The 57,671-nt window shown below is 68.9% G+C and carries 44 protein-coding genes (2 of these 44 cut by a window edge); 30 read left to right on the top strand and 14 right to left on the bottom strand.

From position 1 onward, the window contains the following. Positions 1-1,911, bottom strand: partial view of a glycoside hydrolase family 127 protein gene (locus tag OO69_RS26595; RefSeq protein WP_033283304.1) — the 5' portion only. Its footprint begins 51 nt before the window's first position; the window shows 1,911 of its 1,962 coding nt (coding positions 1-1,911); it begins with the start codon at positions 1,909-1,911; its stop codon lies off the left edge, out of view. 254 nt (positions 1,912-2,165) lie between these two features. Between OO69_RS26595 and OO69_RS26590 the strand changes: the two genes are divergently transcribed. Next, positions 2,166-3,185, top strand: coding sequence for a LacI family DNA-binding transcriptional regulator (locus tag OO69_RS26590; RefSeq protein ID WP_051801210.1), 1,020 nt, complete (start codon positions 2,166-2,168; stop codon positions 3,183-3,185). A gap of 303 nt (positions 3,186-3,488) precedes the next feature. Here the strand turns inward: OO69_RS26590 and OO69_RS26585 are convergent, their stop codons facing one another. Next, positions 3,489-4,919, bottom strand: a complete 1,431-nt coding sequence (locus OO69_RS26585; RefSeq protein WP_033283303.1) for an alkaline phosphatase family protein — start codon at positions 4,917-4,919, stop codon at positions 3,489-3,491. Between the two features lie 594 nt (positions 4,920-5,513). Here OO69_RS26585 and OO69_RS49525 point away from each other — a divergent pair. The 7 genes from OO69_RS49525 to OO69_RS26550 all read left to right on the top strand — a co-directional run bounded on the left by OO69_RS49525 (position 5,514) and on the right by OO69_RS26550 (position 12,494). Then, the gene (locus OO69_RS49525) at positions 5,514-6,221 is read left to right on the top strand and encodes an NTP transferase domain-containing protein (protein WP_051801209.1); all 708 of its coding nucleotides are present in this window, start codon (positions 5,514-5,516) and stop codon (positions 6,219-6,221) included. A gap of 79 nt (positions 6,222-6,300) precedes the next feature. After that, positions 6,301-8,238: an asparagine synthase (glutamine-hydrolyzing) gene (gene asnB / locus OO69_RS26575; RefSeq protein WP_033283361.1), complete on the top strand. Its 1,938-nt coding sequence runs from the start codon at positions 6,301-6,303 to the stop codon at positions 8,236-8,238. Then, a complete protein-coding gene (locus OO69_RS49520) occupies positions 8,235-8,948 on the top strand; it encodes a CDP-alcohol phosphatidyltransferase family protein (protein ID WP_051801208.1) in 714 nt (237 codons plus the stop codon). The genes asnB and OO69_RS49520 overlap by 4 nt, the downstream gene beginning before the upstream one ends. Further along, the gene (locus OO69_RS26565) at positions 8,945-9,460 is read left to right on the top strand and encodes a thiamine pyrophosphate-binding protein (protein WP_063744464.1); all 516 of its coding nucleotides are present in this window, start codon (positions 8,945-8,947) and stop codon (positions 9,458-9,460) included. Before OO69_RS49520 ends, OO69_RS26565 begins: the two co-directional genes overlap by 4 nt. After that, positions 9,460-10,002 (top strand): thiamine pyrophosphate-dependent enzyme, encoded by a 543-nt coding sequence (locus OO69_RS26560; RefSeq protein WP_033283302.1) that lies wholly within the window; start codon positions 9,460-9,462, stop codon positions 10,000-10,002. Before OO69_RS26565 ends, OO69_RS26560 begins: the two co-directional genes overlap by 1 nt. A gap of 97 nt (positions 10,003-10,099) precedes the next feature. Then, complete coding sequence (locus OO69_RS26555) at positions 10,100-11,041, top strand: isocitrate lyase/phosphoenolpyruvate mutase family protein (RefSeq protein ID WP_051801207.1); 942 nt, start codon at positions 10,100-10,102, stop codon at positions 11,039-11,041. Next, on the top strand, positions 11,025-12,494 hold the full coding sequence (locus OO69_RS26550) for an aldehyde dehydrogenase family protein (protein ID WP_063744463.1): 1,470 nt from the start codon (positions 11,025-11,027) through the stop codon (positions 12,492-12,494). Before OO69_RS26555 ends, OO69_RS26550 begins: the two co-directional genes overlap by 17 nt. A 22-nt stretch (positions 12,495-12,516) precedes the next feature. Here the strand turns inward: OO69_RS26550 and OO69_RS26545 are convergent, their stop codons facing one another. Continuing rightward, a complete protein-coding gene (locus OO69_RS26545) occupies positions 12,517-13,239 on the bottom strand; it encodes a class I SAM-dependent methyltransferase (RefSeq protein WP_051801205.1) in 723 nt (240 codons plus the stop codon). A 190-nt stretch (positions 13,240-13,429) separates the two neighbouring features. Between OO69_RS26545 and OO69_RS26540 the strand changes: the two genes are divergently transcribed. Continuing rightward, positions 13,430-14,362, top strand: coding sequence for a diiron oxygenase (locus OO69_RS26540; protein WP_199811032.1), 933 nt, complete (start codon positions 13,430-13,432; stop codon positions 14,360-14,362). A gap of 11 nt (positions 14,363-14,373) precedes the next feature. On the opposite strand, the gene OO69_RS26535 is transcribed toward OO69_RS26540, so the two are convergent. The 5 genes from OO69_RS26535 to OO69_RS26515 form a co-directional block, all read right to left on the bottom strand. After that, positions 14,374-15,624, bottom strand: coding sequence for an amidase family protein (locus OO69_RS26535; RefSeq protein WP_033283300.1), 1,251 nt, complete (start codon positions 15,622-15,624; stop codon positions 14,374-14,376). Further along, positions 15,602-16,879, bottom strand: a complete 1,278-nt coding sequence (locus tag OO69_RS26530; RefSeq protein WP_033283299.1) for an MFS transporter — start codon at positions 16,877-16,879, stop codon at positions 15,602-15,604. Before OO69_RS26530 ends, OO69_RS26535 begins: the two co-directional genes overlap by 23 nt. Further along, positions 16,876-18,126 (bottom strand): ATP-grasp domain-containing protein, encoded by a 1,251-nt coding sequence (locus OO69_RS26525; protein ID WP_033283298.1) that lies wholly within the window; start codon positions 18,124-18,126, stop codon positions 16,876-16,878. Before OO69_RS26525 ends, OO69_RS26530 begins: the two co-directional genes overlap by 4 nt. Positions 18,127-18,178: 52 nt before the next feature. Further along, positions 18,179-19,351 (bottom strand): ATP-grasp domain-containing protein, encoded by a 1,173-nt coding sequence (locus tag OO69_RS26520; protein ID WP_051801204.1) that lies wholly within the window; start codon positions 19,349-19,351, stop codon positions 18,179-18,181. Positions 19,352-19,657: 306 nt separating this feature from the next. Then, the gene (locus OO69_RS26515) at positions 19,658-21,115 is read right to left on the bottom strand and encodes an aldehyde dehydrogenase (protein WP_033283297.1); all 1,458 of its coding nucleotides are present in this window, start codon (positions 21,113-21,115) and stop codon (positions 19,658-19,660) included. A 205-nt stretch (positions 21,116-21,320) separates the two neighbouring features. Here OO69_RS26515 and OO69_RS26510 point away from each other — a divergent pair, with 205 nt between their 5' ends. The 6 genes from OO69_RS26510 (at position 21,321) to OO69_RS26485 (ending at position 26,588) form a co-directional block, all read left to right on the top strand. Beyond that, positions 21,321-21,809 (top strand): TetR/AcrR family transcriptional regulator, encoded by a 489-nt coding sequence (locus OO69_RS26510; protein WP_033283354.1) that lies wholly within the window; start codon positions 21,321-21,323, stop codon positions 21,807-21,809. 131 nt (positions 21,810-21,940) lie between these two features. Continuing rightward, positions 21,941-23,026: an S-(hydroxymethyl)mycothiol dehydrogenase gene (locus tag OO69_RS26505; protein WP_033283296.1), complete on the top strand. Its 1,086-nt coding sequence runs from the start codon at positions 21,941-21,943 to the stop codon at positions 23,024-23,026. Continuing rightward, positions 23,026-23,655 (top strand): MBL fold metallo-hydrolase, encoded by a 630-nt coding sequence (locus tag OO69_RS26500; RefSeq protein WP_033283295.1) that lies wholly within the window; start codon positions 23,026-23,028, stop codon positions 23,653-23,655. Before OO69_RS26505 ends, OO69_RS26500 begins: the two co-directional genes overlap by 1 nt. A 181-nt stretch (positions 23,656-23,836) precedes the next feature. After that, positions 23,837-24,199, top strand: a complete 363-nt coding sequence (locus tag OO69_RS26495) for a bifunctional 3-phenylpropionate/cinnamic acid dioxygenase ferredoxin subunit (protein ID WP_033283294.1) — start codon at positions 23,837-23,839, stop codon at positions 24,197-24,199. Then, positions 24,196-25,365, top strand: a complete 1,170-nt coding sequence (locus OO69_RS26490) for an NAD(P)/FAD-dependent oxidoreductase (RefSeq protein WP_033283293.1) — start codon at positions 24,196-24,198, stop codon at positions 25,363-25,365. The genes OO69_RS26495 and OO69_RS26490 overlap by 4 nt, the downstream gene beginning before the upstream one ends. 92 nt (positions 25,366-25,457) lie before the next feature. Next, positions 25,458-26,588, top strand: a complete 1,131-nt coding sequence (locus tag OO69_RS26485; protein ID WP_033283292.1) for an aromatic ring-hydroxylating oxygenase subunit alpha — start codon at positions 25,458-25,460, stop codon at positions 26,586-26,588. Between the two features lie 47 nt (positions 26,589-26,635). Here OO69_RS26485 and OO69_RS26480 read toward each other — a convergent pair whose 3' ends face one another. The 3 genes from OO69_RS26480 to OO69_RS26470 all read right to left on the bottom strand — a co-directional run bounded on the left by OO69_RS26480 (position 26,636) and on the right by OO69_RS26470 (position 29,624). After that, positions 26,636-27,382 (bottom strand): IclR family transcriptional regulator, encoded by a 747-nt coding sequence (locus OO69_RS26480; RefSeq protein WP_033283291.1) that lies wholly within the window; start codon positions 27,380-27,382, stop codon positions 26,636-26,638. A 234-nt stretch (positions 27,383-27,616) separates the two neighbouring features. Then, positions 27,617-28,837: a metallophosphoesterase gene (locus OO69_RS26475; protein ID WP_033283290.1), complete on the bottom strand. Its 1,221-nt coding sequence runs from the start codon at positions 28,835-28,837 to the stop codon at positions 27,617-27,619. A 118-nt stretch (positions 28,838-28,955) separates the two neighbouring features. Then, positions 28,956-29,624 (bottom strand): lysophospholipid acyltransferase family protein, encoded by a 669-nt coding sequence (locus OO69_RS26470; protein WP_033283353.1) that lies wholly within the window; start codon positions 29,622-29,624, stop codon positions 28,956-28,958. 301 nt (positions 29,625-29,925) lie between these two features. Here OO69_RS26470 and OO69_RS26465 point away from each other — a divergent pair, with 301 nt between their 5' ends. Further along, on the top strand, positions 29,926-31,020 hold the full coding sequence (locus OO69_RS26465; protein WP_033283289.1) for a LacI family DNA-binding transcriptional regulator: 1,095 nt from the start codon (positions 29,926-29,928) through the stop codon (positions 31,018-31,020). A gap of 80 nt (positions 31,021-31,100) precedes the next feature. Here the strand turns inward: OO69_RS26465 and OO69_RS26460 are convergent, their stop codons facing one another. Then, the gene (locus OO69_RS26460; RefSeq protein ID WP_234444530.1) at positions 31,101-33,143 is read right to left on the bottom strand and encodes a PQQ-binding-like beta-propeller repeat protein; all 2,043 of its coding nucleotides are present in this window, start codon (positions 33,141-33,143) and stop codon (positions 31,101-31,103) included. Between the two features lie 87 nt (positions 33,144-33,230). Continuing rightward, positions 33,231-34,850 carry a hypothetical protein gene (locus OO69_RS26455; protein WP_033283288.1) on the bottom strand — a complete coding sequence of 540 codons (1,620 nt, stop codon included), beginning with the start codon at positions 34,848-34,850 and terminating at the stop codon, positions 33,231-33,233. A 423-nt stretch (positions 34,851-35,273) separates the two neighbouring features. Between OO69_RS26455 and OO69_RS26450 the strand changes: the two genes are divergently transcribed. The 6 genes from OO69_RS26450 (at position 35,274) to betA (ending at position 43,029) form a co-directional block, all read left to right on the top strand. Beyond that, positions 35,274-36,518 (top strand): sugar ABC transporter substrate-binding protein, encoded by a 1,245-nt coding sequence (locus tag OO69_RS26450; protein WP_033283287.1) that lies wholly within the window; start codon positions 35,274-35,276, stop codon positions 36,516-36,518. A gap of 5 nt (positions 36,519-36,523) precedes the next feature. Next, positions 36,524-37,507: a carbohydrate ABC transporter permease gene (locus tag OO69_RS26445; protein ID WP_051801203.1), complete on the top strand. Its 984-nt coding sequence runs from the start codon at positions 36,524-36,526 to the stop codon at positions 37,505-37,507. After that, entirely contained in the window at positions 37,504-38,367 is an 864-nt protein-coding gene (locus tag OO69_RS26440; RefSeq protein WP_033283286.1) for a carbohydrate ABC transporter permease, read from the top strand. The genes OO69_RS26445 and OO69_RS26440 overlap by 4 nt, the downstream gene beginning before the upstream one ends. Positions 38,368-38,441: 74 nt before the next feature. Further along, complete coding sequence (locus OO69_RS26435) at positions 38,442-39,653, top strand: glycoside hydrolase family 1 protein (RefSeq protein WP_033283285.1); 1,212 nt, start codon at positions 38,442-38,444, stop codon at positions 39,651-39,653. A 140-nt stretch (positions 39,654-39,793) separates the two neighbouring features. Continuing rightward, the gene (locus OO69_RS26430; RefSeq protein WP_033283284.1) at positions 39,794-41,215 is read left to right on the top strand and encodes a glucoamylase family protein; all 1,422 of its coding nucleotides are present in this window, start codon (positions 39,794-39,796) and stop codon (positions 41,213-41,215) included. A gap of 146 nt (positions 41,216-41,361) precedes the next feature. Then, entirely contained in the window at positions 41,362-43,029 is a 1,668-nt protein-coding gene (gene betA / locus OO69_RS26425) for a choline dehydrogenase (protein WP_033283283.1), read from the top strand. 657 nt (positions 43,030-43,686) lie between these two features. Here betA and purU read toward each other — a convergent pair. Beyond that, complete coding sequence (gene purU, locus OO69_RS26420; protein ID WP_033283282.1) at positions 43,687-44,559, bottom strand: formyltetrahydrofolate deformylase; 873 nt, start codon at positions 44,557-44,559, stop codon at positions 43,687-43,689. 233 nt (positions 44,560-44,792) lie between these two features. Between purU and OO69_RS26415 the strand changes: the two genes are divergently transcribed. The 8 genes from OO69_RS26415 to OO69_RS26380 all read left to right on the top strand — a co-directional run. Next, positions 44,793-46,262 carry an aldehyde dehydrogenase family protein gene (locus OO69_RS26415; protein ID WP_033283281.1) on the top strand — a complete coding sequence of 490 codons (1,470 nt, stop codon included), beginning with the start codon at positions 44,793-44,795 and terminating at the stop codon, positions 46,260-46,262. 20 nt (positions 46,263-46,282) lie between these two features. Continuing rightward, positions 46,283-47,371: a quaternary amine ABC transporter ATP-binding protein gene (locus OO69_RS26410; protein WP_033283280.1), complete on the top strand. Its 1,089-nt coding sequence runs from the start codon at positions 46,283-46,285 to the stop codon at positions 47,369-47,371. Next, on the top strand, positions 47,371-49,377 hold the full coding sequence (locus OO69_RS26405) for an ABC transporter permease (RefSeq protein WP_033283279.1): 2,007 nt from the start codon (positions 47,371-47,373) through the stop codon (positions 49,375-49,377). The genes OO69_RS26410 and OO69_RS26405 overlap by 1 nt, the downstream gene beginning before the upstream one ends. Positions 49,378-49,391: 14 nt before the next feature. Beyond that, entirely contained in the window at positions 49,392-50,354 is a 963-nt protein-coding gene (locus OO69_RS26400; RefSeq protein WP_033283278.1) for an ABC transporter substrate-binding protein, read from the top strand. Positions 50,355-50,570: 216 nt separating this feature from the next. Next, on the top strand, positions 50,571-53,009 hold the full coding sequence (locus OO69_RS26395; RefSeq protein WP_033283277.1) for a GcvT family protein: 2,439 nt from the start codon (positions 50,571-50,573) through the stop codon (positions 53,007-53,009). Between the two features lie 21 nt (positions 53,010-53,030). Next, a complete protein-coding gene (gene glyA, locus OO69_RS26390) occupies positions 53,031-54,314 on the top strand; it encodes a serine hydroxymethyltransferase (protein ID WP_033283276.1) in 1,284 nt (427 codons plus the stop codon). Then, the gene (locus OO69_RS26385; RefSeq protein ID WP_033283275.1) at positions 54,311-55,546 is read left to right on the top strand and encodes a sarcosine oxidase subunit beta family protein; all 1,236 of its coding nucleotides are present in this window, start codon (positions 54,311-54,313) and stop codon (positions 55,544-55,546) included. Before glyA ends, OO69_RS26385 begins: the two co-directional genes overlap by 4 nt. Before the next feature lie 11 nt (positions 55,547-55,557). Continuing rightward, on the top strand, positions 55,558-57,671 hold the 5' portion of the coding sequence (locus OO69_RS26380; protein ID WP_033283274.1) for a sarcosine oxidase subunit delta family protein. The gene runs 1,219 nt beyond the window's last position; the window shows 2,114 of its 3,333 coding nt (coding positions 1-2,114); it begins with the start codon at positions 55,558-55,560; its stop codon lies beyond the right edge, outside the window.

The raw sequence follows: 57,671 nt of genomic DNA, 5'->3' as shown, positions 1-57,671 counted from the left end.
GGCGTAGTAGGGGATCGCGGTCAGCTCGACCAGGTCGCCGGTCGGTGCGGCGCCGGGTGCGGGGGACCGGTACGGCCACCAACTCCCGTCGTCCGCAAGGCGCCTGCGGTACCCGGCCGCGACGACGGTGGTGACCCCGCCGAGCAGATCCGGGCGGTGCTTCACGGCCAGCGGGCGGGTGGCGTCGAGGACGATGTCGTCCAGACCGCCGCCGGGGACGTCCACCTGCTCCAGGCAGTACACGAGCGGCCCGCGCTCGATCGCCGCACAGCCGCGCACGGCGTCCACCCGCGGGTCGGCGGCGGTCAGCCGGGGTTCGAGCACCAGCTCCAGGACGACCGAGTCGCCCCGCGCCCAGGTCCGTTCGAGGCGCAGCCACCCGTCCTCGACTGGTGCGTCCGTCTGGGCGTACGACAACTCCCCGACGCGCACCCGGAATTCGCGGCACCACTGCGGGACGCGCAGGGACAGGGTCCACGGCCGGTCGGGGGTGTCCTCGACGGTGAGGGCGACCGTGCCGTGCCAGGGATAGTCGGTCTCGGTGCGGACGGACATCCCGCCGTAGGAGTAGCGGCCGGTGGTGAACTGGTGGATCTGCAGGCCCTGTTCGTCGCCGGACGCGAGGTAGTGCTCCAGCGAGGCCAGCAGCCGCATCACGTTCGGCGGGCAGCAGGCGCAGCGGAACCAGCGGGTGCGGCGGGCCGACTGGTCGCCGCCCGGGTCGGTGTGGCCGTCGCGGACCTGGAGCGGGTTGACGTACAGCCAGCTCTCGCCGTCGAGCGACACCCCGGCCAGGAAACCGTTGTACAGGGTGCGTTCGATCAGGTCGGAGTAGCGGGCCTCGCCGGTGAGCAGGGCCATCCGCCAGCTCCACTGGACGGACGCGATGGCGGCGCAAGTCTCGCAGTAGGCGCGCTCGTTGGGGAGTTCGTACGGGTCGCCGAAGTCCTCCTCGTCGTGGTGCGCGCCGAGGCCGCCGGTGAGGTGGGTCTTGGTGGTGGTCATCGCCCGCCACAACCGCTCGCCCGCCGCCCGGAGTTCGGCGTCCCCGGTCTCGGTCGCCAGATCGGCGGCGGCCGCGAGCAGGTACAACTGCCGTACGGCGTGGCCTTCCACGGTGTCCGCCTCGCGCAGCGGCACCCGGTCCTGGCAGTACGCCTCGCCGCCCAGCAGGCCGTGGCCGAACCGGTCGACGAAGTAGCCGGCCAGATCGAGGTAGCGGCGCTCGCCGGTCTCCCGGTACAGCTCCACCAGGGCGGTCTCGACCTCGGGGTGGCCGTCGATGCCGTCGATCTCCTTGCCGCTGCCGGGCAGGCCGAACACGGAGTCGATGTGGTCGGCGAACCCGCGCGCCACGTCCAGGAGTTGGGGCCGGCCGGTGGCACGGTGGTGGGCGACGGCCGCCTGGATGAGATGGCCCGCGCAGTACAGCTCGTGGCCCCAGCGCAGGTCCTTGTACCGCTCGCCGCCCTTGAGCAGCTGGAACCAGGTGTTCAGATAGCCGTCGGGCTGCTGCGCGCCGGCGACCAGGGCGACGATCCGGTCGACCTCCGACTCCAGGTCGGGGTCGGGGTGTTGGGCGAGCTGCCAGGAGGCGGCCTCCAGCCACTTGTAGACATCCGTGTCCACGAACGGGTACGCGCCCCGGAACTCGCCCTCGACCGCGCCCGCCGCCAGCCGCAGGTTGTGCAGGTTCCCCGCCGACTCCAGCAGCTCGGGGCCCTGCGGGAGTGAGACACGCGCGTTCACCTCGCGGCGGGTGCTCCAGAAGCCGGCGCGCACCTCGGCCGCGGCGGGCGCGAGTGCCGCCTTGGCACCCGGGCCGAGGCGGACCGGGCCGGTGGACGCGCCCGCCTGTTCGGACGGGGCCGGGGCCGAGGAGGGCAGCGCGGTGGAACGTGGGCGGGGCATGGCACTCCGGAGAGGTAGGTGGGAAGCGGGTCGGGGACGCGAGGCGCGTCAGGGCGTCCCTGAGGCCGGACGGGCGTTGCTCCGTCTCTCGAACCCGTTTAGGAAAACGTTTTTCTGCCGGGAAAGGTAGGAACGGGACCGAGGGTGCGTCAAGGGGTCCGTCCAAACATTTTCCTAGTCCGGTGAGGGCTGGCCAGGCGGCGTGAACGGTGTCAGGATGCAACTGCCGATGTCGTCAGGGAAAAGGATTGCGCGTGACCGCCGTTCCAAGTCTTCCGCCCACCGGGCGGGCGAAGCTGGCCGACGTGGCCAAGCTGGCCGGTGTCAGTGTCGGGACGGCCTCCAAGGCGCTGAACGGCAGCGGGAACATGCGCCCGGAGACCCGGCAGCGGGTCCTGGACGCCGTCGAAGAACTCGACTTCCGCCCCAATCAGCAGGCGCAGAGCCTGCACACCGGCCGCAGCTGGACCGTCGGGCTGATGACGACGGACGGCATCGGCCGCTTCAGCACGCCCGTCCTCCTCGGCGCCGAGGACGCGCTCGGCGCCGGAAAGATCTCCGTCCTGCTGTGCGACACCCGCGGCGACGCCATCCGCGAGCAGCACCACCTGCGCAACCTCATGGACCGCCGGGTGGACGGCATCATCGTGACCGGCCGCAGGACGGACCCGCGTCCGCCGCTGAACGGCATCGAACCGATCCCGACGGTCTACGCGCTCTCGCCGTCCACCGACCCGGACGACATCTCCGTCGTGTCCGACGACCGGAGCGGAGCCAAGCTGGCCATCGAGCATCTGCTCGGCACCGGCCGCACCCGGATCGCGCACATCACAGGGCCGGCTCACCACGCGGCCGCCCGCGACCGCGCCCACCACACCCTCGAACTCCTCAAGCACTCCGCCCTGGAACTCGCCACCGGCCGGGTCCACTTCGGGGAGTGGAGCGAGGCATGGGGTCGCCGCGCCGCCGAAGCGGTGCTGCGTACGGCACCGGACACGGACGCCTTCTTCTGCGGCAACGACCAGATCGCCAGAGGTGTCGCCGACGCGCTGCGCGAGAACGGCCTGGACGTGCCCGGCAGGGTGTCGATCGTGGGCTACGACAACTGGGACGTCATGGCCCTGGCCTCCCGCCCGCCCCTCACCACGATCGACACGGCCCTCTCCGAGATCGGCCGACAGGCCGCCCTCCTGCTCCTGGACGCCATCAACTCCGAGCCGGCGCCCGGCCTGCACAGCGTTCCCTGCCGGCTGGTCGTGCGCGAATCCACCTGAGTCTTCGGGTGAGTTGGGGAATCGAGCACGCTATGACCGCGGCTACGATCCGGGCGGCGCGCGTGAAGAGCTCCGGACGTCAGCCTGACCGTGCGACAGCCGCAGGTGCCCCTCGCCCCGGGCGCGGGACCGCGGTCGTCAGGGGGGGGCGAGGGGCAGGCGCGCTACGCGGTGGCCGCCGCCGTGGAACGCCTCGACCAGGGCCCTACGGAGTCGGCTTCCGGGGACCAGTGACGGGAGCGCGGAAGGGCATGCCCTCACCGCTCTCCCGTCATGAGGCACCGGCGAACCCTCAGCCGCCACTCACACCTGCGGCCTACGCCCCTTCTCCTGCCGGGGGAAGGCCTGGTCCGCGCCGGGCAAGGTGGGGGCCGGCAGGGTCGCCACCTCCTCCTTCGCCTTCGCCAGCTGTTCCGCGGTGTCCTGCGGCAGCCTCGGTGGGCGCGTGCGGGTGTCGCGGAAGCGGAACGCGGAGGTGAGGTCGCCGAAGGTGTCCCGGCGCCAGTCGCTGATGTTCGGCTCCTCCACCCCCGTCCAGCGCTCCAGGAACTGGAGGACCGAGGTGTGGTCGAAGGTCTCCGTGGCCACCCAACCCCCCACCGTCCAGGGCGAGATGAGAATCGCCGGGACACGGAACCCGGCACCGACCGGCAGCCCGCCGACGTACTCGTTCGCCGTGCCCGCGGGCGCGGTCGGTGGCACGACGTGGTCGAACAGGCCGTCGTTCTCGTCGTAGTTGAGGATGAAGGCCGTCTTCTTCCACAACTTCGGGTTCGAGGCGACCGCTTCGATCTTCGACGCGACCCAGTCCGCGCCCGCCGCCGGGAGATAGTCCGGGTGCTCGGACGTCAGGCTCGTCGGGATGATCCAGGACACCGCGGGGAGACGGTCGTTGCGGGCGTCGTCCTCGAACGTGCCCGCGGGCATGGGGCGTACGGCGCGCTCGTACAGGTCCGAGCCCGGCTGGGACTCCGCGAACGCCTGGAACTGCACGAGGACGTTGCAGCCGAACGCGTCGTCCTCCTCGTGGTACGACTTCCAGCTGATGCCGGCGTTCTGGAGGCGCTCCGCGTAGGTCGTCCAGCGGAACGGCGTCGGCGGCACCGTGTTGCTGGTGACAGGGCCGCCCCGCGTACCGCCCGGGTCGATGGTGCCCGTCATCCACATCATCCGGTTGGGCCAGGTCGGGCCGAGCACCGAGCAGTGGTAGGCGTCGCAGATGGTGAAGGCGTCGGCGAGGGCGAACTGGAAGGGGATGTCCCGGCGGTCGTAATAGCCCATCACATAGGGGCCGTTGACGCCGTCGGCGGTGCGGTGGGCCGGCAGCCAGTTGTCCATCTTGCCGTTGTTCCAGGCGGAGTGCTGCACGTCCCAGGCGTGGCTGGTGGACGGGATGGCCTGTGCGCTGGAGGTGTGGGTGTCGAGGTGGAAGGGGAGCAGATACCCCTTCGGGTTCACCGCGTCCGGCTGGTAGAACACGGACCTGCCGGAGTCGAGCCTGAGCGCGTCCGGGTCGGCGAAGCCGCGCACACCGGACAGCGTGCCGAAGTAGTGGTCGAACGACCGGTTCTCCTGCATCAGCAGGACGACGTGCTCGATGTCGTCGAGCGAACCCTTCACCGGCCCGGCCGCGACGGCCTGTTGGATGCTCGGCGGGAGGACGGAGAACGCCGCGGCACCGCCCAGCGCGCCCGCGGCGGAACCGAGGAGTCTACGGCGCGTTAACTCGGCCATGATTGCCCCTTCTTGAGTCTGCGTCAGTTCGCGGCGGGAAATTTTCTGTGCCACCTCTGTGCGTCACGCCACGGCAGCGAGCCGTGACGGTCTCGGTGGCAGACCCTGTCCGCGTGATCACCCTCTCTTGATGAACGGGTGAGTCGACAGAGGATCCCTGGTGAACAAGTGCTCAAAGGTCGGGCAGGGGTTGGCCAAGCCGTGACCGGTGTGGTGCGGCCGTTGCGGGGCCGTTGCCGGAACATGGGGCGGGGTCCGGACCTTGATACGGGGCGTCCTCCCCGTAAACGGAGGGCCAACTACCCCTTTGCGGACATAAATTGGAGCGCGGCATATACGCGCGACATGGGCCGCGCGGTTCATCCCCCTTCCGTCCAGCGATGATCACGCAGCGCGATAATTTATCACGCTCCGCTAACTCTCCGAAATCCCCAAGCCCGCGCAAAGAAAAACTCACGCATGGTCCATTGATGAGCTCTTTGCATTACATAAGCAATCGTCGGACATATTTAAGTTAGTCAAGCTTCACTTGAACGTCACCGATCCGTACGGTGGTGAAGCGTTGCGGAACGTGTTGCGCTCCAAGGAGAGGTAATGACGTATCGTCGTGCAATCCTGCTCTGCGCCGGCCGCGGTACCCGGGCCCGGGGCATAACCGAAGGGCAGCCGAAGTGTCTGATCCGGATCGGCGGCGAGACACTGATATCCCGGGTGCTGAATCAACTCGGTCTGAACGGCGTGACCGATGTTCATGTCATAGTCGGCCATGAAGCCGAACAGATCGCCCGGGAAGTCGGCACCCGTGCGACTCTGCATTACTATCCGGACTTCGAAAGCACCAATAACCTCTGGACGCTGGCGGCCCACGCCGATCTCTTGCGTGGCCACGACTGCGCCGTGCTCTTCGGTGACGTCGTCGTGTCCGACCAGGCCATGGCGGATCTGTGGGACGAGCTGGCCGGAATCCATCTGCTGGTCGACCTCTCCACAAGGCTGACCGGCACCATGCGGGTGCGCCGTGCGGCCGACGGAAGTGTGGACATGGGAAACCACATCGCCCCGGCCGACGCGGACGGGAACTATGTGGGATTCCTGAGCGCGACCAGTGCGGCGGCCGGCCTGCTCGCCGATGCCGTCGCCGCGGAAATGGCCGCCGGCTGTGGCACGGACGCCTATTTCACCTCGGTCATGGCCGATGTCAGTACGGCCGTCCCGGTCTCTTTCGTGGATGCCAAGACCGACGAATGGGCCGAGATCGACGACGAGGACGACTATCTGCTCGCGAAGCAACGGTTCGAGTAGTCCGGAAAGTTTCGTGTGGTCCAGAAGATTTCGCGTGGTACGGAAATCTTCGCGTGGTCCAGAAAGGGGAGGAAACGGCATGTGTGGCGTGGCGGGCGTTTTCCAGACCGACGGACGGAATTTCGAACAGACCGACCTGCTCAAAATGATGACCGACTGTCTGGTCCATCGCGGACCCGACGAAAGCGGTCTGCACATCGACGGACCGATCGGGTTGGGTTTCCAGCGGCTCAGCGTCATCGACGTGCCGCACGGACACCAGCCGATGACGGACGAGGACAGCGGTGTGGCCCTCGTCTTCAACGGCGAGATCTACAACTACCGTGAACTGCGCGCCCGGTTGGAGGGGCTTGGCCACCGGTTCCGGACGACGAGCGACACCGAGTCCATCCTGCGGGGATACCTGCAATGGGGCGAGCGGATCGTGGACGAACTCGTGGGAATGTTCGCCTTCGCGATCCATGATCCGCGCTCCGGAACACTGACCCTCGCGCGGGACCGCCTCGGTATCAAGCCGCTCTACTGGGCACAGGTCGGCTCGCAGTTCCTGTTCGGCTCGGAGATGAAGTCCATCTTCGCGCATCCCGATTTCCGCCGTGTGCCCAGCCTGGACGGGATATCGAGCTATCTGTCCTTCCGTCAGCCCGTCTGGGGTGTCAGCTATTTCGACGGCATCGAAAAGGTCCTCCCCGGCCATGTGCTCACCGTGCGGGCCGGCGAGCTCAAGGTCCGTCAGTACTGGAGCCTCCCGGTCCCGGACATCGACGGGACCACGTCGGAGGCGGACTGGCTCGACCGCGCCGACCACCTGCTGGAGCAGTCGATCCGCCGGTGCATGGTGTCCGAAGTGCCCCTGGGCGCCTACCTCAGCGGCGGTCTCGACTCCAGCCTGATCGTGGCCATGATGGCCAGGATGAGCGACCGGCCGATCAAGACGTTCTCGGTGGGCTACGGCGACGGCGCCTACGACGAGGGCAGGTTCGCCGAGGCCGTCGCCCGGGAGGTCGGCGCCGAGCATCAGCATCTCGTCGTCGGCCACGAGGACTACCGCAAGGGTCTGGTGCCGCTCATCCGGCACCGGGACGCGCCACTGAGCATTCCTCAGGAGATCGCCGTCCTGGAGCTTTCCAAGCTCATGAAACACGACGTCACCGTGGCCCTTTCCGGTGACGGCGCGGACGAACTGTTCGGCGGTTACGGACGCGTCATGCGATCGCCGCTGGACTGGAAGAAGATCAGCGCCCTGCGGAAGATACTTCCCGCGGACGCGGTCGACCGGATAGTGTCCGGACGGGGTCCGAGTCAGACCTCCGTACTGGCCAATCTCGATGTACGGAGCCATCTCGAACATTTCTACCGCGTCTACAACTGGGTGCCGTTCGAGGAGAAGAACCAGCTCTTCACCGCCGAGTCCCGTGCCGTTCTCAACGGCGACCGGGCCACCCGGAATCCGTTCGAGGCGTCCTTCGGCCGCACCCGGCGGGGCAACCCCTACGACTCGGTGCTGCACGCCTTCCAGCATCTGCACATCGGCGCGATTCTCGACAAGGTCGACACCATCGGCATGGCGGCCAGTCTCGAAGGGCGTGTTCCCTTCGTGGACGCGGAGTTGATCGAGACGTTCGTCCGGATGCCGGTGAAGTACAAGATGCGCTGGAACAGCCGCTGGTCCCAGTTCCGGTCCGTCTCCACACCCGCCTTCGCCGCGTCCGAGAGCCTGGACACGACGAAGACCCTGCTGCGGAAACTCGCCGAGCGCTATCTGCCCCGCGAACTGACCCAGCGCAAGAAGATGGGTTTTCCCACGCCCCTGGACGACTGGATGCGGGCGGGAATGCTCGACGAGGCCAAGGGCATCCTCCTCGACCCGGTCGCGACCCGGCGCGGGATATTCGACCCGTGCCGCATGGAAAAGTTCCTGTCGAATCCACAGAACCTGGATCACGACTTCTACGGGAAGAAAGTCTGGATGTACATGAACGTCGAACTCTGGCTGCAGAACGTGGTGGACGCATGACCCAGCAGAACACCCAGGCGAAACCGGCCGAACCGACCAAGCCCACTGAAACAACCGAACCCGCCGAACCAGCCGGCCAAGCGGACCCGACGATCCTCTCCTTATGGGCGGACTGGGCGAACCTCTGCACCATCGCCGGAGTGGTGAGCGGACTCCTCGGCATCTACTTCGCCGCCCAGGGCCGACTCCAGATATCCGCCGCGATGGGGGTGATAGCGGTCATCCTGGACTGCTTCGACGGACCCATCGCCCGCAGCACCAAGAACCGGCCGGCCCACATGTCCGCCCTGGGACTCCAGCTGGACTCGCTGGCGGACGCCGTCTGCAGCGGAGTCGGACCGGCCGCCCTCGTCCTGGCCGTGGGGAACTGGAATTCCTTCCTGCTGGTCCCGGCCGCCCTGATAGTCGTCGCCGGCGTTACGCGGCTCGCCTATTTCAACGTCTACGGACTCTCCGGCGGGAAATTCTCGGGGATGCCGATCTTCTACAACCCGGTGGTCGTCGCCCTTGTGCTGATCGCCCTCTGGGCCTTGGCACCGGGCGCGGCGGTCGGGGGAGCCGCGGTGGCGGGATTCGCGGTCGCGATCCTGAATGTCGCGCCTTTCACGGTACCGAAACTCCGCGGGCGCTATCTCAAGGGATTCCTGGTCCTCTGCTTCGCGCTGACCGCCGTCCTGTCCGTCTACGCCGCCCAAGGGATCGGGTCATGACCCAGGTGGCGACGGACGTCGCGCACCGCACCCTGGAACAACTCGCCGCGCACGGCTTCGACTTCGCCACAGGAGTGCCCTGCTCCCTCCTGAACGGGCTGTTCCGGCATCTCGAATCACCGCACACCACAAGCGAGTTGGGCCTGACCTACGTCCCCGCACCGCGTGAGGACACCGCCGTCGGCATCGCGGTCGGCGCCCGGCTCGGCGGCCGCACCCCGTTCGTCCTGATGCAGAACTCGGGGCTCGGCTACAGCCTGAACTCCTTCACCTCGCTCACCCAGATCTACGGCATCAACCCACTGGTGCTGATGAGTTGGCGCGGCTTCGACGACACGGACGCCGTCGAGCACGACATCATCGGCCGCGAACTGCTCCGCGTCCTGGGCGCCGTAGGAATCGGGCATGTGGTCCTGGATCCGGAAGACCCCGCCCGGGCGATCGACACCGCGGTGGACCTCCACGACGACGGACACCGCGCGGTGGCCGTCCTGATCACCTCGGGGGTCTGATGCGGTACGAGGACATGTTCCGCTCGGTGCTGACGGCGTTCCCCACCGCAGCGGTGATCTCGACCTGCGGGCACATCTCGCGCGACCTGTTCAACTTCGGGGACCGCGAGGGGAATTTCTATCTCGTCGGCTCCATGGGGATGGCCGCTCCCGTCGGAGTCGGCGTCGCCCTGGCCGACCCCGGCCGACCGGTCGTCGTGCTCGACGGTGACGGCTCGCTGGCGATGAACACCGGCGGCATGCTGAGCGTCGGAGCGACCGGCGCACGGCTGCTGCACGTCGTACTCGACAACGGTGTCCACGGCAGCACCGGCGGCCAGCGCACGGTGCCGTTCGAGGATCCCGTCTCGGCCGCACTGGCCTTCGGCTATCGCAGGGCCCTGTCCGTGCAGACACCGGACGTCGACTGGGCGTCGATCGACGCCTTCCCCGCCTTCGTCCACGCGAAGGTCAGGCCACGCAGCGAGCCCGTCGGCCGCCGCGTCGCGCACACCCCCCACGAGCTGCGCGAGCGCTTCACCCGCTTTCTCGCGGTCAAGTAGCCAGCGCCCGGCCGGGGCCCCGGCACTCCGCGACGCACGCGGCGCTCGGCCATGTCATCACCGCTCGGTCCCTCCGTCTCCGCAAGGGAGAACATCAATGTCACCGGTAAAGTCCCTGCGCGCCCTGCTGCACGACGCCGACCTCGCCAAAGCGGCCGGCGCCCACAACCCGCTGACCGCTCAACTCGTCGAACAGGCGGGCTTCGACGTGGTCTGGGCGAGCGGGCTGGAGATCGCCGCCTCGCTCGGCGTCCCCGACGCCAACATCCTCAGCATGAACGAATGCCTCGCCGTGGCCCGGGCGATGGTCGAGAAGGTGTCCGTCCCGGTCCTCGCGGACTGCGACTCCGGATTCGGCGGCATCGGCAACGTCGTCCACATGGTGCGCAGTTACGAGGCCGCCGGGGTCCAGGGCGTCTGCATCGAGGACAAGACCTTCCCGAAGCTCAACAGCTTCGTCGCCGGGAACCAGGCCCTCGTACCCATCGAGGACTTCGCGGGCAAGATCGCCGCGGCGGTGGCGACACGTGTCAGCGAGGACTTCGTCATCATCGCCCGCATCGAGGCGTTCATCTCCGGCTACGGCCTCGACGAGGCCCTGCGCCGGGCCGAGGCCTACGAACTCGCGGGCGCGGACGCGCTGTTGATCCACTCCAAGCGCACCACACCGGACGAGATCTACTCGTTCTGCGCCGCCTACGACGGGCAGCTGCCGATCGTGGTCGTCCCGACGACGTACAACAGCGTGACGATGGAAGAGCTGCGGGCCGGCGGAGCGTCGCTCGCGATCTACGCCAACCAGGGCCTGCGTGGCGCCATCACGTCGATCCGCCAGATATTCGGGTCCATCCTCGCCGAGGGCACGGCGGCACCGGTGGAGAACCAACTCGCCCCGCTGGGCGACGTGTTCGGGTACCAGGACGTGGCCGCGCTGCTGTCCGCCGAGGACCGCTTCGAGTCGATCGGCCAGGGCGTCGCCAAGCAGATCCTGAACGGCGCCCGGGAAGAGCGGAGGAACGCCGATGTCGTTGAGCGTTGAGATACGGGCCGACCGCATCCACAGGGGCGCACACCTCGTCGGCGGCCAACACGTTCAGGGCGATGCCCTGTTGGAGAAAGTGAACCCCGCCCGCCCGGGTACGTCCTTAGGCCGGATTCCCGTCGCGGACAGGGGAGTTGTCGACAGCGCCGTCAGGACGGCACACGAACAGCTCGCGGCGTGGCGGAAGTTGGGCTCCATCGCCCGCGCGGACCTGGTCCATCGCCTGGCCGGGCTGATGGAGCGGGACCGTGGCGAACTGGCCCTGCTGATCACCGAGGAACACGGCAAGACCCGGGCGGAGGCCGATTCGGAGGTCGCCCGGTCGATCGAGATCGTCCGGTTCGCCGCCGGGCTGGGCCGACGGCTCGGCGGGCGGACGCTGCCGTCCGACAGCCCGGACACCTGGAGCTCCACCACACGCCATCCGATCGGCGTGGTCGGGCTCATCACACCGTGGAACTTTCCGCTGGCCATCCCGGTGTGGAAACTCGCCCCGGCCCTGGTGGCCGGCTGCACGGTGGTGCTCAAGCCGTCACCGCTGGCCCCGTTCACCGCGCAGCGGCTGGTAACTCTGGCCCACGAGGCGGGAGTTCCGGCCGGTGTGGTCAACCTCGTGCACGGCGACGGCCCGACCGGCGCCGCCCTCGTCGAACACCCGCTGGTCAAAGGGGTGTCCTTCACCGGAAGCGTCGACGTCGGCCGCAGTGTCCAGGCGGCCGCCGCCGCGTCGCTCACCAGGACCCAGCTCGAGATGGGCGGCAAGAACGCGGTCGTCGTCCTGGCGGACGCCGACCTGGAGAAGGCGGCCGACGCCGTCGCGCACGGAGCCTTCGGCCAGGCCGGACAGCGCTGTTCCGCGACCAGCCGGGCCATCGTCCAGGACGACGTCTTCGACGAGTTCGTCGCCCGTCTGGCGGCCCGGGCGAGCGCCCTGCGGGTGGGTCGGCCGGACGATCCGCTGACCGACCTCGGTCCGCTGATCAACAGGGCCAGCCTCGAACGCTGTCTGGACGCCGTGTCCGCGGCCGTACGCGACGGCGCCCGACTCGTCACCGGGGGAACCGCGGTGGTCACCGACGACGGCGGCTACTTCATGGCGCCGACGGTCCTCACCGGCATCGCAGCGGACGCCCCGCTCGCGAACACCGAGGTGTTCGGCCCGATCCTGGTCGTCCTGCGGTGCCGTGACTTCGACGAGGCGGTGGCCATCAACAACTCCGTCCGGTACGGCATGTCGGCCACCCTGTTCACGGCCAGCCTGCCGCTGATCGGCCGGTTCCTCACCGAGGCCGAGGCAGGCATGCTGCACGTCAACCGGCCGGGTGTGGGGGCGTTTCCGCACATGCCGCACATCGGGACCAAGGAGTCCCAGGTGGGCCCGGCGGAGTGCGCCGACGACGCGATCGAGTTCTTCACCGAACTGAGAACGGCGACGATCGGTGTCGGCTGAGCACTCCGCCACACCTCGCCGCTCAGCGCCTGCGGCCGGTGCCGTACTGGAAGTACGTCTCGCTCTCGCGCACTTCCAGGTCGATGCCGAACTCGCCTGCAGCGGCGGCGAGTTCGGCGCCCGGGTAGAAGTTCTTGACGATGGTCGCGCTCTCCCCGCTGTTGAGCCGACGCGTCATGGTCTGTCCGGCCGCGCCGTCCACATGCGGTTCGGTGGTCGCGAGCGGAAGGTCGTCGACGAAGAACAGCCGGCCGCCGGGCCGTAGCCAACTCCCCAGCGAACGGAAGAAGGGACGGAGTCGTTCGCGCGGGACATGCGAGATCCAGAACGTGAAGACGATCGCGTCGAACCGCTCGTCGGTCTCCCAGGTGAACAGGTCCGCGATCTCGGTCCGGACCTGTTCCTCCTTGGCCGCCGGGTTGTGCGCGAGCATCTCGGCGGACCCGTCGACCAGCAGGAGATTCCGGGCACGAGGGGCGAGGTGAACGCTCCATGTGCCGGTACCCGGGGCGAGTTCGAGAACGTCGTCGCCGAGTTCGACCGAGGACAGCACGGACCGGACCAGCTCCGCCTCACGGAACCAGACCTCGTTCGCGGTCTCGCCCTTGTCGAAGGTTCCCCGCCGTAGCCACCAGTCGTCGTATTCCCCCGCACGACTCGAGTAGTACGCCAACTGCTCGGCCAACTGCTCCTCGGTGACGGGCTGGAACTCTTCCTCGGCCGACCGACCGGGCTGCGTCGTCATGCGGTGCTTCACCTCTCGGGTAGTACCCCGAACTCGCCCAGAACCCAGAATACGAACTCCAGGAGAATCGAGAATGTGCGGTACTGTCGGACTCTTCACGGGCTGTGCGGCTGCAGCATTCTGCCCAATCAGCCAGTTAACACGCAACCATGCGCGGACCGACGATTCGTCGGCGAAATTTGACGATTCATTGGCTCAACTCCCCGACTACCGCACCCCATTCGCGAACTGGGACCGTCGAGCCTCCGTACGGTCCAGCCCGCGCCGAACACTTACCGACGACACCGGCGACCTCTTCCCCGCGGATCTGGTACCGGTCGCGAAGCACGAACTCGTCGCCGGCCTACGACCGGAACTCTTCCGCCGGCTGCTCACCCAACAGCTCTACCGTTACCTCCACTTCACGTCGAAGCTGGAGTTCATGGTGGTCAACTACGTCGTCCTGGGCATATCGCAGGGCAACATACAGGTGCCGATCCCCGACCAAATGCGCTTCGACGCCCTGAAGATCTACTGCGACGAGGCCTACCACGGATATTTCTCCGTCGACCTGATGCGGCAAGTGCAGGCGCGCACGGGCATCGCACCCAGAATCGACGAAGAGCCGTACTTCCTGCGCCGGTTGGCGGCCCTCAAGGAGAAGCACGATCCGGCCAAGGCGGGCTTCATCGACCTGCTTTTCACCATCGTCTCGGAAACACTCATCACCGCGTCACTGACGGAGATATCCAAGTCCCGCGAAGTATCGGGAGCCGTGGTCGACACCTTGCACGACCACGCGGTGGACGAAGGCCGGCACCACGCCTACTTCGCTTCCTACCTGACCTTCTTATGGGCCTCCCTGAACCGCGCGGAACGCACCTTCTCCGCCCGGCTCTTCCCCGAACTCATCGACGTCTTCCTCCGTCCCGACGTGCCGTCCATCGGAACCGAACTCGGCGACTACGGCCTCAAACCCGACGAGGTGGCCCAGGTGCTCGCCGAGACCTTCAGCGAGCGGACCCAGGCCGACTACAACCGCGCGACCGCCTCGAAACTCCTCGGATACCTCCGGGAGATCGAGGCGTTCGACGACCCCGGCGCCCGGTACGAGGCCCAGAGCCGCGGCCTGCTGCCCGGTTGACGCTCCGTCAACTAACCGAGACTGGCGGCGACTTCAGCGGACCACCTGAGCAGCCGTATGTCCGTGTGACGGCGCCCCACGAGCTGGAGCCCCAGGGGCAACTCCCCGACACCGCGCGGCAAGGGCATCGTCACGCAGGGCAGACCGAAGTGACTCCAGGGCAGACTCATCACCGGACTGCCGGTGGACGACAGGCCGAGCGGCGCCACATCGGTCGCGGCCGGCGCCGCGACGAGATCGATGCCCTCCTGCTCCATCCTGGCGTCGAAGGCGGAGCGCTGCTCGGCCAGTTCGTCCACGGCGGCCGCGTACGCGCGCTCCGAAAGGGCGAGGCCCCGGCGGATGACTTCTGTAGTCCCCGCACCCAGAAGGCTGCCGTGCCGACGGAAACGGTCCTCGTGGGCCCGGGCGAACTCGGCGTCGAAAATAACCTTCTGGGTCCTGGAGAGAACGGCGATATCGGCCGCCAGGTCCGTGTGCACGATATCGAGACCGGCCTCGGCGAGATCACGCACCGCGGCGCCGAACACCTCGTTCGCCTTTTCGGTGGCCTGCGTCAGATATTCGCGCGCGGGGACCGCGATGACCGGGTTTCTGCCGATCGTCCGCTCTTCCTCGAACAGCACTGAGGCACCGAGCGCGAGGCCGGACACGGATGTGGCGAAGAGCCCGAACGAGTCGTAACTCGGGGCGCAGGGAATGACGCCGTCCAAGGGGACGCCACCCTGGGTCGTCTTGAAACCCGCCACACCGCAGTAGGACGCCGGCCGTATCACCGAGCCGATCGTCTGCGTTCCGGTCGCCAGTGTTACGGCTCCGGTCGCCACGGCAGCCGCGGACCCACTGCTGGATCCGCCGGGTGTGCGCCGCAGATCGTGCGGGTTACGGGTCGAGGGCGGATGAACACAGGCGAATTCAGCGGTCTTTGTCTTGCCTACGACCGTTGCGCCCGCTCTCCGCAGCAGCGTGACCGTCGATGCCTCGGGGCCCGCGAACTCACGCGGGTCGAGTGCCGAACCGCCGGTGGTGGGAAGGTCGTCGACGGCGAAAATGTCCTTGACGCCCAAAGTGGCTCCGCGCAGCGGCCCGGAATTGTCTTCGGGAATCCGGGCCAACCGCCCATCCCTGTCCGGTTCTTCTTCGAACGCCTCGACGGCGGTATCCGTTTCGGCGATTCTCTTCAGGGAGGTCCGGATGTTCTGGGCCACGTCCGCGTGTGCCCCGGTTTCAGAAACGACATCACGACCGAACACCATATCCATGGCCTGATCCTATTCGCTTCTCTTCGCTGTTCAAGGGCGCGATGAGGGAGCGCACCTGGCGTCGGAACACCACCAGGGACACGGGGGCCACCACGAGACTGACGACCGCGACGACAGCCAGGATGGTCCGGGGGTCCCAACTCCCGCCCGCCGTGGCCAAGATGACCCCTGCCAGTGGTGCCGATGCCAGGATCATGGAGGAGAACACCCCGAGCGCGGCGCCGAGTTGCTCGGCCGGGATCACGCGGATACGCCAGGTGCGCATCCAGATCGTGAAGACGGTGACGCCGGCGCTCCAGCAGCCGTAGCCGATGCCCATGACCACGACGTCGCCGGCGAGGATCATGCACAGGGCGCCGATCACGAGGAGGAGGGCGACGGGCCAGAGGAAGACGTCGACCTCTCGTCTCTTGGCGATCGGGGCGGTCAGCAGGGCGGCGAGGAAACTGACCACGGTCGCCGTCGCCGCCAACAGCCCTACTGTGGGCTCGGATTGGCCGAGGTCGCCGATGATGATCGCGGGCAGTGAGGCCAGGACCAGGCTCGCGGTGAGGTTGACGCCGAGGGTGACCGCGATCAGGGAGAGGATCGGGCGGCTGCCGAACACCGTCGAGAAACCGGTGCCGAGCCGCCGTAGGAGTTTCTCGCCGCCCGTCTCGACCACCACTCGGTCCAGGGCGTGGAAGCACAGGCCTGTCCACACCCCGGCGACCAGGAAGATCGCGGCGATGACGGCCAGGCCCGCGTCGACCGGCAGGACGCCGAGCAGCATGCCGCCGAGGGCGGGGCCCGCGACCGTCACGAGTTGCTGTGCCGCCTGGAATCTCGCCTGGGTCTGGGGGTAGCGGTCCCGGGCCACCTGGCGGCCGAGGATGCTCTCGACCGCGATCGTGGAGTGGCCGTTGAGCAGCGTGGCCGCACCGCCGGCGACCACCAGCAACGGCAGCGAACCGGTGACGGCGGCCAGCCCGAGCATCGCGACCCGGGCCAGGTCGACGACCACGAGTTGCCGCCGGGCCCGGAAACGGTCGACGTAGGCACCCGAGACCGGCATCGACAGGATCCGCGGCAGCCACTGCACCAGGAACGCGATGCCCGACGACGTGACCTTCTGCGTCGCCCCGTACACCGCGATCGGGACGAAGAACGTCACCGTCTGGTCGCCCAGGATCGCCAGGGCCCGCGCGGCGACGAAGCCCAGGATCGTCGCGTCGCGGTGCAGCGCGGGGGAGGGGGCCGGGGTGGGGGCCGTCATCGGTCGGCCTCTTCCGAGGGTTCCCGGATGACCAGGGCCGAACGCAGGGCGGCGACAGCGGAGTCGAGGTCACGGACCACGTCCGCCTGTGTCGCGCCCACCGCTACGAACGACGCCATCGCGGACGTACTCGACGTGGACCGTTCCAACACGTCACCGGGGCTGATCTTCGAGTCGAACAGCCTTATGGAAGGGGGTAGTTCGACCTCGCCCAGCGCCTCGACGAGACCCGGGCGCGGGGGAACGAGCGCGTATCCGGTCTGGCGGACGGGCTCGGGCCGGAGGTCGTGGTGCCGCGGGTTGCCGAGATGGGCGCGGGCGAACCACTCGATGGGGTCGACGTCGAAGCCGTACTCCAGCTGATCGCGGATCTTGGCGCCACCGACCCGGCAGCCGACCTCGTTGAACACGAAGCCGTCCGCCGACCCGAAGATCTCCGCGTGGAACAGCGCGGTGTCCTCGATGCCCAGGGCCTCGACCGCGCGAACTGTCATGTCCTGCAGGGTTCCTAGGCGGGGATCGTCGGCGTCGAGGAAGGTGCTGAGACAGACCGCGCCCTGGGCGATCTCCAGACACGACGTGGTCTGTTCGGACGGCCAGCAGATCTTCACCTCGCCTGCGTCGACGATCCCGTCGATGTGGAACAGCGTGTGGGAGACAAAGGATTCCGCCATGAGGTGGGCCGGGGCGTCCCCGACGGAGAGTGGGTTGTGGGCGAGGAAAGCGTCCAGTTCCGCGTCGTTCTCCACGACGGCCACGCCCACCGAGGCCGCGCCCAGCCGTGGTTTGACCACCAGCGGGAATCCGAGTTCACGGACCGCGAGAAGCAGGTCGGTGACGTGGTCGACGGCCCGGTATCCGGTGATCGGGACGCCGGATTCGGCCAGTGCTTCTTTCATGCGTATTTTGTCGCGGAACAATAACGCCTCGGCTTCCGACTGGCCGGAAAGACCCCAGGCGTCACGGAGTCGGCCGGCCCGGAGTAGGTCGAACTCCGACATGGCCAGCAGCCTGCCGAACGAATGGCGTTCGTGCAGTCGGTGCGCCAGGTATTCCGGCATGGCCGAATCGGCATAGTCGTCGACGACTTCGGTGTGCGCGAATCCGGCCAGCTCTTTCTTGCGGGCCGTCTCGTCGGCGGACACCGCGTCACTGCTGGTGATCAGATACAGCTCGTCCGACGGGTGGGCCCACTGCCGGTAATCGACGCGCGCGAGTTTGAACCGGTTGAGAACGAGTACCTTCACGATTGCTGCGCTCCTCGGGCGTGTGCAAAAGGACGGAGGTCTTCTCCCGGGCTCAGACGTATTCGGCGCCGCCCTCAATCGGTTTCCAGCCGAACCGCAACTCCTCGGCGGCACTTGTGGCGTTCTTGAGCGCGTCGTCGGCGTTCGGGCCGGTGGCGATCACGTGCGCGATCCGGTCGCGGTTGGAGCCGTGCGAGCGGTACACGTCGCCGATCCGGTTCTTGATGTGCACCTCGGTGACATCGGTGGCCCGCCGGGCGTCCTCGACTCCGTCGATCGACGCCAGTTCGCCGGTGTCCGGCATCGCGACGAACCGGATCGCGGCGGCCGGTGCCGCGGCGGCGGACGGCTCGGGCCGCGGCCTGCCGACGACCGCGGCCATGTGCCGTGCCGTCAGATCGACCCCGGTGGCGAGCCGGACTAGCTCCGGCACCCGGTCACCGCCGACCCGCGGGTTGACCTCGATCAACCGCGGAACCCGCTGGGCCCGGTCGGCGAACTTCACCTCGACGTGCGCCGGTCCCCAGTCGAGGCCGACGGCCCTGAGCCCGCGTTCGGCGGTCTCGACGATCAGGTCCGCCACGCCCGGCTCCACACTGGCCGGAAACCGGTGGGCCAGCTCGACGAAGTAGGGGAGCGGCCCGCTCGTCTTCGCGGTGATGCCCAGTCCGCGGCCGTCGAACGCCTCCACCGAGTACTCCGGACCGGCCAGGTACTCCTCGACCACCACGGTCGGTTCCATCTCGACACCGAGGTAGCTGGCGGTCCCCAGTATGTGTTCGGTGATACGTGTCACCTCCGACGGGTCGTCGCACCGCCGGACGAATACGCTGCCGGTCAGGCCGACCGGTTTGACGACGACCGGAAAGCCCGTCTTCTCGGCCGCGGATAATGCTCCGGCGACGTCGTGCACGAGTTCGTAACGCGGGTTCAGACCCGGCGCGGAGTCACAGGCGGACCGAATGCCCGCTTTGGACCTGCACCGGTGGACGGCTTCCGGCGCAGGTCCCGGCAGATTCACCAGCGCGGCGGCTTCCGCGGCGACCGCGACGAAGTATTCGTATACGGAAGTCACCCCGGCGAGGTCGTCACCCGCGATACCGAGCGCGGCCTCGACGATCGCGGTGGCGGACGAGGTGTCGCACCCGACAATGCTCGTCCCGATGTCCCGGTAGTCGTCGAGCAGGAACTGGTCCAGTTTCTCCGGCCGGTCGACGAGGATCACCGTCCGGTATCCCCAGTTCGCCAGGCTCCGTGCAGCGTCTTGTCCCGCACCCGTCCGGGGCGACTCGACCAGGCACACAGTTTTCCGCACAGCGGATCTCCTCCCGAGCATAAACGGCAACCTTCGCGTCACCGTACCCAGGAAAGATCTGACGAACACTGCGCTATTCCTTGTTGTACGAGAGGTATGACCAGCGCCCGGGGAGAATTGACGTTGTTTCACATTCCCTTGGTTGACAAGGTTTTACATTCTCTTTCTTGGCCGTCGGCTGGCCGGGTGCGGGTTGAAATCACGGACATCGATGGCTTATGAAACGGCCGGGGGGAGGGTGACGGTCTTGTACTCCACGTACTGCGCGAGCCCGACTGCCCCGTACTCACGGCCGATTCCGCTCGCCTTGAAGCCGCCGAAGGGGCCGTCGAAGGCGATGGGCGCCCCGTTCACGGTGACCGTGCCGGTGCGCAGGCGGCGGGCGACGGCGAGCGCGTGGGCCTGGTCGGCGGACCAGACTCCGCCCGAGAGGCCGTACTCCGAGTCGTTGGCGATGCGTACGGCGTCGTCCTCGTCGTCGTAGGGGATGACGACGAGGACCGGTCCAAAGATCTCCTCCTGCGCGATCCGCATCGAGTTGTCCACGTCGGCGAAGACGGTCGGGGTGACGTAGTTGCCGCCTTCGAGGCCGGGCGGGACCTGGGGGCCGCCGGTGACGAGGCGGGCGCCTTCCTTGATGCCGAGCTCGATGTAGTCGCGGACGCGCTGCTGCTGGTCGGGGCGGACCATCGGACCGATGAACGTGTCGGGGTCGTTCGGGTCGCCGACCTTGAGCGACTCGACGAGATCCTTGAGGGCGGTGACGACTTCCTCGTACCGGCCGCGCGGCGCGAGGACGCGGGTCTGTGCGATGCACGCCTCGCCGTTGTTCATCAGGGACGCGAACTTCAGCCCCTGTACGGCCTGTTGGACGTCGGCGTCGTCGAGGATGACGGCGGCCGACTTGCCGCCCAGCTCCAGGCTGACGCGCTTGAGCTGCTCGCCCGCGATGGACGCGATCCTGCGGCCGGCCCCGGTCGAGCCGGTGAACGCGATCTTGTCCACGCCGGGGTGCGACACCAGGTACTCACTGGTCTCACGGTCGGCGGGCAGGACGCTGATCACGCCCTCCGGCAGATTGGACCGTTCCAGCAGCTCGGCGAGGTAGCCCATGCTCAGCGAGTTCTCCGGGGACACCTTGAGGACGACCGTGTTCCCGGCCAGCAGCGCGGGGATGACCTTGGCCAGGGCCGCGGAGAACGGGGAGTTCCACGGGATGACGGCGGCCACGACACCGATGGGTTCGCGGCGCAGCACGCTCCGGGTGGGGGAGCCGGGGTCGGACGGTGCCAGGGTCTCCTCCCAGCCGAGTTCCTCGGCCGCCTTGAGGTAGGCACCCGCCTGTCGGCCGAGCCCCGGCTGTCCGGCGAGCGTGAACCAGCCGGCCGAACCGTTCTCCGCCGAGATCAGCGCCGCGATCTTCTCGGCGTCGGCCTCGCGCAGCGCGTTCAGCCGCCGGATGACGGCGATGCGTTCCGCGGGTGCCGTGCGCGGCCACGGGCCCTCGTCGAAGGCGGCGCGGGCCGCGGCCACGGACCGGTCCACGTCGGCGGGGAGGGCCTGCGCCGCGCGGCCGATCACGCTGCGGTCGTGCGGCGAGCGGATGTCGAGCAGGTCGGGGCTGCTTGGAACGGTCCACGAACCCGCGATGAAGAGTCGGTCGTAGGTGATCATGTGCTCTCTCCTGAGGGGCTGAGGGGCTGAGGGGCTGAGGGGCGATCGTCCCCGGTATCTGTCACTTCAATGTAGCACTTGTGTGGCAGTTGGTCTCAGCAGTGAGGTGTTAGGCGGGTTAGGTTCCACATGGCGGGCTATGCTTCGGTGCGTGAGAGCCGACGCCGTACGTAACCTCGAAGCCGTCCTGACGACCGGGGCGCGCATGCTCGCCGCCGATCCCGGCGCGAGCATCGCCGCCATCGCCGCCGAGGCGGGTGTCGACCGGCGGACCGTCTATCGGCGGTTCGCCTCCCGCGAGGAACTGCTGGCCGCCATCTACGAGGCCCGGGTCGAGGCCATCGAGCGGGCCGTCGAGGACTCCAGGCTGCGTGAGGCCCCCGTCGCCGTCGCCCTGCACCGGTACGTCGAGGGGATCATCGGCGTCAATCGCAAGTGGCCCGTGGAACTCACCCGGATGAAGGCCGACGAGGCGATCCGCGGACGGCGTGACGCCGTGATCCGCGAGGTCGACACTTTCCTGGAACGGTCCATCGGCGAGGGGCTGCTGCGCGCGGACACCCCTGTCGCCTGGGCGAGTTCACTGCTGCCGCAGCTCATGCACCTGGCCTCGCAGCAACTGCCCGAACTCACCGATGCCCAGGCCGCCGACATGGTCGTCGACACCTTTCTGCGGGGGCTCGGCGGCCGGTGATGCCGGCGGTGTGCGCCGACCCGAATCCTTGACCCCCGTTCGGCCCTCCGTGATGCTGTGTTGCGGCACGCGCTAAGCGTGCCGTAATGAGCAACGTCCTGCTCAGGTCCAGCACCAGCGGAGGAGTGGCCATGACGCATCAGGTCCGTGCTGTCGTCGCGCGAGGGAAGGGTGCCCCCGTCAGCCTGGAGACGATCGTCGTCCCCGATCCCGGGCCGGGCGAGGCGCTGGTGAAGGTCGAGGCGTGCGGGGTGTGCCACACCGATCTGCACTACCGCGAGGGCGGTATCAACGACGACTTCCCGTTCCTCCTCGGGCACGAGGCCGCGGGTGTCGTGGAGTCGGTGGGGGAGGGCGTCACCGATGTGGCCCCAGGCGACTTCGTGATCCTCAACTGGCGTGCAGTGTGCGGGAATTGCCGGGCCTGTCGGCGCGGCCGGCCGCAGTACTGCTTCAACACCCACAACGCCAAGCAGAAGATGACCCTGCTCGACGGCACCGAACTCTCGCCCGCCCTCGGCATCGGCGCCTTCGCCGAGAAGACGCTGGTCGCGGCGGGCCAGTGCACCAAGGTCGACCGGGCCGCATCGGCTGCCGCCGCCGGGCTGTTGGGCTGCGGCGTGATGGCCGGTATCGGTGCGGCCATCAACACCGGCAACGTCGGCCGCGGTGACACCGTCGCGGTCATCGGGTGCGGTGGGGTTGGTGACGCGGCGATCGCCGGGTCCCGGCTTGCGGGAGCGGCACGGATCATCGCCGTGGACATCGACGACCGGAAACTGGAGACGGCCCGCTCCCTCGGTGCCACGCACACCGTCAACTCCAGGGCGAGCGACCCCGTCGAGGCGATCCGTGAGCTGACCGGTGGCTTCGGTGCCGATGTCGTCATCGAGGCGGTCGGCCGCCCGGAGACGTACAAACAGGCCTTCTACGCACGTGACTTGGCGGGCACGGTCGTCCTCGTCGGTGTGCCCACGCCCGAGATGAAGCTCGAACTCCCGCTCCTGGACGTCTTCGGACGCGGCGGCTCCCTCAAGTCCTCCTGGTATGGCGACTGTCTGCCCTCCCGCGACTTCCCGATGCTCATCGACCTCTATCTGCAAGGGCGGCTGGATCTGGACGCGTTCGTCACGGAGACCATCGCGCTGGAGGGCGTCGAGAAGGCCTTCGAGCGGATGCACGGCGGCGATGTGCTGCGTTCGGTGGTGGTGCTGTGATGGCCGCGCGTATTGAACACCTCGTCACGGCAGGGCAGTTCAGCCTCGACGGTGGGATCTGGGACGTCGACAACAACGTCTGGATCATCGGTGACGACCAGGAGGCTGTCGTCATCGATGCCGCGCACGATGCCGGCGCCATCGCGGAGGCAGTCGGCGACCGTCGGCTCACCGCGATCATCTGCACCCACGCGCACAACGACCACATCGATGCGGCACCCGACCTCGCCGACCACACCGGCGCTCCGATCCTGCTGCACTCCGACGACCTGCCCCTGTGGAAGCAGACCCACCCCGACCGGGCGCCCGACGGTGAACTGGCCGACGGGCAGGTCGTGGCGGTGGCGGGGGTCGAGGTGACCGTGCTGCACACGCCAGGGCACGCGCCCGGCGCTGTCTGTCTGTACGTGCCCGCGCTGAACGCCCTCTTCAGCGGGGACACGCTCTTCGCGGGCGGGCCGGGGGCCACAGGGCGGTCGTACTCCCACTTCCCGACCATCGTCGACTCGATCCGGGACCGGCTGCTCGGCCTGCCGGGCGACACCGTCGTATACACCGGACATGGGGATACGACGACCGTCGGCGCCGAGGCTCCGCATCTCCAGGAGTGGATCGCCCGCGGGTTCTGACGCGGGTTCCTGCGTGTTCCGAGCCCTGCCGGGTGTTGCTGATGGTGCGCGATGTTGCGTGAAAAGCAACACTGGGTAAGGCCTTCGCGTGGCCTCTGAATGCCTTGACAACGGTTTGGGGCCGCCCTCAAACTGACGTTGCGCTTACCGCAATCCGTTTCGCTATACGCACCGAGGTGTCATGATGATTCCCGCGTGCCTTCTCGTGGATCTGCCGCGAGGCGAGGCCTACCGGCTCGACATCGATCCGCCGGTTTCGGTGTTCCACACCGACGACGGCGAGGTCTTCGCCATCGACGACACGTGCACCCACCAGGACGCCTCGCTCGCGGACGGCTGGCTGGAGGGCTGCGAGGTGGAATGCCCGCTGCACGCTTCGAAGTTCGACCTGCGGACGGGTGCCGTGGACGCTCCGCCGGCCAAGCGCCCGGTGCGTACGCACGAGGTTCTGGTCCAGGACGGCATGATCTACGTCGTGCCGTCCACGGACGCCCCGAACCTGCCGCCCTGCGTCGCGGCCCGGCTCGCCCCAGGCCCCGCGTGAGGACCGTGGCCGTGGTGGGCGCCTCGCTGGCCGGGTTGTCGGCGGCGCGCTCGCTGCGGAAGCAGGGCTACGACGGACGGCTCGTCGTCATCGGCGACGAACCCCATCGCCCGTACGACAGACCGCCGTTGTCCAAGGAGTTCCTGGCCGGGACCCTGGCCGAGGACGATCTCCTGCTGGAGACGGACGACGAGGACCTGTGCGCCGAGTGGCTGCTCGGCACTCGTGCCGTCGGGCTCCAAGTCGACGGCGCGGAACGGGTGTTGCTCCTCGACGACGGTCGGGAGGTGCGGGCCGACGGTGTCGTCGTCGCGACCGGCGCGGTGGCGCGGAACCTGCCCGGCACGGACGGACTGACCGGGGTGCACACCCTGCGCACCCTGGACGACGCCCGCGCCCTGCGCGACGAACTCGCCCTGGGCGGACGGCTGGTGGTGATCGGCGGCGGGTTCATCGGCGCCGAGGTCGCCTCCACGGCGTATGCCCTCGGACTCGACGTGACGGTGATCGAGGCGGCACCGACCCCCCTCGCGGGACCCCTCGGCGAGACCATGGGCGGGATCGTCTCCGCCCTCCATGAGGCCCACGGCGTAAGGCTGTTGTGCGGTGTCGGGGTCAAAGGGCTGAGCGGAGAGGCCCGTGTCGACGCCGTGCTGCTGGAGGACGGGCGAACTGTCCCCGCCGACATGGTCGTTGTCGGTGTCGGCGCGCGGCCCTGCGTCGAGTGGCTGGAGGGTTCGGGGGTCGAGCTCGACAACGGCGTCAAGTGCGGTGCCGACGGCCGGACCAGCCTCGCCGGCGTGGTCGCCGTAGGAGACTGTGCCAACTGGTATGACCCGCGGGCGGGTTCGCACCGGCGGGTCGAGCACTGGACCGGGGCGCGGGAGCGGCCCGAGGCCGCTGTGGCCGCCTTGTTGTCGTGGGGTGCGGTGGAGGCGGGGGCGTCGAGGCCGCCGTACTTCTGGTCGGACCAGTACGGCGTGAAGATCCAGTTCGCCGGTCACGCGGCCGGTGCCGACAGCGTGACCGTCGAGGAGGGTGCCACCGGCGACCGCAGTTTCCTCGCCGTCTACCGGTGTGCCGGGCAGCCGGTCGCCGTGCTCGCGATGAACCAGCCGCGCCTGTTCATGCGGTGGCGCAAGCAGCTTGCCGCCACGGTGAGTTGACCCACACGAGCACACCGTTCCACCACACCGTCCGGAGTCGCTCTTCCCGGCGCGTGCATGACCGACCCACGACGTTCTCCGAGGAGTGCACTGTGACCTCGACCAGCCTGCCGGACAGCCTGATCGCCACCCTGCCCGGCTCCTCCTACACGGACCCGGGCATCTTCGCCCAGGAACAGGAACGCATCTTCGAGACGATGTGGTTCTGCGCCGTGCGCTCCTCCGACCTGGCCAAACCCGGTGCCTTCCGGACCGTGGACGTGGGCCGCGAGAGCATCCTCGTCACACGCGCCCGCGACAACTCGATCCGCGCCTACTTCAACGTCTGCCGGCACCGCGGCGCCAAGCTCTGCACGGAGGAGACCGGCGAGGTCAAACGGGCTTTCCAATGCCCGTACCACGCCTGGACGTACGACCTGAACGGCAAGCTCGTCGCGGCGCCCAACCTGACGAAGATGCCCGACGTCGGCCGCACCGAGTTCGGGCTCGTGAGTGTCGCGGTGCGCGAATGGCTCGGCTATGTGTGGGTCAACCTCGCGGAGAACCCACCGTCGTTTGACGAGGACGTCATCAGCGAGGTCGTCAACCGGCTCGGCGACGTCGAGTCCCTCGACCACTACGACATCGACCATCTCTCGGTGGGCCGGCGCATCGTCTACGACGTCAGGGCCAACTGGAAACTCATCATCGAGAACTTCATGGAGTGCTACCACTGCGCCACGATCCACCCCGAACTCACCGAGGTGCTACCGGAGTTCGCGGACGGCTACGCCGCGCAGTACTACGTCGGCCACGGCGCCGAGTTCGGTGAGGAGGTGCGGGGATTCACCGTGGACGGCTCGGAAGGACTCGACCGCATTCCCGGCGTGAGCGACGACCAGGACCGCCGTTACTACGCGATCACGATCAAGCCGCAGGTGTTCATCAACCTCGTCCCCGACCACGTGATCTTCCACCGGATGTACCCGGTGGCCGTCGACCGCACGATCGTCGAGTGCGACTGGCTCTATCTCCCGCACGTCGTCGAGAGCGGCAAGGACGTCAGCCGGTCCGTGGAACTCTTCGACCGCGTCAACCGCCAGGACTTCGAGGCGTGCGAGCGCACGCAGCCCGGGATGAGTTCCCGGATGTACGCCAAGGGCGGGGTGTTGGTGCCCAGCGAGCACCACATTGGAGCGTTCCACGACTGGGTGAACGAGCGCCTGGGGATCAGCCAGGGGTGACTCAGCCGCCCGGACCTTGGCCCCAACAGGGTTGAGACCGGGGCGACTCAGCCCAGGTACCCCATGCGGTGACTGATCTCCTCGGCGCCCTTGACCAGGACCGGCGCGAGTTCGTGCAGTCGCTCCTCGGTGAACCGGTACGCCGGTCCCGAGGCGCTGACCGCCGCGATGACCTCGCCGTCGCGGTTGCGCACCGGCGCGGCCACTGCGTGCAGTCCGAGCTCCAACTCCTCCAGGGTCCAGGCGTATCCGCGCTCCCGGGCCTCGGCGAGGTTCTTCTCCAGCTTCGACTTCGAGGTGATGGTGTGCGGGGTCACCTTCTTCAGGCCGGCCTCCGTCAGCAGCGCGGTGCGCTCCTTGGCGGGCAGGTGGGCCAGCAGGGCCTTGCCACTGGAGGTGGCGTGCAACGGGGTGAGTTCTCCTACCCAGTTGTGCGCGGTGACGGCGCCGGGGCCGCGGACCTCGTAGAGGTTGATCGCGTACTGCTCCTGCATGACGGCGATGTTGACGGTCTCGCCGATCTCCTCGGCGAGGCGCTCGCAGACCGGGCGGCCCTGCTGCGTGATGTCGATGCGGCCGGTGACCGCGCCGGCCAGCCGCACGATCCCGAAGCCCAGCCGGTACTTGCCGCGCTCGCCCGCCTGCTCGACCAACCCGCGCGCCTCCAGCGCCCCGAGCAGCCGGAACGCGGTCGACTTGTGAACCTCGATCTCGCCGGCCACCTCGCTGACACCGGCCTCGCCACGCTGGGCCAGGATCTCCAGCACGCTGATGGCACGGTCCACGGACTGCACTCCGCCGGACTGCGAACCTGACGTTTCAGTATCTGGACTGTAGTTGCTCACAGCGAAACTATACGCGTAGTGCGGTACAACCTGTTTACGATGCGGACTCTGATCAGGCCTTTTCGCCTGGTACCGGGTGGTTCACGAGCCGGGCGCACACCGCCTCTACCTGCGGGTTTCCGGGAGTTCCGGCGAATCTGTGCACAGGTTGTGCGTCAAGTGGGTGCGCCGGCCCGGCCGGTGCTACGACGAGGTGGGCGGCTGCGGGGAGCGCAGCACGAGCAGGGTGATCTCGCTGGGGGCGAAGACGCGGAACGGCGGGCCCCAGAAGCCGGTGCCGCGGCTGGTGTAGAGAAGGGTGCGGGTGCCGTGGCGGCTCAGGCCGGCCAGGGCGGGCTGGTCGATGCGGACCAGGTGGTGGAAGGGCCAGATCTGGCCGCCGTGGGTGTGGCCGGAGAGCTGGAGGTCGATGCCGGCGGCCGCCGCCCGGTCGATGAACTTGGGCTGGTGGGCCAGGAGCAGGACGGGCAGGTCGGGGTCGGCGCCGTTCAGGGCTCCGTCGAGATGGGCGCGGTGGCCCGGCAGGCCCGAGGACTCGGCGGTGACGTCGTCCACGCCGGCGACCACGAGGGTGTCGCCCCCGCGTTCGAGCAGCAGATGCCGGTTGCGCAGCGGCTCCCAGCCCAGCTCGCCCATCAGGTCGACCCAGCCCTGGGCCTCGGTGTAGTACTCGTGGTTGCCGGTGACGTAGACCCGGGCGTGGGTCGCCCGCACGGTACCGAGCGGGACGGCCTGGGCGCGGCGGCGTTCGGCCGTGCCGTCCGCGATGTCGCCGGTGTGGCAGACCAGGTCGGCCTCCAGCGTGTTCACCGTCTCGCACACCCGCGCCGACCAGCGGGCGCGGTCGAGCGGGCCGTAGTGCGTGTCGGTGATGAGGGCGACGCGGGCGCCGTCCAACCCGGCGCCCAGCCGCGGGAGTTGGACGTCGAGGCGGCGCACGCGGGGCACGCGACGGGCTTCGGCGTATCCCCAGACGAGCAGGACGGCGGTGGTGCCGAGGACGGCCCAGGTGACGGTGCGCGCCCGGTCCTGGCCGTCGCCGACCCCGGCCAGGGTCAGGGCGAGCCGCAGCAGGATGCCGAGCAGCACGGACCAGGTGAACAGCACCCAACTCGCGCCCAGCAGGGTGTCCCCGACGATCGCCGCCCGGTCCTGCTGACGCCGGCCGTGGCCGCGCCCCATCGCGAGCGGCATGGTGACGAGGCCGAGGACGAACAGGGCGGTGCCGGCCAGCGCGACGGCCAACGGCCAGTGCTGGCCGGTGTACAGGAGCACCCAGCAGGGCACGGCCCACAGCAGCACGGGGGCGATGAGGGGGAGGTAGCGCATCAGGCGCTGAAGCCGGCTCCGCCGCGGAGCCCGCACTTCGCCGTCGGCGGGGCGGGTGTCATTGGTGTCGGTCACGCTTCCCCTATCTGACCGGGCTGCCGTCTCGCGCACTGTATCCGGTCGCCCTCTGGCCGGCCGGGCGGGTGTTCATGGGGCGGGACGGCCACCCGCGTGTGATCCCTCTGCCTCGCCTCTACGGGAGCGATGCGCCGCGGGAGGACGGTAGTTGACCGACAGCCTGCTGCCAGGCTGCCCCAACTGCCGTGCGGGCATGGGCGGTTGCCTCGCCGATGTCGCCAGTGAGGTGGACGGGTTCGCCGAGGTGGACGTGGAGGTCGGGGCGGCGCAGCGGTGCGGTGAGGACTCCGGCGAGCTGCTTGACCCGGCCGCCGGAGACGATCCGGCGGGCACCGGCGTGGCCGAGCGGGACGACGGGCGCGCCGGTGGTGATCGCCAGGCGGGCCAGGCCGGTGCGGAAGGTGCCCGGTTCGCGGTCGGCGGAGTCGCGGCGGCGGGGGAGTCCGCCCTCGGGGTAGATCACCACGACCCGGCCGGCCGCGAGGGCCTCGGCCGCCAGGTCCAGCGCCGCCGCCGCGCTACCGCTGCCCCGGTGCACCGGTATGTGGCCCTCGCGGGTGAGACGGCGGCCGAGTATGGGGATCTTCCACAGTCCCGCGGTGGCGAGGACGACCGGCTCGACGCCCAGCCGGTGCAGCGCGGCCAGCACGAGTCCGGGGTCGGCGAGAGCGGTGTGGTTGGGCGCGACGATGCTGCCGGGCGCGATGGTGCGGGCGGTCCCAGTGGTGGTCACCGTCAGGCGGCCGAGGAGGGGGACGACGGTACGGGCGAAGGCGCTGAGCACGTGGTGCTGACTCTCTGATCTGCCGGTGGTGCCCGGTGTGTGGACGATCTGTATCGTCACGCGGCGGGGCGGCCGGGGGCATGAGTACGCGTACTCACCCCACCGACGGTCCGCCGCCCCCGACTCGGCGCCTTGCTCCTGACCTGGTCAACCCCTAGGGTGAATGCGCTTACATCACGTGCTGGCATCGCGTACTGACATCACGTCCTTGCATCCCGTCCTTGCATCCCGTCCTTGCATCCCGTGCAACCATCGCGCGCTGACGCCGCGATGTGCACCGACCACATGAGGATTCCGTCCCATGAGTACCGTCCCCACCGTGTACGACGTGGCCAACCGGTCCGGCGTCTCGATCGCCACGGTGTCCCGCGTCTACCGCAACCCCGACTCGGTGCGGGCCCAGACCCGGGAGCGGGTTCTCGCGGCCGCCCGGGAACTCGGCTACGTACCCAGCGGCAACGCGCGCGGGCTGGCCAGCCGTAGCACCGGTGTCCTGGGGCTGTGCTTCCCCGACTACTCCGATCCGGACGCGGAGGACACCGACGCCGAGGACGACGACGCGGCGATGCTCTACTCCGACCAGATCATCCGCGGCATGGAACGCACCGCCCGTCGGCACGGATACGCGCTGTTGATCGCCGCCTCGTTGAAGGGCGGGCCGGAGAGCCTGGTGGCCAAGGTGGCGGGACGCGTCGACGGGTTCGCCGTCATGGCACGTACCGTGCCGACCGAGGAACTGGAGGTGATCTCCCGCCGCCAGCCCGTGGTGATGCTCGCCGGCCCCCGCGAGGGCGGCGACCACCTCGACCACCTGGACCACCTGGAGGTCGCCAACTCCGACGGCCAGCGCGAACTGACCCGCCACCTCATCGAGGACCACGGCCTGCGGCGCCTCGCGTACATCGGCTCGGCCGAGGAGTCGCCGGACGTCGAGGCCCGCTTCCGGGGCTTCCTGGAGGCCTGTGCCGCAGCGGACGTGGAAACGGCCGATGGACCGGTCCTACGGATGCCGATGATGAGGCAGGCCGACGGGGCCGACGCGGTGAACGCCCTGGCCGACCGCGAGGACCCGCTGCCCGAGGCGCTCCTCTTCGCCAACGACCAGATGGCCGTCGGCGCCCTGCACGCGTTGCAGCGGCGGGGGCTGCGCGTCCCCGAGGACGTGGTGGTGACGGGCTTCGACGGGATCCCGCTCGGCCGGCTCGTACGGCCGGCCCTGACGACGGTGCGTCAGCCCATGCTGCGGCTGGGGGAGCAAGCGGCCGAGTTGCTCGTCCAGCGACTCAGCGGAGGGCCCGACAAGGAACCCGTGTCGCTGATGCTCCCGGTGACCGTGGTGCGTCGGGGTAGCTGTGGGTGCGGTGAGGTTGAGGGAAGCGGAACTCAACTGGGCTAGTTTGTGGGCGGGTTGACGAGTTCGTCTGACGGATAGTCAAGGGTTCGCAGTGGTTGCCGGTGGGTCGGAACGGGGTCGGTTCACTGCCTCGTGAGCGGGATTCCGAGAACTCCGCGGTCGTGTCCGACGATCACGTCGGAGCCTGCGGCGGCCAAGCAGGTGATGGTCACCTCCAGGGATATCTGCCGGACCGCGCCGGTCGTCGGCTCCCATACCCGCAGGTCGTGCCCGCGCCTGGCGCCGGTGACCAGGACGGTGCGCCCGTCGTGTGCTGTGGCGGCGGCCATGACCGGTGGGCCCGCGGTGCCCGTCGCGGGAGGCAGTCCCTCGCCGACCGGCGTTCCGGTGGCCGGGTCCCACAGCATGACTACGCCGCGATCGTCGGCGGTGGCCAACAGGGTTCCGTCGGGCGTGGGCACCGCCGCGACAGCTGCCACCCGGTGTCCGGCATCGCTGAGCGCACGGTCCTTCAACTGCACGGCCGCGCCCGGGTCCCAGGGGTCGTCGACGGCCGGATCCCACATGTGGACGCCGCCCTGGGTGTCCGCGGCCGCGATCAACGTATGGCCGCCGACGACCGCGACGGAGGCGATCGACCGGATCGGACGGCCGGAGGGGTTGAGCCGCCCGACGGGTTCACCCGTGGCCGGGTCCCTCAACCGGACCGCGCCCCGGGAGGTGGCGGTGACGAGGAGGATCCGGCCGTCGGCGAGAGTCGCGGTGCACATCCCGGTCACCTCGCCGAGCCAGTTGGCGACGGGTTCGCGAACCGGCCGCCCAGTGACGGCATCCCACAGGCCGATCGACCCGGAGTCGCCTCCGCTCGCGAGGAGGACGCGGCCATCGGGGAGGGGCAGCGCCGTCAACGCGCGGACACGGTCGGGATGTTCAGCGAGTGGCCCGTGGACGAGTCGGCCGTTGGTCGCGTCCCACAGACACACTTTGCCCCTGTCCCCGGCACCGGCCACGAGCGTCGTCCCGCCGGGGAGGGGCACCGGCGTGAGCGAGTCGACGGCGCCGGACGAGTCCGGTGCGGAATCGGAGAACGCGGAATTGGAGAAGACGGTCATACGGCCCCAGGGCGTGCCGTCAGTCGCGAGCAGAACGTTGCCGTCCTGCCGTAGACGGGTGGGTGCTCCGGGTGTTTCACCTGCTGCTGTCCCGGCTGGTTCGACTGCCGTGGGCTGCGCCGTCGATGTCGGCGTGGGAGCGCCCTGCGGACGGGCGCCGTCCGGGTTCTCCACCAGGCCGTCGGCGATCGTCCAGCTCTGTTCGCAGTTCCAGCAGCGGAAGTGCCCGGCGAGCAAGGCCAGTTGGCGGGCCCATTCGCTGCCGGCCCAGTGCGGGGCGCCCTTGGCCGCGACCATCCCGGCGACCAGGCACAGGACGGCAGGCTCCGGTGTTTCGACGGGAACCCCGGCCGCCGCGACGGCACGCGCCACCCGGAGGAAGGGCTCCCACTCCTGCCCCAGCGTCTCCGCCCGCAGTGCGTCGGCGACCTCGCCCCAGGGGTGCTGTCCCTGGCGGGCGCGTTCCGGGTCGGGCAACTCGGGTGCCCCGAAGGGCGGATGTCCCGGGTCCACGAAGAACTTGAGTATCTCGGTGTCGGACTCGCACTCAGGACACACCAACTGAAGGTAAGTTTCGCCGGGTTCGACCTTCCACAGCGCCGCACCGATGCGGTGACCGGCGAAGGCGACGCAGCTCAGGGCGAGTTGGCCGCAGACCTTCGCGGGAACGCCGGCGTCGAGGAGGCTCCGCGCGGCCGCCCGCTCGGCCAGCCGGAGCGCGGCGCTGAACGCCGGCTCCAGATCGGCCGGGACGGGGGGCCTGTCCTCCGCGGTCACGATGAAGCCCATGTCCACCCAGAAGTCCACGGACTGCTCCGGTGGCAACTCCGCAGCCGCCTCGACGAGATGGGGGAGGGCCGCGTAGGCGCTGTTGTAGACCGTTCCGTCGGCCAGCAGGTCGTCGGTCATGTGCGTCCAGGTCTGCCGCCAGTCAACGTCGGCGCCCGTGACGGCAGTCGAGGTCATGTGCTCCAGGAGCACTTGCACCTCCTCGGCCGTCACACCGTCGAGGTCACGCCAACGCGGGCTGTTCAGGGGCAACTTCTGAATCATGGGGTGAGTCTCGCAGTCGGCAGTGACAAGGAGCGGAAGGAAAGAGAACGGAGGGAGGCGGCGGGTTCCCGGTGCGGGGCGGGCACGTCACGCCCCGTCGCGCAGCGGCGCGTCGGCCTGATCGGCGACGGTCACCACCGCCCGGGGCGCGATCCGTTCCAGCAGGGGCAGGGCAGCCTGCCACCCGTCGACCACCATGATCTGTACGGCGAGTCTGCGGGCGCGGGGCGGATCGGACAGCTCCGCGAGTACGGCCAGTGCGCGGGCCCGTGTCGCGCGGTAGGCGATCGAGTGGGCGAGGGCTTCGGCCCGGTCCGGATCGCCGTGCCGGGCGAGTTCCCGGACGACCGCGATCAGCGCCTCGCCTTTCGACCAGCGGTCGGTGATCGAGTGGGCCACGGTCTCGGCCCGATCCGGATCGCCGCGCCGGGCCAACTCCCGGACCACGTCGATCAACGCCCTGGTCTGCGCCCGGCGGTCGGTGATCCTGTACGCGAGAGCCTCGGCCCGGCCCGTGTCGCCGTAGCGGGCCAACTGCCCGACGATCTCCGCCTGTCGCCCCGCGCGCCACTCGGGGACGATCCGCTCGACCAGCGCCATGGCCCGCTCGACCTGCCCGCGGCGGGCCAGCAGAAGGGTCAGGGCGTGCAGCAGATGGCCGTGATCAGCGCCGACGGCGGTGTCGAGCAGCGCCTCCGCCCGGTCCGTCAGGGCGAGGGCGACATCCTGGGCACCGGCCTCCGCGACCGCGTCCAGCACATAGGCCATGTCCGAGAGTCCGAAAGGGGAACGGGGCGCCGGCAGGGCTTTGACGAGCAGGTCCGGATCCGCGCCCCCGCGGCGAGCCATCCCTTGGCCGCCGGTTTCGTCACCTCCCCATGACCTCTCCCCGCCTTCGGGTGCGCTCCCGCTCCCGAGCCGTCGGCCCAGCAGCGCATCGATCCGGTCAAAGTCCCCTCCCAACGCCTCCCGGACCAACACCCGCGCCAGCGGCCCGGGTTGACTCCAAGGGTTCCGTCTATGGGACCGCGCGAAGTCCTCGACCCGGTCGGCGAGCATGGCCGCCCGGACCTGGTCGCCGGCGGCCTCGGCCACCTCCGCGAGAAGGGCAAGCACCTCTCCCGTCCCGTCGAAACCCGAGGAACTCACCTCGGCGTCGGCGCGATCGGCGAACCCCAGGGCGTCGGGAGTGTCACCGTTGTCCACCACCACCTTCGCCAACAACGCCCAGACTTTCCCCCAGTTGTGCGGGTAGCGGACGCTCTCCGCCACGGCGACAGCCCGATCGCGTTCCCCGGCCCGGGCCCACACCGGTACCAGGGCGACGAGCGCCATGTCCCGCAGTTGGCGCTCGGTGATCGACTCGGCCAACTCCTGTGCGCAGGGCAGGTCTTCGGCGTTGGCCGCGGCCTTCACCAGGGTCAGGAGTTCCTCACCCCGCTTCCCCTCGTCGCTGATCGTGTACGCCGACTCGGCCGCGCGGGCGAGATATCCCGTGCGGGCCAGCGCCTGCCGGAACCACCCGGTCGAGACACGAGTGTCCAGCTCCGTCCCCAGCGACAGCCGGAGCGCGGTCAGCAGACAGGGCTCGAACCCCCGTTGCACCAGGCCGAGTTCCGCATGACTCTCCGGCGCGAGACCGCGACGCCGCTCCCACTCCCGACTCAAGAAAAGATCCTCGCCCCACAGGGCCAGCCTCTTCGACATACCCGCATCCCCCCTCGTGCCTGCGTCCCCCCTCATGCCTGCATTCCCCCTCGGGATACCTGCGTCCCCCTCGGCGCACGAAGCCCCGGCGCCCGCCCCTTCCGTACGCGAATGAAGAACGCGACCCCGGTCAGCCCAAGCCCCCCGGGCAGGAGCGAAACACAAGCAGCACCCACACCCATCGTCGCCGATCGCCACCCACGAACGCATCGGGGAATCCACCGAACTATCCCCGTACGGCGACATCAAAAGCACCCGAAAACACGAAATGCCTCGACACGGATTCGATGTCATCGCCGGATGTCCCAGTCGTTACGGGAGCGTGACCGAGAGCCCCTTGCCCGCCCCGGAATTCGTGCACGAGAGTGATGTATGCGCTTACAGGAAGCGCATACATCCGGAACGCTCAAGGAGGAGCAGTCCATGCGCCGCCCTGCCACCACCGCTTCGATCGCCCTCACCGTGGCCTCCGCGCTCACCCTCACCGCCTGCGGTGGTTCCGGTGGCGCGGAGGTGGCGGCCGACGCCAAACAGACCCTGACGGTCTGGGCGATGGGCACCGAGGGCGAGAAGCTCGCCGACGTCGCGAAGGCGTACGAGAAGACGCACTCCAACATCACCGTGAAGGTGACCCCCGTCGGCTGGGACGTGGCGCACCAGAAGCTGGTCGCCGCCGCTGCCGCCGACAAGCTGCCCGACGTCGTCCAGATGGGCGGGACCTACCTCGGCGAGTTCGCGGACATGGGCGTCCTCGAACCGGTCGACACCAAGGCGGCCAAGGAGGGCGACTTCTTCCCCGCCGCCTGGGACCAGGTGACGTACGACGGCAAGGCCTACGGCGTCCCGTGGTACGTCGACACCCGCGTCCTCTACTACCGCAGCGACCTCGCGGCGAAGGCCGGCCTCAAGACCGCCCCGGCGACGATGACCGATCTGCAGCAGGCGGCCGAGGCGTACCGGAAGAAGGCCGGCGCCAAGTGGGGGCTGTCCATCCAGCCGGGTGGGCTGGACACCGTGCAGAGCTTCTACCCGTTCCTGTACTCGGCGGGTGGCGAGCTGCTCACCAAGGACGACAAGCCTGTCATCGACAGCGCGGCGGCCGTCAAGGCGCTGGAGAACTACGGGAGTTACTTCGACAAGGGGCTCAGCGCGAAGTCGGTGCGGCCCGGTTACGACGTGACCAAGGACTTCAACACCGGTTCCGTGCCCATGTTCTTCGGCGGGCCGTGGATCATGTCCCTGCTCGACGACAACTACCCGGACCTGAAGGGCAAGTGGGCGATCGCTCCCGTACCGACGGACGTGTCCTCGGTGTCGATGGCCGGCGGGTCCAGCCTCGCGATCTCGGCGGACAGTGAACACAAGGCCGCAGCACGGCAGTTCATCGCCTCGCTCACCAACTCCCAGGGCCAGGCCGACTGGTACGAGCGCACCCGCGACCTGCCCGCCAACAAGGCGGCCTGGGAAACCGGTGAACTCGCCACCGACGCGAACCTGAAGATCTGGCGGCGGCAACTCGAGACGGCCAAGACCCCGCCGTCCGACCCGAAGCTCACCGAGATCACCTCCAAGGTCGACACCGCCATCGAGCAGGTCACGCAGGGCAGTTCGTCCGCGAAGGACGCGCTGGACAAGGCCCAGTCCCAGATCGAAGGGCTCGTGAGGTAACAGCGATGTCCCTGGTGACCGGATCCACCGCCGACAGCGCGGCCACGGGCCCAACCAAGCTGTCCAAGGCTCCTGTTGGGCCTCCGCGAGGGCCGGGACGCGGCCGTCCGCTGGGCCGGCACAACCTGCACGGCTGGCTGTTCTCCACGCCCTTCCTGGTGCTGTTCGGCGTCTTCATGCTCCTCCCGATCGTCGCGACGCTCCTGATGAGCTTCACCGACTTCGGGGCGCGCGACGTGACCCGCCCCTTCGAGGCGGAGTTCGTCGGCTTCGACAACTACACACGGCTCTTCGACGACGACGTCTTCCGTACGGCGCTCTTCAACACCGGCTACTTCGTGGTCGTCGGCGTCCCGCTGACCGTCGTGCTGGGACTGCTCGTCGCCGTCCTTCTCAACAACGGCATCGACCGCGCCCGCACCTTCTTCCGCGTCGGCTTCTACGCCCCGGTGGTCACCACCATCGTCGCGGTCGCCGTCGTATGGCGGTTCGTCCTCGACCCCTCGGACGGGCTCGTCGCCGGTCTCGCCTCCGAACTCGGCCTGACCGCACCGGACTTCCTCGGCTCCGAGACCTGGGCCATGCCCTCGCTGATCGCGATGGCGGTGTGGCGCAACCTCGGCACCGTGATGGTCCTGTTCATCGCCGGACTCCAGGCCATCCCCACCGAGGTCCGCGAGGCCGCGCGGCTGGACGGCGCGAGCGCCTGGCAGGAACTGCGGCGCGTCACCGTGCCGTTGCTGCGGCCGACGATGCTCTACGCCACCGTCATCACCTCGATCGGCTACCTCAACGTGTTCGAGGAGCCCTTCGTGATGACCCAGGGCGGCCCCTCCAACGCCACGATGACCGTCTCCCTGGACATGTACCGGGAGGGCTTCAACTTCTTCCACATGGGCTACGCGAGCGCCATGGCATACGTCCTGTTCGTGGTGATCATGGCCATCACGGTGCTCCAGCTCCGACTGCTGAAGGACAACACCTCATGACCGCGCCGACGGTGACCGCTCCCGCCCGCCGCCCGGGCCGGGTGCGAGGACCCCTGCTGTACACGGTCGCCTCGCTGGGGCTGCTGGTCATGGCCGCACCGTTCCTGTGGATGGCGCTGTCGGCCTTCAAGACGAAGAAGGACCTCACGGCCAGCCCGCCGGTGTGGATCCCCAGCCACTGGACGCTCGCCAACTTCCGTGACCTGCTGCACCAGTTGGACATGGCGCGGTACTTCATGAACTCGCTGATCGTGGCGGTGCTCGTGACCGTCTGCAATCTGCTGTTCTGCTCGATGCTCGGCTATGCGCTGGCGAAACTCCAATTCACCGGCCGTTCCAAGGTGTTCGGCATCGTCCTCGCGGCCCTGATGGTGCCGGGCAACCTGCTCGTGCTGCCGCTGTACGTGCTGATGACCAAGCTGAACCTCATCGACACCTACGCCGGACTGGTCCTGCCGTTCGCCGCCGGGGCCTTCGGGGTCTTCCTCATGCGGCAGTTCATGCAGTCGATCCCCGACGAACTCCTCGAAGCGGCCCGCATCGACGGCGCCGGCGAGTGGTACATCTTCTGGCGCATCGTGCTGCCCCTGGTCAAGCCCGCCCTGGCGACCCTGACGATCTTCACTTTCCTCGGTTCCTGGAACAACTTCGTCTGGCCGCTGATCGCGACCAACGACCCCGGCAAGTACACGTTGCCCGTGGCCCTGGCGACGTTCGCCAACGATCCCAACCGCACGGTCGGCGGCGGCAACGGGATGCTCATGGCCGGCTCCCTGCTCGTCGTGCTGCCGGTGCTGCTCGTCTTCGCCGTACTGCAACGCCACTTCACCCAGGGCATCGCGACCGCCGGGCTCAAGTAGCCCGCCGCATGCGCCTGTTGGCCCCACACGCCCGTTGCCCGTTGGCCCCACCCAGCAGAAAGACACGTCGAACCATGAGTCACACTTCCACCCCGTTCCCCGACGGCTTCCTGTGGGGCGTGTCCACGGCCGCCCACCAGATCGAGGGGAACAACGTCAACAGTGACTGGTGGCGCAAGGAACACGACCCGGCGGCCGGGATCGAGGAGCCGAGCCTGGACGCCTGCGACAGCTACCACCGCTGGGAGCAGGACATGGACCTGCTCGCCCAACTCGGCTTCACCGACTACCGGTTCAGCGTCGAATGGGCCCGCATAGAACCCGTCCCGGGCACCTTCTCCCGCGCCGAGACCGCCCACTACCGCCGCATGGTCGACGGCGCCCTCGCCCGCGGCCTGCGCCCGATGGTGACCCTGCACCACTTCACGGTCCCGCGGTGGTTCGAGGACCTCGGCGGCTGGACTGCCGACGGCGCGGCCGACCTGTTCGCCCGGTACGTCGAGCAGTGCGCGCCGATCATCGCGGACGGTGTCCGCCACGTGTGCACCATCAACGAGCCCAACATGATCGCCGTGATGGCGGGTGCCGCCAAGGCCGGTGACCAGGGCTTCCCGCCCGCCGGTCTGCCCACCCCGGACGAGGGGACGACCCACGCGGTGATCGCCGCCCACCGGGCCGCCGTCAAGGCGGTGCGCGCGATCGACCCCGCCATCCAGGTCGGCTGGACGATCGCCAACCAGGTCTACCAGGCGCTGCCCGGCGCCGAGGACGTCACCGCCGCCTACCGCCACCCCCGCGAGGACATCTTCATCGAGGCCGCGCGCGACGACGACTGGATCGGCGTCCAGTCCTACACCCGCACCAAGATCGGCCCCGACGGCCCGATCCCCGCGCCCGAGGACGCCGAACGCACCCTGACGCAATGGGAGTTCTACCCGGAGGCCGTCGGCCACGCCCTGCGCCACACCGCCGACGTCGTCGGCCCCGGCGTCCCGCTGATCGTCACCGAGAACGGCATCGCCACCGCCGACGACACCCGCCGTATCGACTACTACGCCGGCGCCCTGGACGCGGTCGCCGCCGCCCTCGAAGACGGCCTGAACATCGCCGGCTACCTGGCCTGGAGCGCCCTCGACAACTACGAATGGGGCTCCTACCGGCCGACGTTCGGCCTGATCGCCGTGGATCCGGTCACCTTCGCCCGCACCGCAAAGCCGTCCGCCGCCTGGCTCGGCGCGCTGGGCCGCACCCGCGAACTGCCGCGCACGGCAGGGCGGAACGCGTAGCCCGCCCCAAGTCCCGGGAGCCGACGGGCCCCTGACACCCCGTCGGCTCCCGCCCCGCCGGTGTCCCGCACGGGACACGACGACGAGCGCACCCCTTGCCTTGCCCGTCCCGCCCGTATTCCCCTGGGAGTTGGACCCGCATGAACCGTCGTACGTTCCTCACCACCGCCACGGCCGGAGCCGCCGCCCTCACCGCCGCGATGCCCCTCGCCTCCGCGTCCGCGTCGACCCGTGGCCGCCCCGCCTCCGACAGGGCGCCCCTGCGGACCTGGTTCGAGGCGACCTACCGCTCGATGACCGGGATGACCACCGAACTCGGCCTGACCGCCGACACGATGGACGTCTCCGGCACCGGCACCCCCGCGCCCTCGACGCAGACCTCGCCGACCAACATCGGCTGCGGCCTGTGGTCGGCCGTTGCCGCGGCGGGCCTCGGTGTGATCTCCGGGTCCGTCATGCACCAGCGGCTGTCCCGCACGCTCGCGGCGGTCGAGAGGCTGGAGCGTGCGCACGGCTTCTGGTTCAACTGGTATGACGCGTACGACGGTTCGGTCCTCACCAGCTGGCCCGGGACGGGCGACCCGGTGCGCCCCTTCCTCTCCACCGTCGACAACGCCTGGCTCGTCACCGGACTGAAGATCGCCGCCGACGCCGATCCCGAACTGCGTCCGTGCGTTGCCCGGCTCCTCGCCGACGCCGACTGGTCGTACTACTACACCCCCTACGACCCGGCCGACCTGGTCGCCGGACCCGGTCAACTGCGCGGCGGCTTCTGGCCGGACAAGCCAGGCAAGGGCGAACCCACCGGCCACCACTACGGCGCCCTCAACACCGAACCCCGCATGGCCAGTTACCTCGGCATAGCCGACAACTCCCTTCCCGCCGAGCACTATTGGCACCTGTTCCGCACCCTCCTGCCCGGCATGGGGCAGGAACAGGAACCCGAGGGCTCCTACGTCACGATCGACGGCGTACGGGTGTGGGAGGGCCACTACACCTACCGCGGCCGCAAGCTCGTCCCCACCTGGGGCGGTTCGATGTTCGAGGCGCTGATGGTCCCGCTGTTCGTGCCCGAGGCCGCCTGGTCGCCGTACTCGTGGGGCACCACCCACCAGCGCTATGTCCGCAGCCAGATCGAACACGGCCTGGACGAGGCGAAGTACGGCTACTGGGGCTTCTCACCCGCCAACATCCCCGAGGGCGGCTACCGCGAGTACGGCGTCGACGCGATCGGCATGCAGGAGGACGGCTACGACTCCCTCGGCGTCGTCACCCCGCACGCCTCCTTCCTCGCCCTGCCGTACGCGGCGCCCGAGGCGCTCGCCAATCTCACCGCGCTGGCACGGGACTTCGGCGCCTACGACGACCGCTACGGCTTCCGCGACTCCGTCGACACCGCGAACGGGCGCGTCAGCGACTCCGTCCTCGCCCTCGACCAGGGCATGATCGCCGCCGCACTCGCCCAGCACCTGCGCCCCGGCCTCCTCCAGCGCCCCTTCCGCACGGAAGGTTTCCGCTCCCGGGTCCGCCCGCTCCTCGGCAAGGAGCGCTTCAGCGTCTGAGGAACGCGGGGAGCCGATCGGGGCCCGGGCCGGGAAACAGTGCGGAAACCTGGGCCTCCAGGTTGCGTGGCGCGCAACCTAGTGCGTATAGCGATACTCGTATTAGCATGCGTCGCGTATCTACGGCGCGAGCGAGACGAGAGATCATGGCTCCCCTGCAATACGACTTCGTCATCGTCGGCGGTGGATCCGCCGGCAGCGCACTGGCGAACCGGCTCTCCGCGGACCCGGCCCACCAGGTGCTCGTCCTCGAGGCCGGTCGGCCCGACTACCCGTGGGACGTCTTCATCCACATGCCGGCCGCGCTGACGTATCCCATCGGCAGCCGGTTCTACGACTGGAAGTACGAGTCGGAACCCGAACCCCACATGGGCGGCCGGCGCGTCTACCACGCCCGCGGCAAGGTGCTCGGCGGTTCCAGCAGCATCAACGGCATGATCTTCCAGCGCGGCAACCCCATGGACTACGAGCGCTGGGCCGCCGACGCGGGCATGGAGAGCTGGGACTACGCGCACTGCCTGCCGTACTTCCGGCGGATGGAGAACTGCCTCGCGGCCGATCCCGACGACGAGTTCCGTGGCCACGACGGCCCGCTCGTCCTCGAACGCGGGCCCGCCGCCAACCCGTTGTTCGGCGCGTTCCTCAACGCCGTTCAGGAAGCGGGGTATCCGCGCACCGACGACGTCAACGGCTACCAGCAGGAGGGCTTCGCGCCCTTCGACCGCAACGTCAGCCGGGGCCGCCGACTGTCCGCGTCCAAGGCCTACTTGAAGCCCGTGCGCAAGCGGCCCAACCTCACCGTCACCACCCGTGCGATGGTCACCCGCGTCCTCTTCGAGGGCAAGAAGGCCGTCGGCGTCGAGTACCGGCACCGCGGCAAGGTCCAGCAAGTGCGGGCCCGCGAGGTCATCCTGTGCGGCGGCGCGATCAACTCCCCCCAGCTGCTTCAGCTTTCGGGCGTCGGCAACGCGGAGGAACTGAGCGCGCTCGGCATCGACGTCGTCCACGACCTGCCGGGCGTCGGCGAGAACATGCAGGACCACCTGGAGGTGTACATCCAGTACGCCTGCAAGCAACCCGTCTCCATGCAGCCGTACATGGCGAAGTGGCGCGCTCCCTTCATCGGCCTGCAATGGCTCTTCCGCAAGGGCCCCGCCGCCACCAACCACTTCGAGGCAGGCGGCTTCGCCCGCAGCAATGAGGACGTCGACTACCCCAACCTGATGTTCCACTTCCTGCCGATCGCGGTCCGCTACGACGGCTCGTCGCCGGCCGGTGGCCACGGGTACCAGGTGCACGTCGGGCCCATGTACTCCGACGCGATCGGCTCGGTGAAGATCAAGAGCAAGGATCCGCTGGAGCACCCCGCGCTGCGCTTCAACTACCTGTCCACGGAACAGGATCGGCGTGAGTGGGTCGAGTCGATCCGGGTCGCGCGGAAGCTCCTCAACCAGCCCGCGCTCGCCCCGTACAACGACGGGGAGATCTCGCCCGGGCCGTCCGTGGAGAGCGACGAGGAGATCCTGGCGTGGGTGGCCAAGGAAGGGGAGACGGCTCTGCATCCGTCCTGCACCTGCAAGATGGGCACGGACGAAATGGCCGTCGTCGACCCCGGCAGCATGCGGGTGCACGGGGTGGAGGGGCTCCGGGTCGTGGACGCGTCGGTGATGCCGTACGTGACCAACGGCAACATCTACGCGCCGGTGATGATGATCGCGGAGAAGGCGGCGGACCTCATCCTGGGCGAGGAGCCGCTCGCTCCGTCCTCGGCGGTGTACTACCGGCACCGCGACGCCCAGAAGCAGGCCGGGTAGGCGGTGAGAGGGTGAGGGCGGGAGGGGAGGGGGTGAGCTTCTGGGGGCTCCGCCCCCAGACCCCCGGTCGGCCCTGAAGGGGCCTCGTCCTCAAACGCCGGACGGGCTGGGTGTCGGCGGCCTGCGTTGGAAGTCGCCGGCGACGGCTGGATATGGCCGACCGCCGTTTCGAGTCGGCGGAGACTGGTGGACATAGCCGGCCTGCGCTTCGAGTCGCCGGAGGCGGGTGGACATTGCCGGCCTGCGCTTCGAAGTGCCGGAGACCGCCGGATTTGCCGACCCGTGCTCCAAGTCGTCGGGGGGCGGGCTGATGTGTGCGTGCCCGTGGTGCAGGGCACCGGATTCGGGCTCGTGCGTGTCCGTGTTGCACGTTGCCGAGGTCGGGCTGATGCGTGTCCGTGTCGCAGGGTGCCGGGGGCGGGCTCATTCGGGCGCCCCTGTGTTCCAAGTCGCCGTCGATGGGCCGGCGCGTGTGCCCGCGCCCCAAGTGCCGCCACCGGAAGCCGTATACAGCACACGCCCGTAACCGCACCTGCCGCACCCGGACCCACTCGCACCCGGACTCAGCCGTACCCGCACCCGGACTCACTCGCACCCGGACTCGTCCGTATCCGCAGCCGGACTCACCCCTGCCCGCAGCCGGACTCACCCCTCCCCTCACCGGAACACCACCGTGCGGTTCCCGTACACCATCACCCTGCTCTCGCTGTGCCACTTCACCGCGTGCGCCAGCACCTGCGCCTCCACGTCCCGCCCCACCGTCACCAGCTCCTCCGGGTCGAGCGAGTGGTCGACCCGGACCACGTCCTGGTCGATGATCTGGCCCTCGTCCAGCTCCGGCGTCACATAGTGCGCGGTGGCGCCCACGAGCTTCACGCCGCGGTCGTACGCCTGCTGGTAGGGGCGGGCGCCCTTGAAGCTGGGCAGGAAGGAGTGGTGGATGTTGATGGCGTGGCCCTCCAGCTGCTTGCAGAGGTCGTCGGAGAGGATCTGCATGTAGCGCGCCAGCACCACCAGGTCGATGTCCAACTCCCGTACCAGGTCGAGGAGTTGCGCTTCCGCGTCCGCCTTCGTGTCCCTGGTCACCGGGATGTGGTGGAAGGGGATGCCGTACGTCTCCGCGAGGCCCTCGAAGTCGCGGTGGTTGGAGACGATCGCCGGGATCTCGATGTTGAGGGCGCCGGTGCGCTTGCGGAACAGCAGGTCGTTCAGGCAGTGGCCGAACTTGGAGACCATGATCAGGGTCCGGGTTGGGGTGGCGGCGTCCCGGAGGGTCCAGGAGATGCGATATGCCTCGGCCACCGGGCCGAATCGGTAACGCAGTGTTTTCAGGTCGGCGTTTGGATCGGAAACGTCGAAGTGGACCCTCATGAAGAAGCGGCCCTTGAGCCGATCATCGAATTGCTGGCTTTCCAGGATGTTGCCGGAGTTCCGGACGAGAAAGCCGCTCACGGCATGGACCAGTCCGGCGCTGTCCGGACACGAGAGGGTGAGGACGAATTCGCGGCCGGGGTGCGGTCGAGGGGACATGGACAGCCTCCGTCGGTGCGTAGCATTGGTGCGTATTGCACAACGTGGTGAGCGATACGCAACATGGTTGGGCCGGGCGCCGCTCGCGGTCAAGAGGCGGCCGGGCAATGGGAGGCATGGCGAAATCGTCATCCGCCAACCCCTTGACGTATGTCTGCACATTCGCCAGGGTGTTCCACCACAAGCAATACGGTGCACGATGCGCAACGGAATTCGCTCGAAGGGCTCCACACGTGGCAGACCTGTATGTGGACGGAGAATGGCGCGATGCGGTGGCCGGCGGTCACCGTGACATCCGCTGTCCCGCCGACGGCACGCTCACCGCGACCGTGTCCGAGGGAACGCGTCCCGACACCGAGGCCGCGATCGCCGCCGCCCGTCGCGCCTTCGACGAAGGACCCTGGCCGCGTACCCCCGAGCGGGAGCGCGGCGCGTTGCTGCTGCGGACCGCCGATCTCATCGAGCGCGACGCCAAGGAGTTCGCCCGCGCCGAGTCGCTGGACACCGGCAAGCGGCTGGTGGAGAGCGAGTACGACATCGCCGACGTCGTCTCCTGTTTCCGTTACTACGGCGGGATCGGCGGCACCGATGCCGGACGGGTCATCGACACCGGCCGGGACGACGCCGTAAGTCGCGTTGTCTACGAGCCCGTTGGGGTCTGCGGGCTGATCACGCCCTGGAACTACCCGCTGCTGCAGGCCAGTTGGAAGGTCGCTCCGGCGCTCCTCGCGGGGAACACGGTCGTCCTCAAGCCGAGCGAGCTGACACCCTCCACTTCCATCCTGCTGATGAAGGCGCTGGAGGAGGCCGGGCTTCCCGCCGGTGCCGCCAACCTCGTGCTCGGTGCCGGGCCCGAGGCGGGCGCACCGCTCTCCGAGGACCCCGCCGTCGACATGGTCTCCTTCACCGGGGGACTCGAGACGGGCAAACGCATCATGGCCACCGCCGCCGCGACCGTGAAGAAGGTCGCGCTGGAGCTGGGCGGCAAGAACCCCAACGTCATCTTCGCCGACGCCGACTTCGAGACGGCCGTGGACTTCGCGCTCACGGCCGTCTTCCTGCACTCGGGCCAAGTCTGCTCGGCCGGCGCCCGGTTGATCGTCGAGGACTCGCTGCACGACCGGTTCGTGGACGAAGTCGTGCGGCGGGCGCGGCAGATCAGGCTCGGCGGCCCCTTCGATCCCGAGGCCGAGACCGGGGCACTGATCTCCGCGCAGCACCTGGAGAAGGTCGAGGCGTACGTCGCGGCGGGCATCGCCGAGGGCGCTGTACTGCGGTGCGGTGGTGAGCGGCCGAGTGAACTCGCCCTCGCCGACGGGCACTTCTACCCGCCGACCGTCCTCGACGCGTGCACGCAGGACATGCGCGTGGTGCACGAGGAGTCCTTTGGACCGGTCCTGACCGTCGAGCGCTTCACCGACGAGGACGACGCCGTACGCATCGCCAACGACACCGAGTACGGCCTCGCCGGCGCCGTCTGGACCCAGGACGCGGGGAAGGCCCAGCGGGTCGCCCGGCGGCTGCGGCACGGCACGGTGTGGATCAACGACTACCACCCCTATGTGCCGCAAGCGGAATGGGGTGGCTTCGGACACTCGGGCGTGGGCCGGGAGCTGGGACCGACCGGCCTGGACGAGTACCGAGAGCCCAAGCACATCTGGCAGAACATCCAACCCCGGCCGCAGCACTGGTTCCGCGGCTGAACGCCGAAAAGAGGTCGATAGTGACCCCAGCACAGACCGAGGTGCCGCAGCGGCGCGGCACTCCCCAGGACTCGGCCCCCACCCCGGTCATATCCGTGCGCAAGCTGTGGAAGGTGTTCGGGCCGAAGGCAGAGCAGGTACCCGATTCCGAGGAACTGTGCGGGCTCACACGCCGTGAGCTGATGGACCGCACCGGCTGCACCGCCGCCGTACGCGACGTGAACTTCGAGGTCTCGCCCGGCGAGGTCTTCGTCGTCATGGGGCTGTCCGGCTCCGGGAAGTCCACCCTGGTGCGATGTCTGACCCGGCTGATCGAACCCACCGCCGGTGAGATCGTCTTCGAGGGCGAGGACATCCGGGACGCGGACGCCAAGCGGCTGCGCGAGCTGCGGCGCCGTAAGTTCTCCATGGTCTTCCAGCACTTCGGGCTGCTGCCGCACCGCCGGGTCGTCGACAACGTGTCGTTCGGCCTGGAGATCCGCGGCATGAGCAAGGCCGAGCGCACCAAACGGGCCCTGGAAGTCGTCGAGTTGGTGGGGCTCTCCGGGTACGAGAACTCCTACCCCGACCAGCTCTCCGGCGGCATGCAGCAACGCGTCGGCCTGGCAAGGGCGTTGGCCGGTGACCCGGACGTGCTCCTCTTCGACGAACCGTTCTCCGCGCTCGACCCGCTGATCCGCCGTGACATGCAGAACGAGGTCATCCGGCTGCACCACGAGGTCGGCAAGACCATGGTGTTCATCACCCACGACCTGTCCGAGGCCCTCAAGTTGGGCGACCGCATCCTCATCATGCGCGACGGCAAGATGGTGCAGTGCGGGACGGGCGACGAGCTGGTCGGTGCCCCCGCCGACGACTACGTCCGCGAGTTCGTGAAGGACGTGCCGCGCGGTGACGTCCTCACCCTGCGCTGGATCATGCGCCCCGCCGTGGACGAAGACCCCCTGGACGGACCCGAGTTGGGCCCTGACGTCGTCGTACGCGAGGCAACGCGCGCGGTGCTCGCGGCCGACAAGCCCGTCAAGGTCGTCGAGAACGGCAAGCTGCTCGGCATCGTCGGCGACGAGGAGATCCTCGCGGTCGTCGCCGGGCAGGAAGGCGACGCGTGATGACCGTCGCCGTGGAGAAACCGGAGCCCGCGCAGCAAGTCGCGGACACCTCACCGGAGTTGAAGAACCCGCGACGCAAGGTGACCCGGCCCATGATGGTCGGCGCGATCCTCGTCGTCTGGCTGGTGCTGTTCGCCGTGCTGCGCGGCAAGCAGACGCTGACGCTCGCGGCGGCCGACCTCACCGGGCTGCACCGCTGGTTCAACGACCTCAACGACTCGGTCGGCGCCAACCGCAACTCCAACCCGCTCTTCCTCTACTTCTTCAACGAGATCCGCCTGGTCATCGACAACCTGGTGACCTTCGTCCAGGACCTGATCTCACAGCCGAGCGGCGACCGCCCGCTGCCGCAGATCGGCTGGCTCGGGGTCGTCGGCATCGCCGGCTTCGTCTCCTGGGCCGTCGGCAACTGGCGGGTCGCGCTCCTCGCCATGGCCGGCTTCGCCTTCTTCGGGCTCCAGGGCCTGTGGCAGGAGAGCATGGACACCCTGGCGCTCACCCTCTCCGCGGTCCTCGTCGCGCTGCTGTTCGCGATCCCGCTGGGGGTGTGGGCGGGGCTGTCGGACCGGTTCAACCGGATCATCACGCCTTTCCTGGACTTCATGCAGACGATGCCGACCTTCGTCTACCTGGCCCCGCTGACCCTGATCTTCCTCATCGGCCCGGCCTCCGCCGTGATCGCCACGGTGATCTACGCGGCCCCGCCCGCGATCCGCATCACCGCGCACGGCATCCGCTCCGTGCCGGAGACGACCGTGGAAGCGGCGGACTCCATGGGGTCGACGCGCTGGCAGTCGCTGCTCAAGGTGCTGCTGCCGATGGCCAAGCGGACCGTGGTGATGGGCGTCAACCAGACCATCATGGCCGCTCTCGCGATGGTCACCATCGCGGCCCTGATCGACGCGCCCGGCCTCGGCAAGACCGTCATGCAGGCACTGCAGACGCTCGATGTGGGCACGGCCTTCAACGCCGGCCTGGCCATCGTGATCATGGCCATCGTCCTCGACCGTGTCACGACGGCGTCGAGCACCCGCACGGAACAGGCCAGGAACTCGACCGGCCGCTTCCTCACGTGGCGCCGACCGCTGCTCGGAGCGGGCGCGGTGGGCGTCGTGGTCCTGATCTACCTCTCGCACACCTACCTGTGGGCGGCGCAGTTCCCCGGCGACGGCAGCACCGGCACCCACATCACGAACGCCGCGAACAGCGTGACGACGTGGGTGCAGGACAACCTGTCGGGCGTCACCAACGCTTTCCGCAACGCACTCACCAACGGCCTGCTCAACCCGTTCCAGTCGCTGCTCACCGACTCCCCATGGTGGCTCGTCGGCGCGGCGCTCGTCGGGATCGGCGTGGTGGTCGGCGGTTGGCGCTCCGGGGTCACAACTGCCATATGCGTAGGCCTGCTTGTCGGCACCGGCGTGTGGTCGGACGCCATGACGACACTCGCTTCGACCGTCGTGGCGACCGTGATCGTGATGCTGTTCGGCATCGCCTTCGGCGTGTGGATGGGGCGCAGCGCGATGGTGGACCGGCTGTTGCGGCCCACGTTGGACGCGGCGCAGGTCATGCCGCCGTTCGTCTATCTCGTGCCGTTCCTCGCGCTGTTCGGGGCGACGCGCTTCACCGCGATCGTCGCCGCCGTCGTGTACGCCGTACCGGTCGCCATCAAGATCACGGCGGACGGGGTGCGGGCCGTGCCCGAGACCACCGTCGAGGCGGCCACGGCGGCCGGGTGCAACACCTGGCAGATCATCACCAAGGTTCAACTCCCGATGGCACGCAGCGCCTTGACCCTCGCGACCAACCAGGGCCTGATCTACGTGCTGTCGATGGTTGTTGTGGGCGGCCTGGTGGGAGCCGGCGCCCTCGGCTACGACGTGGTGGCCGGATTCTCGCAGGGCGAGCTGTACGGCAAGGGGCTGGCGGCGGGGCTCGCCATCGTCCTGCTCGGAGTCATGTTCGACCGGATCACTCAGGCGGCCGCGCGCCGAACCAGCGCTTAAAGGAGCACGACACCATGGCAAGACACTGGCGAACCGGCGCGGCCGGCCTGGCCGTTCTCGGCCTCACCCTCACCGCGTGCGGCGGGGCGAAGGTCGGCGACACCTCATCGGGATCGAGCAGCAGCTCGGGCAAGTGCGGGACCTTCAACCTCGCGGTCAACCCATGGGTGGGCTACGAGGCGGACGCGGCGGTCGTCGCGTACGTCGCGCAGCACCAACTCGGCTGTACGGTCGAGAAGAAGGACCTCAAGGAAGAGATCGCCTGGCAGGGCTTCGGTACCGGCGAGGTCGACGCGGTCCTGGAGAACTGGGGCCACGACGACCTCAAGAAGAAGTACATCACCGGCCAGAAGACCGCCGTCGAGGCCGGCCAGACCGGCAACAAAGGCATCATCGGCTGGTACGTGCCGCCGTGGCTCGCGAAAGCCCACCCCGACATCCTCAACTACAAGAACCTCAACAAGTACGCGTCCAAGTTCAAGACCTCCGAGTCGGGCGGCAAGGGCCAACTCCTCGACGGGGACCCGTCGTACGTCACGAACGACGCCGCGCTGGTGAAGAACCTGAAGCTCGACTTCAAGGTGGTGTACGCGGGTAGCGAGACCGCGCTCATCCAGGCGTTCCGCACCGCCGAGAAGAACAAGCAGTGGGTGATCGGCTACTTCTACGAGCCGCAGTGGTTCCTCTCCGAGGTCGCGCTCAAGAAGGTGGCGCTGCCCGCGTACAAGACGGGCTGTGACGCGGACGCGGCGAAGATCGCCTGCGACTATCCCGTCTACGACCTCGACAAGATCGTCAGCGCGAAGTTCGCCAAGTCGGGCAGCCCCGCCTACAACCTGGTGAAGAACTTCAACTGGACGAACGACGACCAGAACACCGTCGCCAAGTACATAGCGCAGGACAAGCTGTCCGACGACGCCGCGGCGAAGAAGTGGGTCGACGCCAACAAGGACAAGGTCGACGCCTGGCTCAAGTAGGCGGCGGAACACCACGGTTGACCATGCCCGGTGGGCGGTGCGCGCAGGTGCGTACCGCCCGTCGGGCATCGCCGTGTTCCGGCCCGTGACGGGGGCGTCGTCCGACGTCACGGGACCCCTTGACACCCGCTCCTCACGCCGGGCACATTGAGTTGCGCAACCTGAAGCATGTTGCGCAGACAGCAACCAGATTGCTTTCTAGCCGGAGGTGCGGCGATGGCGGGACCCCGAGTGGTCATCATCGGAGCGGGCGTCGTGGGGGCGGCGCTCGCGGACGAGATCTCCGCGCGAGGCTGGACCGAAGTGACCGTGGTCGACCAGGGCCCGCTGCCCGCCACCGGCGGCTCGTCCTCACACGCCCCCGGGCTGGTCTTCCAGACCAACTCCTCGAAGACGATGACCGAGTTGGCCCGCTACACGGTCGAGAAGTTCTGCTCCCTCGACGTCGACGGCAAGCCCTGCTTCCTGCAGGTCGGCGGCCTCGAGGTCGCCACCACCCCCGAGCGCGTCGCGGAACTCCACCGCCGCCACGGCTGGATCACCGCCTGGGGCATCGAGGCCCGCCTGCTCACCCCCGAGGAGTGCGTGGAGCACCACCCGCTGGTGAACCCGGACCGGGTCCTCGGCGGCCTCCTGGTCCCCACCGACGGCCTCGCGAAAGCCGTCCTCGCGGTGGAGGCCCAGATCCGCCGGGCCACCGAACGGGGCGTGACCTTCCTGGCCCGCCACGAGGTCCTGGACGTCCAGCAGACCGACGGCCGCGTCACTGGCGTCCTCACCGACCAGGGCGAGATCCCCGCCGACATCGTCGTGTGCTGCGCCGGCATCTGGGGCCCGAAGATCGCCCGCATGGTCGGCATGAACCTCCCGCTGACCCCGCTCGGCCACCAGCTCGCCTGGACCGGTCCAGTACCCGCCCTGGCCGGCCAGACCGAGGAGGCCGTCCGCCCGATCCTGCGCCACCAGGACGCCGACCTCTACTACCGCGACCGCTACGACGCCATCGGCATCGGCTACTACGGCCACCGCCCCATGCCCATCTCGGCCGACGACATCCTCTCGGTCGGCGAGGCCGACGACATGCCCTCCGTCCTCAAGTTCACGGAGGACGACTTCGCGCCGGCCTGGACGGAGACCCAGTCCCTGCTCCCCGCGACGAAGGACGCGAAGGTCGAGGAGGGCATCAACGGCCTCTTCTCCTTCACCACCGACAACTTCCCCCTCCTAGGGGAGAGTTCGGACGTCAAGGGCTTCTGGGTCGCCGAGGCGGTCTGGGTCACGCACTCGGCGGGCGTCGGCCGCGCGATGGCCGAGTGGCTGGTCGACGGCTACTGCTCGTCCTTCGACCTCCACGAGTGCGACGTCAACCGCTTCGAGCAGCACCAACTCGCCCCCGAATACGTCCTGGCCCGCGACTGCCAGAACTTCGTCGAGGTCTACGACATCCTCCACCCGCTCCAGCCGTCCGGTAAGCCGCGCCCGATCCGCACCAGCCCCTTCCACACCCGTCAGCAGGAACACGGCGCGGTCTTCCTGGAGGCCAACGGCTGGGAGCGCCCGCAGTGGTACGAGGCCAACTCGGCCCTGCTGGAAGGCCGTTCGATCCCCACCCCCAACGACTGGGCCGCCCAGTACTGGTCGCCCATCGTCGGCGCCGAGGCACAGGCCACCCGTGAGACCGTCGCGATGTACGACATGACGGCCCTCAAACGCCTGGAGGTGACCGGCCCCGGCGCCGCCGACTTCCTGGAGGGCCTGGTCACCGGCAAGGTCGCCAAGTCGGTCGGCTCGGTGACGTACACCCTCCTGCTGGACGAGGACGGCGGCATCCGCAGCGACATCACCGTCGCCCGCCTGGCCCGCGACCGCTTCCAGGTAGGCGCCAACGGCAACCTCGACCTCGACTGGTTCACCCGCCACCTGCCCGCCGATGGAACGGTCCAAGTCCGCGACATCACCCCCGGCACCTGCTGCATAGGCCTGTGGGGCCCGCTGGCCCGCAAGGTCCTCCAGCCCCTGACGGACGAGGACTTCACGAACGAGGGCCTCAAATACTTCCGCGCGAAACAGGCCTTCATTGGAACGGTCCCGGTAACCGCCATGCGCCTGTCCTACGTCGGCGAACTCGGCTGGGAGCTGTACACCACCGCCGACCAGGGCCAGAAACTCTGGGACACCCTGTGGCAGGCGGCCAAGCCCCTCGGCGGCATCATCGCCGGGCGAGGAGCCTTCAACAGCCTCCGCCTGGAGAAGGGGTACCGCTCCTTCGGCACCGACATGACCTACGAGCACGACCCCTACGAGGCCGGCGTAGCCTTCGCCGTCAAACTCGACAAGGGCGACTTCATCGGCAAGGCGGCACTGGAACGCCGAAAGGCCGACGTGCGACGCCAGTTGACCTGCCTGACCATCGACGACCCGCACTCCGTCGTCATGGGCAAGGAACCGGTCTACGACGGCGACCGAGCCGTCGGCTACGTCACCAGCGCCGCCTACGGCTACACGATCGGCAAGGGCATCGCCTACGCCTGGCTCCCGGCCGAACTCACCACCCCCGGCACCCAGTTGCACATCGGCTACTTCGACGAGCGCGTCGAGGCGGTCGTGGCGGCGGAGCCACTGTTCGACCCGACGATGTCCCGCCTCCGCGGCTAGCCGGAAGGACACGAACGCCGTATGAACGCGCTCAACACCCCCTTGGCCGAACTGGATCCCGAGGTCCACGCCGCGCTCCGCGCCGAACTGCAACGCCAGCAGTCCACGTTGGAGATGATCGCCTCCGAGAACTTCGCGCCCTCCGCCGTACTGGAGGCACAGGGCTCGGTCCTCACCAACAAGTACGCGGAGGGCTACCCCGGCCGCCGCTACTACGGCGGCTGCGAACACGTCGACGTCACCGAGCGGTTGGCGATCGAGCGGGTCAAGTCCCTGTTCGGGGCGGGCTTCGCGAACGTGCAGCCGCACTCGGGCGCGCAGGCCAACACGGCGGTGTTCTTCGCCCTGTTGAAGCCCGGCGACACGATCCTCGGCCTCGACCTCGCGCACGGCGGCCACCTCACCCACGGCATGCGCCTCAACTACAGCGGCAAGATGCTGAACGTGGTGCCGTACCACGTGGGGGAGACCGACAACCTGGTCGACATGGACGAGGTGGAACGCCTCGCCAAGGAACACCGCCCCCAGATGATCATCGCCGGATGGTCGGCGTATCCACGGCAGTTGGACTTCGCGGAGTTCCGGCGGATCGCCGACGAGGTGGGCGCGCTGCTGATGGTCGACATGGCGCACTTCGCGGGCCTGGTCGCCGCGGGCCTGCACCCCAACCCGGTCCCGCACGCACACGTGACCACCACGACGACACACAAAACCCTCGGCGGCCCACGCGGCGGAGTCATCCTCACCAACGAGGCCGACCTCGCCAAGAGGATCAACTCGGCGGTGTTTCCCGGGATGCAGGGCGGCCCGCTGGAACATGTCATCGCGGCGAAGGCGGTGTCGTTCAAGGTCGCGGCGTCACCGGAGTTCGCGGAACGCCAGTCCCGCACGCTGGCCGGCTCCCGCATCCTCGCGGAACGCCTGACCCGGGCCGACGTAGCAGCCACGGGGGTCAAGGTCCTCACCGGCGGCACGGACGTCCACCTCGTCCTAGTTGACCTGCGCGACTCGGAGTTGGACGGTCGCCAGGCGGAGGACCTGCTCCACGGGATCGGCATCACGGTAAACCGCAACGCCGTGCCCTTCGACCCGCGCCCGCCCATGGTCACGTCCGGCCTGCGCATCGGCACCCCGGCGCTGGCCACGCGAGGCTTCACGGAGGAGGACTTCGCGGAGGTGGCCGACGTGATCGCGCTGGCCCTCCAACCGGCCCCGGACGTGGGCGACTTGAGCGCCCGAACGAAGGCACTGGCGGCGAAGCACCCGCTCTACCCGCACCTGTCCCAGGAGGGCGACCCCCGATGACGACCCCCCGCACCCCGGGCGCGGACCTCCCCGAACACCCCGACTGGCTCTGGCGCACGCCCGAGCCGAAACGCTCGTACGACGTAGTCATCGTGGGCGGCGGAGGCCACGGCCTGGCCACCGCCCACTACTTGGCGAAGAACCACGGCATCACCAACGTCGCGGTGCTGGAGAAGGGTTGGCTGGCGGGCGGCAACATGGCCCGCAACACCACGATCATCCGCTCCAACTACCTGTGGGACGAGAGCGCGGGCATCTACGAACACGCCCTCAAACTCTGGGAGGGGCTGGAGGACGAGCTGGACTACCCGATCCTCTTCTCCCAGCGCGGAGTCCTCAACCTCGCCCACAGCCTCCAGGACGTCCGCGACAGCAAGCGCCGAGTCGAGGCCAACCGCCTCAACGGAGTGGACGCGGAATGGCTCGACGAACGGCAGGTCAAGGAGGTCTGCCCGATCGTCAACACCTCGCCGGACGTGCGGTATCCGGTGATGGGAGCCACCTACCAACCACGCGCGGGCATCGCCAAACACGACCACGTGGCGTGGGGCCTGGCCCGTTCCGCCGACGCGGCCGGCATCGACCTCATCCAGAACTGCGAGGTCACGGGCCTGGACATCGTCGACAGCAGGGTGGTGGGCGTACAGACCACGCAGGGCCCGATATCGGCGGGCAAGGTAGCGCTGTGCTCCGCAGGCCACACGTCAGTCCTGGCAGCCATGGCGGGCATCCAACTCCCGCTCCAGAGCCACCCGTTGCAAGCGCTGGTCTCGGAACTCCTGGAACCCGTCCACCCCACGGTGGTCATGTCCAACGCGGTCCACGTGTACGTGAGCCAGGCGCACAAGGGCGAGTTGGTGATGGGCGCGGGCATCGACTCGTACAACTCCTACACCCAGCGCGGCGCGTTCCACATCATCGAGGAACAGATGGCGGCGGCGCTGGAACTGTTCCCGGTCTTCGCCCGCGCCCACGTACTCCGCACCTGGGGCGGCATCGTGGACGTGACTCCGGACGCGTCACCGATCGTAGGCCTGACCCCGGTCAACAACCTCTACCTGAACTGCGGTTGGGGAACGGGCGGTTTCAAGGCGACCCCAGGCGTCGGCTGGGTCTACGCCCACACCATCGCCCACGACACCCCTCACCACCTCAACGCCCCCTTCTCGCTCGACCGTTTCACCACCGGCGCGCTCGTCGACGAGCACGGCGCCGCCGCGGTGGCCCACTAGGGAGCCCAACCATGCTGCTGATCCCCTGCCCCTGGTGCGGGCCCCGCGACGAAGCCGAGTACCACTACGGCGGCCAGGCCCACGTCGCCTACCCGCAGACCCCGGCCGACCTGACCGACGAGGAGTGGGCGCGTTACCTGTTCTTCCGCGACAACCCCAAGGGCCCCTTCGCGGAACGCTGGAACCACGCGGCGGGCTGCCGCCGATGGTTCAACGCGGTACGGGACACGGCGACGAACGAGATTCTGGGGGTGTACCGGGCGGGGGAGGAGCGGCCAACGGCGAGTGGGCTGGGGGCGGTTGACGATTCTCCGGCGTCGACTCTTCAGCGCGGGTCGGCAATTTCAGCCCGTCCCGCGTCCACTTTTCAGCCCGGGCCCGCAAATTCAGCCTGTCCGGCGTTTGAGGACGAGGCCCTTTCGGGGCCGACGGGGGTCCAGGGGGCGGAGCCCCCTGGGAGCGGGGTCGAAGGGGCAGCGCCCCTGGAGGATGGGACGGGTAGGGGCGGCGGGGGCGAGACACTTCCGCTTCGCCACCCCACCCGAGGCCGAATCCACCGAGACACCCCCCTCACCTTCACCTTCGACGGCACCGAATACCAGGGCTACAAAGGCGACACCCTCGCCTCCGCCCTCCTCGCCAACGGCATCATCCAAACCGGCACCAGCATCAAACTCGGCCGCCCCCGAGGCATCTTCACCGCCGGAGTCGAAGAACCCAACGCCGTCATCCAGATCGAGGCCCCGTTCCCCGAGCCGATGCTCCCCGCCACAACGATCGAGCTCTACGACGGCCTGGCCGCCACCAGCCTCCCCGGCCAGGGCCGCCTCGCCACAGAACCGGACCCGGCTCGCTACGACGCCGTCCACGCCCACTGCGACCTGCTCGTGGTCGGCGCAGGCCCAGCCGGCCTGGCAGCCGCGTCCGCAGCCGCCCGCACCGGAGCCCGCGTCATCCTCGCCGACGACCGCCCCGACCTGGGCGGCAGCCTCCTGGACACAGCCCAACACCTCGACTGGGTAACCGAGTTGAGCGAAGACCTCACCACCGCCCCCGAGGTCCGCATCCTGCGCCGCACCACCGTCTTCGGCCACTACGACGACAACCACCTCCTGGCCGTGGAGCGCCGCACGAACCACCTCGGCGCCGCAGCCCCCACCCACGTCTCCCGAGAACGCGTCTGGCGCATCCGAGCCCGCCGGGTGGTCCTGGCAACGGGCGCCCACGAACGCTCCCTCGCCTTCCCGGACAACGACCGCCCCGGGGTCATGCTCGCCGCGTCGGCCCGCGCGTACGTCAACCGCTACGGCGCCCTCCCCGGCCGTAGCGCCGTCGTCTTCACCACCAACGACAGTGCGTACGCAGCCGCGTTGGACCTGGCGTCGGCAGGCGTACACATCGTCGCGATCGTGGACACCCGCGCATCCGCCCCGGAGGACTGGGCGAGCCGAGCCCGAGACGCAGGCATCGAGGTACTGCCCGGCCACGCAGTAGTAGGCACCGAGGGCACCCCGCGCCTGACCGCCGTAACGGTCGCCCCGTTCGGCGAAACCCCCGACACGACAAGGCAGTTCACCGCAGACCTCCTCCTGGTCTCCGGCGGCTGGAACCCGGTCGCCCACCTCTTCAGCCAGGCAGGAGGCAGACTCCGCTACGACGACACCCTCGGCACCTTCGTCCCGGACACCTGCCGCCAGCTGGTCGAGGTCGCGGGCAGCGCGAACGGCGAATTCGACCTGGCCGGAGTCCTGTTGCAGGGCGCGGCCGCAGGCGCCCGAGCGATAGAGGCGGAGGGCTACACAGCCGAAACACCCCGCCTCCCGCAGATCGCCCCCGAACCCCACACCCCCGCCATGCAGGTCTTCGACGTCCCCGGCGTCACCACCGACACCCCCCGCTTCGTGGACCTCCAACGAGACGTCACCGTCGCCGACTTGACCCGGGCCACCGCCGCCGGCCTCACCTCGGTCGAGCACACCAAGCGCTACACGACGGCCGGTACGGCCAACGACCAGGGCAAGACCTCAGGCGTTCTGGCCAGCGGGGTGGTGGCCGAACTCCTCGGCGTGGACGTGTCGTTGCTCGGCACGACCACCTTCCGCCCGCCCTACACCCCCGTCTCCTT

Origin of the sequence: Streptomyces sp. NRRL F-525 (assembly GCF_000716605.1) — a bacterium.
GTDB lineage: Bacteria > Actinomycetota > Actinomycetes > Streptomycetales > Streptomycetaceae > Streptomyces.
The sequence above is the reverse complement of the archived record's forward strand: the minus strand, read 5'-3'. Positions and strand labels throughout refer to the sequence as shown.

What these genes read in the sequence shown, in the direction of transcription:
- OO69_RS26585 (WP_033283303.1), bottom strand. Translation starts at nt 4,919, where the DNA reads ATGGCCGAGTTAACGCGCCGTAGACTCCTCGGTTCCGCCGCGGGCGCG.
- OO69_RS49525 (WP_051801209.1), top strand. Translation starts at nt 5,514, where the DNA reads ATGACGTATCGTCGTGCAATCCTGCTCTGCGCCGGCCGCGGTACCCGG.
- asnB (WP_033283361.1), top strand. Translation starts at nt 6,301, where the DNA reads ATGTGTGGCGTGGCGGGCGTTTTCCAGACCGACGGACGGAATTTCGAA.
- OO69_RS49520 (WP_051801208.1), top strand. Translation starts at nt 8,235, where the DNA reads ATGACCCAGCAGAACACCCAGGCGAAACCGGCCGAACCGACCAAGCCC.
- OO69_RS26565 (WP_063744464.1), top strand. Translation starts at nt 8,945, where the DNA reads ATGACCCAGGTGGCGACGGACGTCGCGCACCGCACCCTGGAACAACTC.
- OO69_RS26560 (WP_033283302.1), top strand. Translation starts at nt 9,460, where the DNA reads ATGCGGTACGAGGACATGTTCCGCTCGGTGCTGACGGCGTTCCCCACC.
- OO69_RS26555 (WP_051801207.1), top strand. Translation starts at nt 10,100, where the DNA reads ATGTCACCGGTAAAGTCCCTGCGCGCCCTGCTGCACGACGCCGACCTC.
- OO69_RS26550 (WP_063744463.1), top strand. Translation starts at nt 11,025, where the DNA reads ATGTCGTTGAGCGTTGAGATACGGGCCGACCGCATCCACAGGGGCGCA.
- OO69_RS26545 (WP_051801205.1), bottom strand. Translation starts at nt 13,239, where the DNA reads ATGACGACGCAGCCCGGTCGGTCGGCCGAGGAAGAGTTCCAGCCCGTC.
- OO69_RS26535 (WP_033283300.1), bottom strand. Translation starts at nt 15,624, where the DNA reads ATGGATATGGTGTTCGGTCGTGATGTCGTTTCTGAAACCGGGGCACAC.
- OO69_RS26530 (WP_033283299.1), bottom strand. Translation starts at nt 16,879, where the DNA reads ATGACGGCCCCCACCCCGGCCCCCTCCCCCGCGCTGCACCGCGACGCG.
- OO69_RS26515 (WP_033283297.1), bottom strand. Translation starts at nt 21,115, where the DNA reads ATGATCACCTACGACCGACTCTTCATCGCGGGTTCGTGGACCGTTCCA.
- OO69_RS26510 (WP_033283354.1), top strand. Translation starts at nt 21,321, where the DNA reads ATGCTCGCCGCCGATCCCGGCGCGAGCATCGCCGCCATCGCCGCCGAG.
- OO69_RS26505 (WP_033283296.1), top strand. Translation starts at nt 21,941, where the DNA reads ATGACGCATCAGGTCCGTGCTGTCGTCGCGCGAGGGAAGGGTGCCCCC.
- OO69_RS26500 (WP_033283295.1), top strand. Translation starts at nt 23,026, where the DNA reads ATGGCCGCGCGTATTGAACACCTCGTCACGGCAGGGCAGTTCAGCCTC.
- OO69_RS26495 (WP_033283294.1), top strand. Translation starts at nt 23,837, where the DNA reads ATGATGATTCCCGCGTGCCTTCTCGTGGATCTGCCGCGAGGCGAGGCC.
- OO69_RS26465 (WP_033283289.1), top strand. Translation starts at nt 29,926, where the DNA reads ATGAGTACCGTCCCCACCGTGTACGACGTGGCCAACCGGTCCGGCGTC.
- OO69_RS26460 (WP_234444530.1), bottom strand. Translation starts at nt 33,143, where the DNA reads ATGATTCAGAAGTTGCCCCTGAACAGCCCGCGTTGGCGTGACCTCGAC.
- OO69_RS26455 (WP_033283288.1), bottom strand. Translation starts at nt 34,850, where the DNA reads ATGTCGAAGAGGCTGGCCCTGTGGGGCGAGGATCTTTTCTTGAGTCGG.
- OO69_RS26450 (WP_033283287.1), top strand. Translation starts at nt 35,274, where the DNA reads ATGCGCCGCCCTGCCACCACCGCTTCGATCGCCCTCACCGTGGCCTCC.
- OO69_RS26445 (WP_051801203.1), top strand. Translation starts at nt 36,524, where the DNA reads ATGTCCCTGGTGACCGGATCCACCGCCGACAGCGCGGCCACGGGCCCA.
- OO69_RS26440 (WP_033283286.1), top strand. Translation starts at nt 37,504, where the DNA reads ATGACCGCGCCGACGGTGACCGCTCCCGCCCGCCGCCCGGGCCGGGTG.
- OO69_RS26435 (WP_033283285.1), top strand. Translation starts at nt 38,442, where the DNA reads ATGAGTCACACTTCCACCCCGTTCCCCGACGGCTTCCTGTGGGGCGTG.
- OO69_RS26430 (WP_033283284.1), top strand. Translation starts at nt 39,794, where the DNA reads ATGAACCGTCGTACGTTCCTCACCACCGCCACGGCCGGAGCCGCCGCC.
- betA (WP_033283283.1), top strand. Translation starts at nt 41,362, where the DNA reads ATGGCTCCCCTGCAATACGACTTCGTCATCGTCGGCGGTGGATCCGCC.
- purU (WP_033283282.1), bottom strand. Translation starts at nt 44,559, where the DNA reads ATGTCCCCTCGACCGCACCCCGGCCGCGAATTCGTCCTCACCCTCTCG.
- OO69_RS26405 (WP_033283279.1), top strand. Translation starts at nt 47,371, where the DNA reads ATGACCGTCGCCGTGGAGAAACCGGAGCCCGCGCAGCAAGTCGCGGAC.
- OO69_RS26400 (WP_033283278.1), top strand. Translation starts at nt 49,392, where the DNA reads ATGGCAAGACACTGGCGAACCGGCGCGGCCGGCCTGGCCGTTCTCGGC.
- OO69_RS26395 (WP_033283277.1), top strand. Translation starts at nt 50,571, where the DNA reads ATGGCGGGACCCCGAGTGGTCATCATCGGAGCGGGCGTCGTGGGGGCG.
- glyA (WP_033283276.1), top strand. Translation starts at nt 53,031, where the DNA reads ATGAACGCGCTCAACACCCCCTTGGCCGAACTGGATCCCGAGGTCCAC.
- OO69_RS26385 (WP_033283275.1), top strand. Translation starts at nt 54,311, where the DNA reads ATGACGACCCCCCGCACCCCGGGCGCGGACCTCCCCGAACACCCCGAC.